52 protein-coding genes and 3 pseudogenes (1 of these 55 only partly in view) are annotated in these 56892 nt (G+C 62.3%); 42 read left to right on the top strand and 13 right to left on the bottom strand.

Translation table 11 applies throughout. The features are described from left to right. On the bottom strand, positions 1 to 102 hold the start of the coding sequence (locus AC1DNF_RS25585) for a hypothetical protein (protein WP_478151452.1). Its footprint begins 165 nt before the window's first position; only the first 102 of its 267 coding nucleotides appear in the window; the start codon lies at positions 100 to 102; the stop codon falls past the left edge of the window. 567 nt (positions 103 to 669) lie between these two features. Between AC1DNF_RS25585 and AC1DNF_RS25580 the strand changes: the two genes are divergently transcribed. The 5 genes from AC1DNF_RS25580 to AC1DNF_RS25560 all read left to right on the top strand — a co-directional run bounded on the left by AC1DNF_RS25580 (position 670) and on the right by AC1DNF_RS25560 (position 6201). Beyond that, a complete protein-coding gene (locus AC1DNF_RS25580; protein WP_478151451.1) occupies positions 670 to 1107 on the top strand; it encodes a FixH family protein in 438 nt (145 codons plus the stop codon). Between the two features lie 42 nt (positions 1108 to 1149). Further along, a complete protein-coding gene (locus tag AC1DNF_RS25575) occupies positions 1150 to 2460 on the top strand; it encodes a cytochrome-c peroxidase (protein ID WP_478151450.1) in 1311 nt (436 codons plus the stop codon). A 62-nt stretch (positions 2461 to 2522) separates the two neighbouring features. Beyond that, complete coding sequence (locus tag AC1DNF_RS25570; protein ID WP_478151449.1) at positions 2523 to 3968, top strand: MFS transporter; 1446 nt, start codon at positions 2523 to 2525, stop codon at positions 3966 to 3968. A gap of 359 nt (positions 3969 to 4327) precedes the next feature. After that, positions 4328 to 5398 carry a sensor histidine kinase gene (locus tag AC1DNF_RS25565; RefSeq protein ID WP_478151448.1) on the top strand — a complete coding sequence of 357 codons (1071 nt, stop codon included), beginning with the start codon at positions 4328 to 4330 and terminating at the stop codon, positions 5396 to 5398. Beyond that, on the top strand, positions 5395 to 6201 hold the full coding sequence (locus tag AC1DNF_RS25560) for a LytR/AlgR family response regulator transcription factor (protein WP_478151447.1): 807 nt from the start codon (positions 5395 to 5397) through the stop codon (positions 6199 to 6201). Before AC1DNF_RS25565 ends, AC1DNF_RS25560 begins: the two co-directional genes overlap by 4 nt. A 106-nt stretch (positions 6202 to 6307) precedes the next feature. Here AC1DNF_RS25560 and AC1DNF_RS25555 read toward each other — a convergent pair whose 3' ends face one another. The 4 genes from AC1DNF_RS25555 to AC1DNF_RS25540 form a co-directional block, all read right to left on the bottom strand. Continuing rightward, positions 6308 to 7012 (bottom strand): NAD(P)H-binding protein, encoded by a 705-nt coding sequence (locus AC1DNF_RS25555; protein ID WP_478151446.1) that lies wholly within the window; start codon positions 7010 to 7012, stop codon positions 6308 to 6310. Between the two features lie 85 nt (positions 7013 to 7097). Next, positions 7098 to 7865: an HD domain-containing protein gene (locus AC1DNF_RS25550; protein ID WP_478151445.1), complete on the bottom strand. Its 768-nt coding sequence runs from the start codon at positions 7863 to 7865 to the stop codon at positions 7098 to 7100. Positions 7866 to 7894: 29 nt separating this feature from the next. Then, on the bottom strand, positions 7895 to 8035 hold the full coding sequence (locus AC1DNF_RS25545; RefSeq protein ID WP_478151444.1) for a hypothetical protein: 141 nt from the start codon (positions 8033 to 8035) through the stop codon (positions 7895 to 7897). A 1091-nt stretch (positions 8036 to 9126) separates the two neighbouring features. After that, positions 9127 to 10053 carry a LysR substrate-binding domain-containing protein gene (locus AC1DNF_RS25540; protein WP_478151443.1) on the bottom strand — a complete coding sequence of 309 codons (927 nt, stop codon included), beginning with the start codon at positions 10051 to 10053 and terminating at the stop codon, positions 9127 to 9129. Between the two features lie 102 nt (positions 10054 to 10155). Here AC1DNF_RS25540 and AC1DNF_RS25535 point away from each other — a divergent pair, with 102 nt between their 5' ends. The 11 genes from AC1DNF_RS25535 (at position 10156) to AC1DNF_RS25485 (ending at position 20334) form a co-directional block, all read left to right on the top strand. Beyond that, entirely contained in the window at positions 10156 to 10875 is a 720-nt protein-coding gene (locus AC1DNF_RS25535) for a DUF1028 domain-containing protein (protein WP_478151442.1), read from the top strand. Between the two features lies 1 nt (position 10876). After that, complete coding sequence (locus tag AC1DNF_RS25530) at positions 10877 to 11914, top strand: ABC transporter ATP-binding protein (protein WP_478151441.1); 1038 nt, start codon at positions 10877 to 10879, stop codon at positions 11912 to 11914. Next, positions 11911 to 12897: an ABC transporter ATP-binding protein gene (locus AC1DNF_RS25525; RefSeq protein WP_478151440.1), complete on the top strand. Its 987-nt coding sequence runs from the start codon at positions 11911 to 11913 to the stop codon at positions 12895 to 12897. The genes AC1DNF_RS25530 and AC1DNF_RS25525 overlap by 4 nt, the downstream gene beginning before the upstream one ends. A 74-nt stretch (positions 12898 to 12971) precedes the next feature. Then, on the top strand, positions 12972 to 14462 hold the full coding sequence (locus tag AC1DNF_RS25520) for an ABC transporter substrate-binding protein (protein ID WP_478151439.1): 1491 nt from the start codon (positions 12972 to 12974) through the stop codon (positions 14460 to 14462). Between the two features lie 13 nt (positions 14463 to 14475). Then, complete coding sequence (locus AC1DNF_RS25515; RefSeq protein WP_478151438.1) at positions 14476 to 15390, top strand: ABC transporter permease; 915 nt, start codon at positions 14476 to 14478, stop codon at positions 15388 to 15390. Positions 15391 to 15419: 29 nt separating this feature from the next. Next, complete coding sequence (locus AC1DNF_RS25510) at positions 15420 to 16232, top strand: ABC transporter permease (protein ID WP_478151437.1); 813 nt, start codon at positions 15420 to 15422, stop codon at positions 16230 to 16232. A 41-nt stretch (positions 16233 to 16273) separates the two neighbouring features. Further along, positions 16274 to 17266: a 2-hydroxyacid dehydrogenase gene (locus tag AC1DNF_RS25505; RefSeq protein ID WP_478151461.1), complete on the top strand. Its 993-nt coding sequence runs from the start codon at positions 16274 to 16276 to the stop codon at positions 17264 to 17266. 381 nt (positions 17267 to 17647) lie between these two features. Continuing rightward, positions 17648 to 18295 (top strand): DUF2239 family protein, encoded by a 648-nt coding sequence (locus AC1DNF_RS25500; RefSeq protein WP_478151436.1) that lies wholly within the window; start codon positions 17648 to 17650, stop codon positions 18293 to 18295. Then, positions 18295 to 19698, top strand: coding sequence for an MATE family efflux transporter (locus tag AC1DNF_RS25495; RefSeq protein WP_478151435.1), 1404 nt, complete (start codon positions 18295 to 18297; stop codon positions 19696 to 19698). The genes AC1DNF_RS25500 and AC1DNF_RS25495 overlap by 1 nt, the downstream gene beginning before the upstream one ends. Continuing rightward, on the top strand, positions 19634 to 19990 hold the full coding sequence (locus tag AC1DNF_RS25490; RefSeq protein ID WP_478151434.1) for a GIY-YIG nuclease family protein: 357 nt from the start codon (positions 19634 to 19636) through the stop codon (positions 19988 to 19990). Before AC1DNF_RS25495 ends, AC1DNF_RS25490 begins: the two co-directional genes overlap by 65 nt. After that, the gene (locus AC1DNF_RS25485; RefSeq protein ID WP_478151433.1) at positions 19987 to 20334 is read left to right on the top strand and encodes an AsnC family transcriptional regulator; all 348 of its coding nucleotides are present in this window, start codon (positions 19987 to 19989) and stop codon (positions 20332 to 20334) included. The genes AC1DNF_RS25490 and AC1DNF_RS25485 overlap by 4 nt, the downstream gene beginning before the upstream one ends. 136 nt (positions 20335 to 20470) lie before the next feature. Here AC1DNF_RS25485 and AC1DNF_RS25480 read toward each other — a convergent pair whose 3' ends face one another. Then, positions 20471 to 20962 carry a DUF2938 family protein gene (locus AC1DNF_RS25480; protein WP_478151432.1) on the bottom strand — a complete coding sequence of 164 codons (492 nt, stop codon included), beginning with the start codon at positions 20960 to 20962 and terminating at the stop codon, positions 20471 to 20473. Between the two features lie 692 nt (positions 20963 to 21654). Here AC1DNF_RS25480 and AC1DNF_RS25475 point away from each other — a divergent pair. The 5 genes from AC1DNF_RS25475 to AC1DNF_RS25455 all read left to right on the top strand — a co-directional run bounded on the left by AC1DNF_RS25475 (position 21655) and on the right by AC1DNF_RS25455 (position 27259). Continuing rightward, positions 21655 to 21978, top strand: a complete 324-nt coding sequence (locus AC1DNF_RS25475; protein WP_478151431.1) for a DUF3703 domain-containing protein — start codon at positions 21655 to 21657, stop codon at positions 21976 to 21978. Between the two features lie 788 nt (positions 21979 to 22766). After that, positions 22767 to 23795, top strand: coding sequence for an AraC family transcriptional regulator (locus AC1DNF_RS25470; RefSeq protein WP_478151429.1), 1029 nt, complete (start codon positions 22767 to 22769; stop codon positions 23793 to 23795). A 203-nt stretch (positions 23796 to 23998) separates the two neighbouring features. Beyond that, the gene (locus AC1DNF_RS25465; RefSeq protein WP_478151428.1) at positions 23999 to 24229 is read left to right on the top strand and encodes a hypothetical protein; all 231 of its coding nucleotides are present in this window, start codon (positions 23999 to 24001) and stop codon (positions 24227 to 24229) included. 1259 nt (positions 24230 to 25488) lie between these two features. Then, positions 25489 to 26643, top strand: a complete 1155-nt coding sequence (locus AC1DNF_RS25460; protein ID WP_478151427.1) for a porin — start codon at positions 25489 to 25491, stop codon at positions 26641 to 26643. 61 nt (positions 26644 to 26704) lie between these two features. Further along, positions 26705 to 27259, top strand: coding sequence for a LysR family transcriptional regulator (locus AC1DNF_RS25455; RefSeq protein WP_478151426.1), 555 nt, complete (start codon positions 26705 to 26707; stop codon positions 27257 to 27259). 76 nt (positions 27260 to 27335) lie between these two features. On the opposite strand, the gene AC1DNF_RS25450 is transcribed toward AC1DNF_RS25455, so the two are convergent. Then, positions 27336 to 27536 carry a hypothetical protein gene (locus AC1DNF_RS25450; protein ID WP_478151425.1) on the bottom strand — a complete coding sequence of 67 codons (201 nt, stop codon included), beginning with the start codon at positions 27534 to 27536 and terminating at the stop codon, positions 27336 to 27338. A 190-nt stretch (positions 27537 to 27726) separates the two neighbouring features. On the opposite strand from AC1DNF_RS25450, the gene AC1DNF_RS25445 reads away from it, so the two are divergent. The 3 genes from AC1DNF_RS25445 to AC1DNF_RS25435 all read left to right on the top strand — a co-directional run bounded on the left by AC1DNF_RS25445 (position 27727) and on the right by AC1DNF_RS25435 (position 29761). Further along, complete coding sequence (locus AC1DNF_RS25445; RefSeq protein WP_478151424.1) at positions 27727 to 28011, top strand: hypothetical protein; 285 nt, start codon at positions 27727 to 27729, stop codon at positions 28009 to 28011. A gap of 148 nt (positions 28012 to 28159) precedes the next feature. Beyond that, the gene (locus AC1DNF_RS25440; protein ID WP_478151423.1) at positions 28160 to 29185 is read left to right on the top strand and encodes an IS30 family transposase; all 1026 of its coding nucleotides are present in this window, start codon (positions 28160 to 28162) and stop codon (positions 29183 to 29185) included. Positions 29186 to 29464: 279 nt separating this feature from the next. Further along, entirely contained in the window at positions 29465 to 29761 is a 297-nt protein-coding gene (locus AC1DNF_RS25435; protein WP_478151422.1) for a hypothetical protein, read from the top strand. Positions 29762 to 30374: 613 nt separating this feature from the next. Here the strand turns inward: AC1DNF_RS25435 and AC1DNF_RS25430 are convergent. After that, the gene (locus AC1DNF_RS25430; protein ID WP_478151421.1) at positions 30375 to 31298 is read right to left on the bottom strand and encodes a LysR family transcriptional regulator; all 924 of its coding nucleotides are present in this window, start codon (positions 31296 to 31298) and stop codon (positions 30375 to 30377) included. Between the two features lie 204 nt (positions 31299 to 31502). On the opposite strand from AC1DNF_RS25430, the gene AC1DNF_RS25425 reads away from it, so the two are divergent. Next, the gene (locus AC1DNF_RS25425) at positions 31503 to 32222 is read left to right on the top strand and encodes a DUF1028 domain-containing protein (RefSeq protein ID WP_478151420.1); all 720 of its coding nucleotides are present in this window, start codon (positions 31503 to 31505) and stop codon (positions 32220 to 32222) included. On the opposite strand, the gene AC1DNF_RS25420 is transcribed toward AC1DNF_RS25425, so the two are convergent. Then, a complete protein-coding gene (locus tag AC1DNF_RS25420) occupies positions 32186 to 32524 on the bottom strand; it encodes a hypothetical protein (RefSeq protein ID WP_478151462.1) in 339 nt (112 codons plus the stop codon). The two genes, AC1DNF_RS25425 and AC1DNF_RS25420, sit on opposite strands and share 37 nt — an antisense overlap. On the opposite strand from AC1DNF_RS25420, the pseudogene AC1DNF_RS25415 reads away from it, so the two are divergent. The 4 genes and pseudogenes from AC1DNF_RS25415 to AC1DNF_RS25400 form a co-directional block, all read left to right on the top strand. Then, positions 32405 to 32832: pseudogene (locus AC1DNF_RS25415) on the top strand (beta/alpha barrel domain-containing protein); the annotation flags it as partial. The gene AC1DNF_RS25420 and the pseudogene AC1DNF_RS25415 sit on opposite strands and share 120 nt — an antisense overlap. Before the next feature lie 192 nt (positions 32833 to 33024). Further along, a pseudogene (locus tag AC1DNF_RS25410) lies at positions 33025 to 33507 on the top strand (sodium:proton antiporter); the annotation flags it as partial. Between the two features lie 2 nt (positions 33508 to 33509). Further along, positions 33510 to 34496 (top strand): 2-hydroxyacid dehydrogenase, encoded by a 987-nt coding sequence (locus AC1DNF_RS25405; protein ID WP_478151419.1) that lies wholly within the window; start codon positions 33510 to 33512, stop codon positions 34494 to 34496. A 300-nt stretch (positions 34497 to 34796) separates the two neighbouring features. Continuing rightward, complete coding sequence (locus tag AC1DNF_RS25400) at positions 34797 to 35030, top strand: hypothetical protein (RefSeq protein WP_478151418.1); 234 nt, start codon at positions 34797 to 34799, stop codon at positions 35028 to 35030. A gap of 138 nt (positions 35031 to 35168) precedes the next feature. On the opposite strand, the gene AC1DNF_RS25395 is transcribed toward AC1DNF_RS25400, so the two are convergent. The 3 genes from AC1DNF_RS25395 to AC1DNF_RS25385 are packed head-to-tail and all read right to left on the bottom strand — an operon-like array spanning position 35169 to position 36999. Next, positions 35169 to 36041, bottom strand: a complete 873-nt coding sequence (locus AC1DNF_RS25395; protein WP_478151417.1) for a sterol desaturase family protein — start codon at positions 36039 to 36041, stop codon at positions 35169 to 35171. Beyond that, positions 36038 to 36538, bottom strand: coding sequence for an FUSC family protein (locus AC1DNF_RS25390; RefSeq protein ID WP_478151416.1), 501 nt, complete (start codon positions 36536 to 36538; stop codon positions 36038 to 36040). Before AC1DNF_RS25390 ends, AC1DNF_RS25395 begins: the two co-directional genes overlap by 4 nt. Beyond that, entirely contained in the window at positions 36535 to 36999 is a 465-nt protein-coding gene (locus AC1DNF_RS25385; protein WP_478151415.1) for a MarR family winged helix-turn-helix transcriptional regulator, read from the bottom strand. Before AC1DNF_RS25385 ends, AC1DNF_RS25390 begins: the two co-directional genes overlap by 4 nt. Positions 37000 to 37794: 795 nt before the next feature. Between AC1DNF_RS25385 and AC1DNF_RS25380 the strand changes: the two genes are divergently transcribed. The 11 genes from AC1DNF_RS25380 (at position 37795) to AC1DNF_RS25330 (ending at position 54883) form a co-directional block, all read left to right on the top strand. Next, positions 37795 to 39054: a nucleotide sugar dehydrogenase gene (locus tag AC1DNF_RS25380; RefSeq protein ID WP_478151414.1), complete on the top strand. Its 1260-nt coding sequence runs from the start codon at positions 37795 to 37797 to the stop codon at positions 39052 to 39054. Positions 39055 to 39088: 34 nt separating this feature from the next. Beyond that, positions 39089 to 41611, top strand: coding sequence for a hypothetical protein (locus tag AC1DNF_RS25375; protein WP_478151413.1), 2523 nt, complete (start codon positions 39089 to 39091; stop codon positions 41609 to 41611). Between the two features lie 78 nt (positions 41612 to 41689). Further along, positions 41690 to 43849, top strand: a complete 2160-nt coding sequence (locus AC1DNF_RS25370) for a glycosyltransferase (RefSeq protein ID WP_478151412.1) — start codon at positions 41690 to 41692, stop codon at positions 43847 to 43849. 53 nt (positions 43850 to 43902) lie between these two features. Further along, positions 43903 to 45045, top strand: coding sequence for a polysaccharide biosynthesis/export family protein (locus AC1DNF_RS25365; RefSeq protein ID WP_478151411.1), 1143 nt, complete (start codon positions 43903 to 43905; stop codon positions 45043 to 45045). Positions 45046 to 45055: 10 nt separating this feature from the next. Continuing rightward, entirely contained in the window at positions 45056 to 46474 is a 1419-nt protein-coding gene (locus AC1DNF_RS25360) for an ABC transporter permease (protein WP_478151410.1), read from the top strand. 6 nt (positions 46475 to 46480) lie between these two features. Next, complete coding sequence (locus tag AC1DNF_RS25355) at positions 46481 to 47200, top strand: P-loop NTPase family protein (protein ID WP_478151409.1); 720 nt, start codon at positions 46481 to 46483, stop codon at positions 47198 to 47200. Further along, positions 47193 to 48353 carry a KpsE/RkpR family capsule polysaccharide export protein gene (locus AC1DNF_RS25350; protein WP_478151408.1) on the top strand — a complete coding sequence of 387 codons (1161 nt, stop codon included), beginning with the start codon at positions 47193 to 47195 and terminating at the stop codon, positions 48351 to 48353. The genes AC1DNF_RS25355 and AC1DNF_RS25350 overlap by 8 nt, the downstream gene beginning before the upstream one ends. 4 nt (positions 48354 to 48357) lie before the next feature. Next, entirely contained in the window at positions 48358 to 50430 is a 2073-nt protein-coding gene (locus AC1DNF_RS25345) for a BTAD domain-containing putative transcriptional regulator (protein ID WP_478151407.1), read from the top strand. Positions 50431 to 50541: 111 nt separating this feature from the next. Further along, a complete protein-coding gene (locus AC1DNF_RS25340; protein ID WP_478151460.1) occupies positions 50542 to 51552 on the top strand; it encodes an SDR family oxidoreductase in 1011 nt (336 codons plus the stop codon). Between the two features lie 102 nt (positions 51553 to 51654). After that, positions 51655 to 52878 carry a pectate lyase family protein gene (locus tag AC1DNF_RS25335; protein ID WP_478151459.1) on the top strand — a complete coding sequence of 408 codons (1224 nt, stop codon included), beginning with the start codon at positions 51655 to 51657 and terminating at the stop codon, positions 52876 to 52878. Between the two features lie 391 nt (positions 52879 to 53269). Next, on the top strand, positions 53270 to 54883 hold the full coding sequence (locus AC1DNF_RS25330; protein ID WP_478151406.1) for a methyl-accepting chemotaxis protein: 1614 nt from the start codon (positions 53270 to 53272) through the stop codon (positions 54881 to 54883). Positions 54884 to 55167: 284 nt separating this feature from the next. On the opposite strand, the pseudogene AC1DNF_RS25325 reads toward AC1DNF_RS25330, so the two are convergent. Next, positions 55168 to 55626 (bottom strand): annotated as a pseudogene (locus AC1DNF_RS25325) (chloride channel protein); the annotation flags it as partial. 292 nt (positions 55627 to 55918) lie between these two features. Between AC1DNF_RS25325 and AC1DNF_RS25320 the strand changes: the two are divergent. Further along, positions 55919 to 56380 carry a MerR family DNA-binding transcriptional regulator gene (locus tag AC1DNF_RS25320; RefSeq protein ID WP_478151405.1) on the top strand — a complete coding sequence of 154 codons (462 nt, stop codon included), beginning with the start codon at positions 55919 to 55921 and terminating at the stop codon, positions 56378 to 56380. Positions 56381 to 56608: 228 nt separating this feature from the next. Continuing rightward, the coding region (locus tag AC1DNF_RS25315) for a chemotaxis protein CheW (protein ID WP_478151404.1) at positions 56609 to 56892 on the top strand (284 nt) is incomplete at its 3' end.

Genomic DNA, 56892 nt, shown 5'->3' with positions numbered 1-56892 from the left:
CATCTGACCGTCGCGCCAGTTAAGGAGGCGAACGGTTCTCGCCAAGTTCATGTTCGTGCACGCGGCGATGATCCGTCGCGAATCGGCAAGCAGGCGATCCACGATGGTGCTCAGTTAGCAAAGGCGAGGGCCTCGCAAGGGTGGGGCGCATTGGTCAGTTTCGGGTCGGTCGGTCACCGATGCCCTCATGGCCGAGGTCACGGCTTGGCAGAGCCGGCTGCTGGAGCGCATGTGTCCGTGATTCGCTACGAACCACTGCGCATGCTGCCCCGCGAAGGCGGCGGCGCTCAACAAGGGGCTGCTGCTCGCCGTTCAGTCGACTAAATCGACAGCTCGAAGACAAATACGGCCGGCTGGCGTCACAGTGCTGGGCAGGCCCGAGGTCACTATCTACAGTCTAGACAATGCATTCCGGCCAAGTCTTGGTGGGCTAGGCGGGACGCTCCACTTCACGAACGACGGTCCATGCCTATCTTCCCAACGCTGCAAAGCTTCTGGTGCCTGCCCCCCCAGGAGCGGATGACTGGTTGCTGGCGTTATTGCAGTGCCAACGGGCCATGTCGTCAGTCAACTGCCACGAGATCCCGCCTCCTCCAGAGTGCCTCGACAAGCGAGCGTCGCGCAGGGCCGTTTTGTTCGAACATTTCTCACTTCATTAGACCATCTGCCATGTCTCGATTCTTCGCATCCCTCCTTGCCGTACTCGCGGTATCGTTCATCGCCGGTTGCTCGACGCCGCCATCCGACCTGGATGTCTCGCTGAAGCACACAACGGCCGAAGGCAGGTTTATCGTTGTGCTGCAGCCGCCCGCGACTGCGCCGGCCATCAATCAGCTGCATGCTTGGCAGATTAAGGTCACGACGCCGAATGGCACTCCGGTGAACCTGGCGCGCATTGCCGTGGACGGGGGCATGCCCCAGCACGGCCACGGAATGCCGACCCGCCCACAGGTCACCCGCTTGCCTGGCGACGGGGCTTACGTGCTTGAGGGCATGAAGTTCAGCATGACCGGCTGGTGGGAGATCAAGCTCGCTATTCAAGCGCCCGAAGGCAACGACAAGGTGACGTTCAACACAGTGGTCACCGATCCCGCGACGAGGCACTGATCTCAACTTCGCTCACATCGGTATCAAGAGGCATCAAAGACCATGGGCAAAGCCAAAGCCACTGCCACTTACGTCGCTGTCTGCGTCGGTTCGATCCTGCTGGCTGCGATTCCGCTAATGAGTGTCTTCGCCCGCAACTCCATCGGTGCTGGGCCGGCGCTGCAAGACAGTTGGACGGCTGACGAGATCGGCACGCTGGCATCGCTTCGGATGAGCCAGCTGCCGGACGCGCCGCGAGACCCTTCGAATGCGGTCGAGAGGCTGCCGGCCGCCGCGGTCCTGGGCAAGCGCCTGTTCAACGACGTCCGTTTCAGCCGCAACCAGGCCGTGTCATGCGCGAGTTGCCACGCCCCGGACCACCAGTTCCAGGACGGGCGGTCGGTGGCGCGCGGGATCGGCGTCGGTACGCGGAGAGCCATGCCGATTGTCGGCGCGGGGCATGGCCCATGGTTGTTCTGGGATGGACGGAAGGACAGTCTCTGGGCGCAGGCGCTCGGGCCCCTAGAAGATCCGGTCGAGCACGGCGGAAACCGGACTCACTATGCCCGTATCGTGCAATCTCACTACAAGGCCGAGTTCGAGGCCATCTTCGGAGCGTTGCCGAGCCTGTCGCATCTTCCGCCCGACGCTGGACCGTCAGGCACGCCCGCCGAGCGAGCCGCATGGGAGGCCATGACCCCAGCGGCCCGCCACGATGTCAGCCGCGTGTTCGCCAACATGGGCAAGGCGATCGCCGCATACGAGAAGACGCTCGTCTATGGCGAGTCGCGCTTCGACCGATATGTGGAGGGCACGCTCGCCAAGGACCCAATTGCCCACCAGATGCTGACGTCTCAGGAGCTCAGCGGCCTGCGCCTGTTCATCGGCAAGGGTCAATGCGTGACCTGCCACAACGGCCCGCTGTTGACCGATCAGCACTTTCACAATACGGGCGTCCCGCCCCTCAACCCCCATGTGCCCGACCTCGGGCGCGCCGCGGCAATCTCCAAGGTGCAGCGCGACGAATTCAACTGCCTGGGCCCATTCAGCGACGCGAGAGCGGAGCATTGCGAGGAACTTCGCTTCATGGTCACCGACGACCCGACACTTCAAGCCGCCTTCAAAACGCCCAGCCTGCGCAACGTCGCCCTGCGCCCGCCCTTCATGCATGCCGGGCAGTTCGCCAGCCTCGAGGAAGTCATCTCGCACTACGTCAAGGCGCCGGCCGCCGTGGTCGGTCACAGCGAGCTGGCGAATGGCGAGGATGGCCATTCGCAGCGGAGGCCGATCCGCTTATCAGACGAGGAGATCGGGGCGTTGGCGGCATTCCTCGGAGCCCTGTCAGGCCCCATTGATGAAGCCCCGCCGCGGTGACGAGTCGTCCTGCCGCCGCCGGGCCATGCCGAACTCCATCCGATGAACAAATGAGGACCCCTTTGACGCTGACGGACGACTCGTTCAGGAAGTGGATCGAGTTGACGGACGCTCTTGCGCACCAGACCCTGCTCATGCAGGGGGGTAACCGTGCAGCGCGCGATGAGGCTTTCAGGCTCGCGCGCGAGCTCGGACGCTATGGCGCGTCCACGAGGCGTTGCACCAGTACCCATCCGAAGCGGGAGACGGCAGACAAAGCCGTCGTGGTCCATGCCGAACACCGTCGAACTTTCGCACATTCTTATTCCACTTCACCCTCGCAGGAGCGCTTCGTCATGCTGTTGCTACGCAATCCCGCCATTCGCCTGCTGTTTGCAGGGCAGGCCCTCTATTGGTCATGCTCGACCATCGGCATCACGCTCACCTCCGTGGTGGGAATGCGTCTCGCGCCGTGGCCTTCACTCGCGACCCTGCCGCTCGCCCTGCTCGTGATGGGTAACCTGCTGGCGGTCTCGCCGCTGTCGGCCTTCATGCAGCGTCGTGGTCGCAAGCCTGGCTTGATGCTGGGCGCGCTACTGGGCGTGGTGGGCGGTCTCGTCGGTGCGGGGGCCGTTACACTGGGCAGCTTCGGGGCTTTCTGCATCGGTGTCGCGTGCATCGGCGGCTACCAGGCATCCGCCGGCTTCTACCGCTATGCGGCCCTGGACGCCGTCCCCACGCACCAAAAGGGGCGCGCCACCGCATGCGTGGTTGGCGGCGGGATATGCGCCGCGGTGCTCGCCCCGGGCATTGCACTATGGTCCCGCGATGCACTCACAACGCCTTTTGCCGGCGCGTACATCGCCATCGCCGTGCTGGCTGCACTGGGCACGATCGTGATGTCGCGACTGCGCGAAGGCCCTGTGCCCCAGCCCGCCGCCGGTGGCTTGCCCGCCATGAAGCTGTTACTCGCGCGGCCCGCATTGCGCGCGGCCCTCACGATCACAGCCATCGGCCACGGCCTGATGATTCTCGTGATGAACGCAACGCCGCTGGCCATGGACGTCTGCGGACTGTCGGCCTCCTCCGCTGCGCGGGTGATCCAGTGGCACGTCCTAGGCATGTTCCTGCCATCGTTCTTCGCCGGCTCGTTGGTCGACCGCTGGGGCAGCCTTCGAATCGCCGCACTCGGCTCGGCAATTCTGGCTGCCAGCGCCGCCGTCGCTCTCGCGGGCGACGCCTTTCCGCTATTCCTCATGAGCTCGCTGCTGCTCGGCTTGGGCTGGAATCTGATGATGATCGCCGGTACAACTTTGCTTGCCGCGGGGCACTCTGAGCATGAACGTGGACAGGCGCAGGCGCTCATGGAGCTGACCAATGGCGGCGTAGCTGTCCTGATGTCCTTCGGGTCGGGCGTCCTCCTCGTCGGCGCGGGCTGGACCGCCATCAACGCGGCCATGTTGCCGCTCCTTGCCCTGGCGGCCGCGATGCTCTGGCTCAACCAGAGGCCAACTGCTAGGCCAGCATAAGCACCGGTCGGGATGACACAAGTTTCTGGATGCTGCGCACCTTGGCCAACTTGCGCCCGCAACGCGCGCGATGAGCGAGGGGGAAACTGAAATGCCCTCGTCGAATCGCGTGAAGGTCGCTCCGCAGACACGATTCCGGTGTCCAGACTTGACCGAGCGCACTGGATGGACGCCAAGATCGCGACGCCCGATCTTGCTCGCCGTTCGGTCGCCCAAATCGACAGCTCGTGGACAAATCCTGCGTACCGTTGTCGGGCGTGCTAGGCAGATTCTAGGTCGACGCCTACAGTATGAATAATGCATACCGGCCAAGGTCTTGATGGACCAAGCGGGACGCTTCACTTCACGAACGGCGGTACATGGCTACCCTCCCAAATGCTGCATTCTTCCTGGCACCCCGAACGTTGCATGACGTGTTGAGGCTGATCGCTGGTTTGGCATTGTTTTGGGCACTGTCAGCGGGAATTCTCTTCATTGCGGCGCCGGGCTTGGACACGTTCGGCAGGCTGCTCGTATTCAACGAGTGCGTCGGCATGGCGATGATCGCCTTTGCAATACTACTTAGGCCTTCGCGCTGGATTCCAAGGGTCAGGCCTACGATCGGATGGCTGCTCGCCGGCGTCATTGCCGTCCCAATGGGCTATGCCGTAGGTCACATGATTGCATTCCTCATCCTTGGCGAGCCGTTCCACATCCTGAGCCACGGGAACGATCGCATGGTGCCTATCGTTTTCGCTGTGCTGATTGCAGGATTCGGGTTGCACTACTTCGCCACGCGCGAGCATCTCTCCAAGGAGGCGGCAGCACGTTCCGAAGCCCAGCGCCTGGCAACCGAATCCCAGCTTCGGCTGCTGCGCGCGCAACTCGAGCCGCATATGTTGTTCAACACGCTTGCCAATCTTCGCTCGCTGGTCAAGGAGGATCCGCAGCAGGCCGAGGTCATGATCGACCGGTTGATCACATACCTGCGTAGTGCGCTGGCGGCATCTCGGACGGAGGCAAGCACGCTCAGCAACGAATTCGCACAATTGCGTGCCTATCTGGACATCATGTCGTTGCGCATGGGGCCACGCCTGACGTACCGGCTCGAACTGCCGGGGGATCTTGAACAAGTGGCGGTGCCTCCGATGCTTCTGCAGCCCTTGATCGAGAATGCCATCAAGCACGGGCTCGAGCCCAAGGTGGGCGCGGGGAATATTGATGTGATCGCGCGTCAAGTCGACGCGCACGTCGAGATATCGGTGATCGATAGCGGCCTTGGCTTACCGCCGAAAGGCGAAGCCCGGAAATCGGTGGGTGCCGCTGGCGGCAGCTATGGCCTGCTTCATGTTCGCCAGCGCCTGGCGGCTGTCTACGGGCCGCAGGCGACTCTGACGCTGACCCCGAAAGAGCCTACAGGCATATGTGCAAGAGTGAGGATCCCGAAATGAATGCCCCAGTACGCCCCACCGCCGTGATTGCCGAGGACGAGCCCGTGCTCGCGAGAACCTTGACTCGGCTGCTAGCCGAGGTCTGGCCGGAGCTCCAGGTGCTCGGTGTCGCCGAAGATGGACTCAGCGCCATCGAACTCGCGCTCGAGCACACACCCGACGTCATGTTTCTCGACATCAAGATGCCGGGCAGGACCGGTCTTGAGGTGGCAGAGGAGGTTGCCGACGAGTGGCCTGGAGGGCGGGCCGAACCCCTCTTTGTCTTTGTCACGGCATACGACGAGTTCGCTGTCCCGGCGTTTGAGCATGCGGCGGTCGACTACTTGCTCAAGCCAGCCACCGCCGAGCGACTGAATTTGAGCGTCGAGAGACTCAAACGTCGGCTTGACGAACGCGTCGACGCGCCCGTAGCCGGCGACTTGGCTTCGTTGATGCAGCGGGTGCAGTCGATATCCGTGCCCGCCGCTAATTCTCCAGAGCGCATCAGGGTTATTCGCGCTGGCGTCGGCAACACTGTTCGGATGATTCCCGTGACGGAGGTGATCTGTTTCGAGGCCACCGAGAAGTACGTGAACGTCGTCACCGCAACGGGTGAGGCGCTAGTGCGCATGAGCCTTCGCGAACTGGCGTCGAAAATCGACATCACGGATTTCAAACAAGTGCACCGCAGCGTGCTGGTTAACTTCAACTGCATCCTCAGCGCAACGCGGGACGAAGTCGGTCACTACAGCTTGACTCTGCGAGGGCTTCAGCGACCTCTCAAGGTCAGCCGCGCGTTTGGCCACCTTTTCCGAGCGATGTAATCCCGATGCGAGCTGCGACTTGTTCTGCCGTCACCGTCAGGCGTGCGAGCGGAACCGATGCAAGGTCCGCGTCCGCTCAAGCAGAGGGTTAGGCTGCACGCGGCATTCACGTGCGACGCCTCGACACCAGCGGTGCTGCGCGGAGGAAGTCATTGGCCGCTGCCTCCTCAAGCATCCATCGACCCATGGCTTCATACGAAACCGGTGACCAAGAGTTCAGAGCGCCGACCCAGTTCGCCGAGGCCACAGGGCGCTCGTCCTTGCCACGAGAGCTCAATCCGGCGCGGACCAGCGTCCAGCGAAGCGACGAGAACGCACCGTTACCGAGTGCATCTACCACCGCTTGCTGCTCACGAGCCCCGCGACCCATTGTTCCGGGCATGCAAGTGAAGAAGCGCATGGCCCGGCTTGAAGGATGCCCTGGTGGTGAAGTGAGCAACGTATTGATTATGACGATGCGGTCGACGTCTGCAGCCAACATTGCCTCCTCAACCGCGGCCATGTTCGCTGAGAGCAAGGCGGAGTGTTCATGGGTCGTGGCTGTAACTCCGAGCGCTGTGAGAACGGCATCTGCACCAGAGAATGCAACCTTGAGAGCTCGCCGGTCGGCGAGCGACCTCACAACAGCAACGCGAGATCCGCCCAGCACATCAGTTATGCGTTCCGGTCTGGAGCGGACAACGGCTGTGAAACTGATTCCCGCTCCTCGGCACACGCTGAGTATTCCCTGGCCGAGACCGCCTGCAGCGCCGATGACAGCCACACGATGCGGTAGTCGTCGAGATTGGACATCGGCAGTGGGTGTGGACATGGCAAGGGATGCGTCAGTGGGCGTTGTCAGCGGTCTAACGTTTTCCATGTGAGGGTGACTGGGCATTGATTCCTAGGCGCGAGAGCTATTCATCAAAAGGTGCTTGCCGGATCAGATCGAGAAATCCCAGACGACGCACATACAGTCCCATGCGCGAATTCGGTGTCGCCTGCGACTCGACTTTCATGCAGTTGCAGAACGCGTGCTTGAAGCCCAGCCGCGGATGCCTATCGAGAACGCCACGCTGCAGTGACACCGGGACTTCTTGGCTACGTTGTCCGACGACATCGAGTCCGGCACCCGCCTGCAAAAGGTGCGCTTCCACTCCGTGCACTATGCCGACCTCGAGATTCAGATGAAAGGTGATGGCCTCTGCGACGCAGTGAACCTGGCCTTCGGACGCGCCGGCAAGCCGGAGGATATCGCTTGCCGCCCGGGCGCCGCGTAGAGTGAAGCACTCATTCTTCGGCAAGGCGGCGTGAGGCGTGAGGCCAATATCGTGCAACTGACAGGCCGCGAAGAAGAGGTTCTTGTCGTACTTGAGGTCTGAGTTGAGTGCCAGCAAGGTGCCCCAAGCGTACGTTCGCCAGCAATGGTTGGTTAACCATTGGGGCTGCAGTTCTTGCGCGGCTGTTGATGCGGCAAATGCGAGTGCGTCCCACGGCGGCTCAATGTGGTCAAGGGCACGCAGGTCCAGTTGATCCAGGACGTTCAATGGCCTTGAATCCCCGGGCGATGCCGCCTCCTTGCGTAGGGCTGCACGCTTGCGCACCGCCGCGAGGGTAAGTCGCCAGCGCTCGGTCAGCTTCAACATCCCGCTACGCTGCGTCCAATACAGTGTTCCGATGATCATGTGGCGCCTTCGTTCATGAGGCTGGCCGCTCAAGAGCGGCACCGTTCCAGCGCTTGCGCGCGCACCTCGAAATCGTGCGCGTCGACCGAGCGCGCCAGGTAGCGCTCGACGGCGTTCGTAGTACTTTGTCGATGGATCAATCTCATCAGCATGCGTATCAAGCGGTTCATGGGCTGCTCCAGGATGGTTGAAAGGATGGTTCGCCTCCGGGTCCGATGACGGCACCAGAGGCGGCGCGCCTCAGGCCTTGAGGCAGGCGAAGGGAGGGCCACATTTGCATTGAGGACCGCAGGCACGGCTCCTTTCCGGCGTGGGTTGTCGGCAGCGGCAGGCGCAGGTCGAACTGGGGCATCAGGCGCAGAGGCAAGGGCCTTGTTTCGCTTCGTTCATGGTTGACATTCCTTCGGGTTTTCGGCGGCGGTGTGCACTGATGGGTGGACTATCGGCGCGGCATCGTCGCGCCGACAGGCATTTGAGACAAGCTGCCTGCTTGCGTGCTCGAACAGTCGGACACGTCGACCGAATGGATGTCGGCGCGACGATGCGAGGTTGATGTGCCAACTGATTGACGCTGTCATCGCCCGGCCCCTCCGCTGCAACAGGCAGCGCACTGTTGCATGCCGACAAGAGTCCACCCCAGCGGAGACATGTCGCCTTCGCAGGATTGGGGGCTTGCCGTGCTTAAAGCGTATGACGGGGAAGTGACATCGGCTCGCCTGGCGCTGCAGTGCCGCGACCATGACGTGAGCTTCGCCCATCTGGACGGGGCCCATTCGCTACACAGCGAATGGCGGCCAAGCACACGCACGCTCACTGACTGATGCTGGCGGCAGGGATATGCGGGTGTCACTACCGCGAAGTTATCGGTCCAGTTCCACTGGATTCCTGCGTCGGGATAGTTCTCGACACTTTGGGCTCCGCCTAGAAAGACTGTCAGGGGGCGGGACCCCATGGTCGGTGCGCAATGGGACATTGGAGGCGGGAGGCGGGAGGCGGGAGGCGCGATCCGATGACCCGCAAATACGGCGGCTGAGAGTGGCCACCTGTATGCGTACCGGTCAGCGATTAAACAATTCAGAGATGAGACCTGTATGGGTCGCGGCAACAAGATCGAGGTCGACTGGTGCTGCCTCCCGCGTCCCCCGCCTGGATCGCGTTCGCATGCGCATCTCCGCGGTACAGTTTCGAAGATGGCGATCGTCGCACCGTGCTGTCCCAACGCGTCGCCTCCGTTCTTGGCCGCTGCAACAACTTCCGTCGCTCAGGGCTCGGGATCTGACGATAGGTTTGCCCGCACAAACGCGAGGAATCGGTTGAGCGTCGGGCTATCTGTCGACAGCCAGACCAGACTTGTGTCGACCTTCGGCACCTGCTCGGCCTGCTTGCCAGAGATTGGTCGATACGTGATGCCTGCTCGCTGGAGTTGGCGCACGGTTTCGGGAACCCAGGCTACCCCCAGGCCGGCAGCGACAAGATTCACGAGAGTCAGCATTTGGACTGCTTCCTGTGCGACGTGGGGAGTGCGCCCGGCCGCGTGGTACATGGCAAAGACCGCATCATGCACCGAAGGCAAGGTCCGCCGGGGAAAGATCACCAGCGGCAAGTCCAACGCGCGGCCTAAGGCGAGCTTGGGCGTTATGGCCAACTCGTGCTGCTGGGGGAGCGCCAGCAGCAGCGGCTCGCGGATCACCCGTAAGTGATGCACTCCAGGCGGTTCCAAACCAACCGAATGCAGCATGAAGCCGGCGTCAATGTCGCCCTGCTCCAGGCTTTGCAGTTGAGCATCGCCGGTCAACTCGACCAGATCGAGTTCGATCCGCGGGTACGCCATCCGAAAGGCCTGTATCCATTGCGGCAACAGCTGGTAGGCCACGGTCGACACGAAGGCTAGGCGCAATCGGCCCGCCTCACCCTGCGCCGTGGCGCGGGCATGCGCGCTCAGGTTCATGGCACGGGCCAGCAACTCGCGCGCCTGTGGCAGCAGCGACTTTCCTGCGTCCGTGAGCTGCACGCTTCGCTTGGTGCGGTCGAAGAGGCGAACCCCCAGGCGCTCCTCGAGGGTGGCGATGGCTTGCGTGAGCGGAGGCTGCGTCATGTGCAGACGGGAAGCGGCACGGCCGAAGTGCAGAGAATCCGCCACTGCAACGAACTGACGCCACATTCGCAACTCGATGAAAGGTTCATTCATACCGTCAGCATATTAAAGCGCCTTCAGAAAGGATTGGAAAGAATCAGACGGCCGGCCGAAACTTCGTTCATCGGACAACACCAGCGAAAGAGATAGGCAACCATGACTTTTACGATCATTGCGCGTGACAAAGAATCGGGTGAATTTGGCTTGTGCACGGCGACGGGCTCGCCTGCCGTCGGTTGGATCGCACCGTTTGGAGCGGCCGAGGCCGGAATCCTGTCGTATCAGGCTGTCGTCGAGCCCCGCCTTGGCAGGGTGGCGCTGCGCCTGCTCGAAGCGGGGTACTCGGCGAGGAAGGTTCTGACGGACATGGCGCAGATGGATGCCCATTGGGAATACAGGCAAGTAGGGGTCATCGATGCGCGAGGCGGCATGGCTGTCTTCACGGGCAAGCACAACCGGCATTGGGCCGGGCACAGGGTCGGTTCGGATTTCATCGTGTTCGGCAACCTTCTCGCAGGCGAGAAGACGCTCGACGGCATGTGCGACGCCTGGGAGGGTAGCCGCGGCATGAATTTCGACGAACGACTGATGCTCGCGATCGAGGGTGGACGCGATTCGGGCGGGCAGCCAGAAGGGCAAACGTCCGCGGCCATCTTGAGTTTTGGTCGCCGCGGAATGGCGCGTGTCAACCTGCGCTGCGACCTCGCATCGGAACCGATCGCCGAACTACGTCGCATCTTCGACTGGTTCGCGCCGCTTGTCCCATATTACGAGGAACTTGCGGACGACCCAACGCTGCAGCGGCACAAGGAGTGGCTCGCCGAACGTGGGGTCGAGCGCGAGTTCGGTATCCCGCCGCAGCATCTGCAAGCCTGACATGTCTGCGCAAGCCATGCTGCGATCAGGCCCGCCGCGGCGCGTGGCGAGTGCGCCGCTGCTGTCCGTCGCGGGGTTGACCGTACGGCTTCGGAGGGGAGACAAGTCGGCCTGCGCGATCGCTGACGTGTCATTTTCGGTCGATCCGGGTCGCACGCTCTGCATCGTCGGTGAATCGGGCAGCGGCAAGAGCGTGACAGCCATGGCGATCATGCGCCTGCTTGCTCAACCTGCGCTTCAGATCACGGAAGGCCAGATCACTCTGGACGGTCGTGACCTGGTCTCAGCCAGCGAGAAGGAGATGACGCACATCCGTGGCCGAGTAGTCTCGATGGTGTTCCAGGATCCGATGAGTGCCCTCAACCCGGTTCTCACCATCGGACGCCAGATCGAGGAGCCCTTGCGGATCCATCGCGCCATGGGCCACGCCGATGCGCGACTGCGCGCGATCGAACTGCTGGAGCTTGTCGGCCTCCCCTCGCCGGATACAGCCATCCACCGGTACCCCCATCAACTCTCCGGGGGCCAAAGACAGCGCGTCCTCATTGCCATGGCGCTCACATGCGATCCCAAGCTGCTGATCGCAGACGAGCCCACGACGGCCCTTGACGTCACCACGCAAGCGCAGATCCTGGCACTGCTCGAACAATTGCAGAGGCGGCTGGGTATGGCCATCGTCTTGATCACCCACGATCTCGGCGTGGTGGCCGAGATGGCCGACGAGGTTGTCGTGATGTACGGGGGAAGGATCGCGGAGCAGGGGCCCGTCGCCGACATCTTCGAGCGTCCCGCCCACCCATACACACAAGGTTTGCTGAGGAGCATCCCGCCATTCGATGGTCCGAGTGGGGACGCTCTACCGGCCATCGGTGGAGTCGTGCCGAGCCTATTCGAGATGCCCCCCGGCTGCGCGTTCGCCCCGCGTTGCCCGAACGTGGAGAAGAGGTGCGCGCAGGTGCCGCCGTCAATGCGGGCCGTAGCGCCCTTTCATGCCGCCGCGTGCGTCCGGATTGCGGACGTGGGAAGGAGCGCTTCGTGAGTCCAAATGTCCTGATTGATGTCAAGGATCTCCGACGGGAGTTCATCACCCGAAAGAAGTCGTTCTGGAAATCGCGCCCGGCCACGGTGCGGGCGGTGGACGGCGTTTCGCTGCACATCGGCAGGGGCGAGACGCTCGCACTCGTCGGTGAAAGCGGATGTGGAAAGTCCACGCTCGGTCGACTCCTGATGCGGATCATCGAGCCCACGTCGGGGAGTATCAGCTTCGACGGCCAGCCGCACGCCGGCATGGACCGGGCGGCGCTCGACATGCTCCGGCGACGCATCCAGTTCGTTTTCCAGGACCCCAACTCGGCGTTCAACCCGCTCATGCGGGTCGGCGAGATCGTCGAAGAGCCGATGCTGCTGAGTGGAATCGACGCGCAGGAGCGGGCGCGGCGCGTCCAGGAGCTGCTCCCGTTGGTGGGCTTGGACGGGGAACACGTCGGCCGGTTTCCTTCTGAGTTCTCGGGGGGGCAGCGCCAACGCATCGGCATCGCGAGGGCACTCGCCGTTCGCCCGGAGCTGATCATTTGCGACGAGCCCGTGTCCGCGCTCGACGTTTCCATCCAGGCGCAGGTGGTCAACCTGCTCGTCGAACTGCAGCAAAAACTCCAGCTTTCCTATCTCTTCATCTCTCACGACCTCCGGGTCGTCCGGCACATCGCGCACCGTGTGGCCGTGATGTACCTGGGTCGGATCGTCGAGACGGGAGACAAGGCAGCGATCTACGAGAGGCCGCTGCACCCCTACACCAGGGCCCTGATTTCGGCCGTGCCGCAGCCCCTGGTGCGCAAGCGCGTCGAGCGCAGTCTCGTGCTTGGTGAAGTTCCCACCGCCCAGAACATCCCGAACGGCTGCCGCTTCCATCCCCGCTGTCCCATGGCCATGCCGGTCTGCTCGCGAGTCGATCCCACACCTATCCGGACCGCGGACGGCAGACAAGTCGCATGCCATGCGGTCGGGCAAGGCGAGGGAGCCTAGATGTCGATGTGCCGCCTTTGCCGTCGATTTCACGTGTTCGACAACAAATCTTTCATTCACTCGAGGTGATAACCATGCGCATCCTGAAAATCATCAGCCTGTCCAGCATGCTGCTCCTGGGCGCCGTAGACGGTCATGCCGCCGACAAGGTGCTGACCGTAGCGGCGGCGTCCTTTCCCGACTCGCTGGTCACGGGACGAGCGACCTTCGCGTCGCTCAGCCTCTTGACGCAGACGAACGATCCGCTTGTCCAGCGCGACGACGACGGCAATCTCGCCCCCGGCCTCGCCACCAGCTGGAAGCAGGTGGATGCGAACACCTGGCGCTTCACCCTGCGCCAGAACGTCAAGTGGCATGACGGCAAGCCCTTCACGTCGAAAGACGTCGTCTTCACGATCGGGCGCGTGGTAAATCCGCAGACGGGCTACGGCTTCCTCTCGCGCATCGCCCAGGTCACCGGCGCTAGGGCGGTCGACGACTACACCGTCGACATCCTCACGAAGTCCCCCACCCCAACGCTGGTGCGGGGCCTCTCCGACATCGTCATGGAGCCGGAGCACTACTACGCCGCAAACGGCGCCGACGCGATGCTCAAACGCCCTCTGGGTACCGGCCCGTTTGTCTTCGACAAGTGGATCAGCGGCGACCGCTATGAACTGAAGGCCAACCGGAACTATTGGGGCGGAGCGCCGAAGGTCGATCGTCTCGTGATCCGCCAGATTCCGGAAGCGTCGACGCGTGTGGCATCGCTTCTGGCGGGGGAAAGCCAGATCATCGAGGAAGTGCCGGTGGATCTGCTCGACCAGGTTACCTCGGACCCGGCGAACCGCATTCTCGAGACGACCTCGACGGCCGGCATGGTGCTGTCGTTCGACACGCGTATCCCGCCATTCGACAATCCCAAGGTTCGCGAAGCGATCAATCTCGCCATCGACAAGCCGACGATACTCAAGCAGATCCTGAAAGGGCATGGTGAGTTGCTGCAGGGCCAGCTCCTGACCTCAGCCACGTTCGGTTTCAACCCGCGCCTGCGTCCGCAACCCTACGACCCGGAGAAGGCCAAGGCACTTCTGAAGGCCGCAAACTTCGACTTCTCGACCCGCGTGCCCATCTCGTACCAGGCCGGCAAATACCTTTCGGACGTTGACATCGTCAACACGGTCGTCGGCATGCTGAACAAGGCGGGCGTCAAGGCAGAACCGAACGTCATGGAAAGCGGCACCTACATCAAGGCGCTGATGGGCAGCAAGATCGGGCCGGTTCACCTCGTCGGCTGGTACAGCCTTGGCGACGCCATCTTCGCGACCACGTGGTACACGCAGGCCAACAACAGGCCGGGGTGGAGCAACAAGCGCTATGACGACCTCTTCAAGCTCGCCGAGTCGGAGCTGGACGTCGAAAAGCGACGCGCCTACTACCAGGAGATGATGGAAATCATGAACGCCGAACAGCCATCGATCTTTCTGTTCGGCATCCAGAGTATCTACGGCGTCACGGCGAAAGTGCGCGGCTTCCGCGCAGCATCGGACAAGTTGCTGCGCCTGAGCAAGTTGACCATCGATTGAAGCCGGAGGCCACGTGTTCACAGCGATCGCCCGCAGACTTTTCCTAGCGCTCTTCACTCTCGTGTTCGTCAGTTTCGTCACGTTCGCGTTTCTGCGCGGCACGGGGGATCCGGTCGCCAGCTATCTCGATGTGAATCGGACGCCCGAGCAGGTGGTGGCGCTGACGACGAAACTCCATCTCGACCAGCCGTTGGTCGTGCAGTACGGCATCTACCTGAAGGACATGCTCTCGGGAGATTTCGGGGATTCGCTGCAGTACGGCGGGCCAGCGCTCGACGCCTTGAGCGGTGCGATCGGTCCGACACTGCGATTGATCGGCGCGGCGATGGCCGTCACGTTGGTGGCAGGACTTGTCGGTGGACTCGTGACCGCGGTGTGGCGGGACAGATGGCCGGATGCGCTGATCACCTTCTTCGCGGGCATCGGGCAGTCGATGCCCAGTTTCTGGCTGGGTATCGTGCTGATCCAGGTCTTCGCGCTCAAGCTGCGGTGGCTGCCGACCTCGGGGAGCGAGGAGTTGCGGCACCTGGTCCTGCCGACGCTGACATTGAGCGCAGTCCTGATTCCCGGATTTCTCCTGGTGACCCGGACGGCCGTGCTCGACGTGCTGAACGAGCAGTTCATCACGACCGCTCGCGCAAAGGGTTTGTCCCGTATGCGGGTGCTCCTGCTGCATGTGCTTCCCAATGCTCTGGGGCCGATGGTCAGTTTCGTGGGTGTCCAACTCGGCACCCTGATGGCAGGTTCGATCCTGACGGAGACGATCTTCGGCTGGCCCGGCATCGGCAGACTGATGATCAAGGGCGTCTTTTCTCGGGACGTTCCTGTCGTGATCGCCGCCGTCATGCTTATTAGCGCCATCATCATCGTGGTCAATCTCGCCATTGACCTTCTCCAAGCGGTCATCGATCCGCGCATCGAAAGCTAGCCATGCGCCGAACTCCGGGCAACCTCAACATGAAGCTGCTGGCAGGTGCCGGCGTGATCGTCGTCATCGTGTTCATCGCGGTGTTCGCAAACTGGCTCGCTCCCCATGACCCTCTCGCGCAGGACCTGCTGGTACGGTTGCGACCGCCAGTGTGGGAGACCGACGGCACTTGGGCGCACCTCCTGGGCACGGACAACTACGGGCGCGACGTCTTGTCGAGGCTGATCTACGGCTCGAGGGTGTCGCTCCTCATTGCTACGGCTTCTATGCTGCTTTCGTGCTGCGTTGGCGTAGCCGCGGGGATGGTAGCGGGATACAAGGGAGGCAAGTCCGAGTTGATGATCATGCGGTTCGCGGACGCCCACTCGGCCTTCCCGCAGATTCTGCTGGCCATCGTGGTCGTCGCTGCAATGGGGGGCGGAGTGCTGAACATCATCCTCGTTCTGGGGGTTTCGCAATGGATGATCTACGCGCGTGTCATCTACGGCATGACGCGCTCGATGCGGAGCCGGCCCTTCGTCGAGGCGGCGGTCTCCTATGGTGCGAGCGACGCCTACATCCTCCGTCGGCACATCCTGCCCCAGTTCATTCCGGTCATCATCGTGCTGGCCACTCTCCAGGTCGCGCAGATGATCCTGCAGGAGACGGCACTATCGTTCCTTGGCCTCGGCGTTCCGCAGCCTGCACCCACGTGGGGCAACGTGTTGGCGGAAGGACGTGATCGCTTGTTCGCCGCACCGTGGATCGCGAATTCCGCCGGCGTCGCGATCATCGTTCTCGTGCTCGCCGTCAACCTGTTCGGAAACGGGTTGCGAGACGCCCTCGCGCCCCGCGCTCGCTGATCGCCCGACCTCACCTCGCCACCCAACCCAGATCTATACCCATGGCAACCTCTGTTCTCGTCACGCGTTCGACCTTTTCCGACATCACGGATCGTTTGCGCCAGTACGTCAAGGTGATCGATAACCCGAGCGACGACATCTGGAGTCGCGACGAGTTCGTGCACCGGCTGCAGGGCGTGGCCGGCGTCCTCACCACGCCCAGTGACGCGATCGATGAAGGCTTGCTCGCCGCGTGCCCGCAACTGAGGGCGGTCTGCAACATCGGCGTGGGGTACAACAACATCGACGTCGCTGCCTGCACCGCGCGCGGCATCCTGGTCACCAACACCCCGAACGTGGTGACGGAGAGTACCGCGGACCTCGCATTCGCCCTGATGATGGCCGCGGCGCGGCGCGTGGCTGAGGCAGACAGATTCGTGCGTCGTGGCGAGTGGACCCGCAGCGGCTTCCACAACCAGTTCGACAGCGGCGACGTTCACAGCACCACACTCGGAATCTTGGGAATGGGCCGCATAGGGCGCGCCATCTCGCGGCGAGGGGCGCTGGGCTTTGGCATGCACGTCATCTATCACGATCGCAGCCGGCTCTCCGCTGGGGATGAGGCCGAATTGCGCGCGGAATACGTCGACAAAACCACGCTGCTGAGCCGGGCCGACCACTTGATCATCGTCCTGCCTTACTCGACGGAGACGCATCACGCCATCGGCGCGGGCGAACTCGCGCAGATGAAGCGAAGCGCGACGTTGGTCAATATTTCTCGCGGAGGAATCGTCGATGACGCCGCGCTCGCGGCGGCCTTGTGGACAGGAACGATTGCCGCAGCCGGCCTCGATGTCTTTGAAGGCGAGCCGAGGATTCACAAGGAATTGCTCGCCGTGCCCAACATTGTCGTCACGCCGCACATCGGCTGTGCATCGGTCCGTACGCGAATTGCAATGGCGGAACTCGCGGCGGACAACCTGGTCGCCGCCCTCGGATTCGGTCCGAACGCATTGAGGCCGCTCACGCCCGTCAATCCTGAAATCCTGGGCTGACGGTCGGTCATATGAAGCCACGCCCCGCCTAGAGTGGCCACGGCGATCTCGTCGCCTCGACAGGCGGTTGCGCGTACCCTGCCACGGCTCCCCCCGAGTTCGTAGAAGCAAGTAGGGGGTCTGCTCCCAAACCGCCGAAAATTTCCGCGTCCAACTGAGACCGCATGTTACGAAGCGGGGCGCTGGGGCGTGACCCGCGCGCTTGGCAGAAGCCATTGCGTCCTGCGAGCGCTTTGCGGTGGAGCCCGCGGCGGCGCGCGCAAGACGGCGCAGGCTGTGCGGCTGTGCTCGTGGAAATCCCGGCCCGGCAAGTTGATGTTTTACCCGGGTGTTATTGACTGATTGATTTAACCCGGATAGAATTGGCGACATGACCAAGCCATGCCTCTCACCTACACCGCTTTCCTGGAGGGGCGCCGCCTCACCACCGGTCCCTTGCACGAGGTCGCCGTGGTCGTACTGCGGGCGCGGCAGGCGCAACCCGAAGGGCACCCGCTGGTCTTCAGCAATGCCAGTCAGCGGCCAGTCTACCGACCTGGACCTGCGCGGAGGCGAGGAAGCCGTCGCGGCACGTTATACCGCGGCTGCGCGACCCAGCAGCCCAGGGGCCGCAGTCGCCCCAAGCTCGGCGTGGTCGCGCGGGAAGTGACGCTGTTGCCGGAGCGCTGGGACTGGCTCGCCGCGCAACCGGGCGGCGCCTCCGTGGCCTTGCGCAAGCTTGTGCACGAAGCGCGGCGCAACGGCGGCGACCGGGACCGGAAGCGCCAGGCGCGCGACCGCGCGTATCACGCCATGTCCACGCTGGCCGGCAACCTCGCCGGCTTCGAGGAAGCATCGCGGGCGCTGTTCGCCGGCGACCACGAGCGGCTGGTGGCGCAGATGGCCGGAAGACGTGCGGGCGTACGTGCTGCAGCTCGCCGAACCTGCGCCCGGCTAAGCCGGACCTCTTTCTCTTTTTTGCAACCAGCGCGCGGCTCCGGGCCGCAGCGCTGCGGGCACACGCACGCCCGCGATCCACAGGAGCCCTGATGAACGAGCGAGAAACGACAGCCCCCGCCGGACCGGCGCCGACGCTGCGCACGCACTACCTTGCGCTGCTGACACCCCTTATCCTGACGCACGCGCTGCAAAGCGCGGGCGGACTGCTCGATGGCTTCTGGCTCGGGCGTCTGCTAGGCGTGCGCGGCATCGCGACGGCCGCGTCGTTCTTTCCAGTGTTCTTCTTGCTGCTGTCGCTGATCATCGGGCTGGGCGCCGGCGCGACCATCCTTGCGGGACAAGCATGGGGCGCGCGTGATGCGTCGCAGGTGCGGCGCGTGGGTGCGACGGCCTTCGTGGCTGCGCTTGGCGTCGGGCTTGCGGTCGCTGTGGCCGGTGCGTGGTCTGCGCCGTGGTTGATGCAAGCTCTCGGCACGCCGCCGGACATCTTGCCGGCCGCGATCCGCTATGCGCGCGCCATGTTGCTGGTGATGCCCTTCGTGTTCGTCGCGTGGGCGGCCCTTTCCCTGAGCCGCGGCACCGGCGACGCGATCTCGCCGATGTGGTCCTTGCTGGCCGCGACGCTGGTGGGCGCGGTGTGCACGCCGCTGCTCGTGGCGGGCACGCCTTTGGGTGCGGCTGGCGTGGCAGTCTCGGCGCTCGTCGCACAGCTGGCCGCGCTTACCGTGTTGATCCGGCGGTGGCGTCGGGACGGCCATCCGCTCGCCCCTGGCGCCGGGTGGCAGGACTGCAAGCCGAGTGCGGTCATCGCTAAACGCATGCTCCGCATCGGCCTGCCGGCCGCATTGCAGATGCTGGCGATGGCGCTTGCTGAGATCGTACTACTAGGCTTGGTGAACCGTCATGGGTCGACCGCGACCGCCGCCTATGGTGCGGCGACGCAGGTCCTGAGCTGGGTGCAGTTCCCGGCAATGAGCCTAGGCATTGCCGCGGCGATCTTCAGCGCGCACGCAGTCGGCGCGGGGCGGCGCGAAAGGCTGCCGGCGATCGTGGGTACGGGGCTGCGCTTGAACGCCGTGGTCACCGCACTGTTCGTCGTGGCTGCGCACCTGCTCGCGCCGTTCGCGCTGCGCGTGTTCCTGGGACCCGGGCCCGTGCTGGAGCAGGCGGTCACCATCGTGCGCACCGTCGCCTGGAGCGTGGCGCTGCTCGGATGGAGCAACGTGCTGGTGGGCGCGATGCGCGCGAGCGGCGCGGCGCTGGTGCCAGCGCTCCTGAGCATGGCTGCGATCGTTGGCGTCGAATTGCCAGTTGCCGTAGCGCTGGAAGCGCGCTTCGGCCTGGCAGGCGTGTTCTGGGCCTGTCCTGCAGCCTTCCTGGCCATGCTCGTGCTGCACGGCCTCTATTACTGTCACAAGGAAAAGAAAGATGGACTCTTCCGCCAACCAGGCGTCGCGCTCGGCGCGGCGGGTGGCCGCGCGCCAGGCGCGTGACACCTTCCCGCCCATGGGCATCTACGCAATCCGCGACCGCGCGAGCGGTCACCTGCTGCTCGGCGCGAGCCGCAACGTACACGCGGCGCTGAATCGCACTCGCTTCGAACTGCGCATGGGCAAGCACGCGGACCGCGAGCTGCAGGCTGCGTGGAAACGCAGCGGCGTGGACGGACTTGCCTTCGAGGTGCTGGAGCTGGTGAAGGAACGCGAGGATGAGGGTTTCGACTACGCGAGCGAACTGAAAGCGCTGGAGCAGATCCACCGCGAACTGCAAGGGCTGACGCCATGAGCGAAGAAGCCCTGCAAGCTTGCGTTGACCGGCACCTGGAGCACGCGGCCTTGGTGTTCACGCTCGACGCCGAACTCGGCACCCATCACGGCCTTTCATGGGCCGACTTCGTGCTGCTGACGGTTCTGGATGCCGCCGACGGCGCTGTGCCCGCGACGGAGCTCGCGCGTACCTTGCGCACGCCTGCCTCGCACCTGCTGCTACGGCTGCTGCCGCTGGAGAAGACCGGGCTGGTGGAGCGCGCTGCAAATGGCGACGGCAAGCGGCGCGTCACGCTGCGCCCGCAAGGCCGGCGACTGCTGCTCGAGGCGCGGGACACGGCCGCAGACGCCTGCACGCCCTGATTTCGCCTCGGCGCCCACGTATCGTAGAGCGAGCCCTGGGACATGCGGGCCACGAGCTGTCGATTCATTCGACCGAACGGTCGGGGTTTCGTAATGCGCCTCTTGGCTTGTCCTGTTCGGATGGCTCGGTGGACCGCTAGAGATTCGAGCCCGCCGCGATCACAGCGCCAACCCCAAACCCGTAGGGGATATGGGAAACCATGCTCGCGAGCAGAGCATTCGAGCCGCGCGGCCCGCGCCGCCCGAACGTGCCCCAGCCGAAGGAAGGCAGAAGAACGAACCACGGGAACAGTGATGTAACCAAGCCGAAGAGCACGCCACCAAACAGGTGACTGGCGGGTAGCGCGATACCTGAAGTTTGAAAGAAGACCGGATAGAGGAGCGCCACGCTGCCACCGCCGACAAGCAGGTGAAATGCCCAGCCTATGGCCACCTCATTAGGCAGAGGCTCGGACTTGAGGATGTTGGCATGGCCAAGTTTCCCACGCGTCAAGCCGATAAACCAACGGCCAATCAAGGCAACTTTCACGCCGCTCGTGATACCGATCCTGGCTGCATACGTTTCGGTGATGTCCATGAGCGCGGCACCAACGATGCCGCCGAGAAATGCCAGGACTACTATCTTCATTTGCTACCTCCAACGTTCGTTTCTGGAAGCGTTGAGCGGCACTCAACCGGCCGCCCGGTGGATTGAACAAGCCGTTGCCTCCGAGCGACGACATCAAAGGCCGGAGGAAACTCGACTCAAGTCTTTGGGCAGGCGCATGCAGGGCCGCACTTGCACTGCGGGCCGCAGGCGCAGGCCTGTTGTCCGGCAGGCTGTTGGCATCCACAGGTGCAGGCAGCGCCAGGGCAAGTGGCACAGCGGCAGGGATCTTGCTTCGTGTCGTTCATGATGAGTTTCCTTTGGGTGTATCGACGACGGAATGTCTTCGATGGGTGGACTTTCGTCGCAACAGCATCGCCTCGACAGGCATTTGAGACGAACTGCTTGCTCGGATGCCGGAACGGTCGCGCGTATCGACCGAAAGGTTGCAGCGCACCGCATGCCGGGTCGGGTTACCGCTTCTCAACCGCCAACAGTTCTCGACCAGCGGATGTCACCAAGGATTGGCCGATCGACCATCCAAGCTGAATCGGCAGCATGGCTGTCGGTCATGTGTATCGACCGTTCGACCGTTCGACCGTTCGATCGACGTTCCGAACCGTTGCCGGATCGAATCCGACGGTTGATCGCAACTCGCTGTCTTTCGACGGTGTCACCGATGAGAGTCCGCGGTAGTGAAGACATGTCGCCTTCGCTGCCTCGGAGGAAGTGTTGTGGTCAACGCGTATCGCACAGAAGTTCTATCGGCTCGCCTGGCACTGGTATGCCGAAACTACGACCTGTGTTTCGTTCACCTCGAACGGGCACATGTGCTGGCACAGCGGATGACGATCCGCCACGCCTATGTTCACTGGATGATGTTGGTGGCAGGGCTGCGCCGGGGCGACTACCGCGAAACCATCGGCCAGATCTCTCGGATGCTCGCCGCGGTCTTGTTCTCGAGGCTGTGGGTTCCGCGTGGCAATACTGGGAGAGCCCGCGTCAGTGCGTTGAAGCCAATGCCGATCCCTGAGGACCTGCGTCACCTCTTCTTGTAGATCGAGCGCTTAAGCGCGTGACTGAAATCCGCCTCATATCCTCACGTCCCGCGCCACGACGGGAGATCAGATCATGAATCGCACGGTTTCGGGTCTTTCGCAGAGGCGCTCGCGAGGATTCGCGGCGAGTGGTTCTTGGGAAATGATTGTGGCGGCGGGACCCCAGGGTCAGTGCGCAATGCCGCAGGGGAGGGCGGCGCGATCCTATGACTTGAAAGCGCTATCCCGGGAGGCGTGCCGCAGCCGAGGAGCCAGACACGCTCCCTCCACGAGTCGCCTAACTCCGAGGATGAGGTGTAACGCACCGACTTGTCGGCGCCGCGCAGGGTGACGCGCAACGTACCGTGTGTCGAGCCGACGACGCCACTGACCGACGGGTAGCGAGTCGGCGATGGCGATGACATGGCGCCACAGGCGCAGCTCGATCAAGAGTCGGTTCATACACACAACATATTAATAGGGCTTCAAAATCAATTGGCAAGAATGAATCAATCACCACATACTTTGCAGACCGAGAACGGCGAGAACTCTTCTTCGGGTTACGAGGGCAGAGCGTCCGAGGAGAAAGATATGCGGGACGTCGCCATTGGCGGGCGGCGTTAGATGCAAGACGAGTTCCGGGCAATGACGAATAAGGATTGAAATCGGGACAGCTTTGTGATGATGTCTTCAGTGATGTCTTCAGTGATGTCATCAGTGAATTCTTCCCGCTCAGGGACCCCATGCTGGCAAAGGCAAGCATTGCAACTGACGGTTGTCAGGCTGGGATTGCTCGACACCGATGAACTATGAATATCAAGGACGAGGCCGCTATACCGTTTGCGCATCCGGTTTATATCCGAAGCATCTTGGACTGTTTGAATAGTCTTGGCGTAAGACCGTCAAGTGTGATTTCTACCGCGGGATTGGCTTGGCAGGATCTTTGCGACGGTCGGCATATGGTGGACTTCTCGATCTTTCGTCGATTTGTCGCGCACGCAATTCATTGCAGTAATGAGCCCGCGCTGGGCCTGATTGCAGGGTCGATGCTCCAGCCATATCACACGCAGGTCGGGATTGCAGCTGTGACAAGTGACAATCTGGGCCGGGGCCTCGAATTTCTGAGCCGGTACGCTAGTTTGATTTTTGGTGGAGTGGAATTCCTGATAGAGAACGGGCCTCGATGGAGCGCCCTCAAGGTCAAACCGTTGCGCCCGCTATGTGAAACTCATGTCTTTGTCATGCAGACAATTCTTAGCGCGCATTGCCGCCTGCTCGACGCCATGTTGGGGCGGCCTGCCGACGAACTCACTGTCGGATTGCCGTACTCACGCCCAGCTGACAACGATGTCCCGTGTCTTCGCTACGTCCGAAAGGTGACATTTGATCAGCAATATTTGTCATTCCATTTGCCAGCGGAGTTACTTCGTTTGCCTTGCGCCTCCGCAGACGCGAAGATGTTTTTGGGCGCTGCACAAGCTTGCCAGAGACGGGAGGCGGAGTTACGACAAGGTGAGTTTGCTCAGCGTGTGCGGCACGCCCTCCTTGATCGGTTGATGACTAACCCGGGCGTGAGCGAGCTTGCCGTGGACTTCGGGATGTCGGCTCGCACGCTAGTACGAAGGCTCGAGGAGTCCGGTCTCACATACTCTGATATCAAAGATGACTTGCGCAAACTCCACGCCACTTGGTATCTGCAACATACCGAGTTGTCGATCGAAGCAATCGCAGCGCAGCTGGGATACGCAGATCCAACCAACTTCAGTCGCAGGTTCAAATACTGGTATCGCGTTGCGCCAAGCAAGATGCGACAGACCCTGCGGATCGACCCGCATTGAAGTGACGCGACAATGGACCTCGATCCGTGAGCTCACAAGCCAAAGCGGTTCTTCCGTGCGAGTGGAGTTGATGTGAGCGTGTTTATGAGAGTTCAAAGGTGCCGTACTTGTCTTACTCAGGATAGTACGTCTCCGCGCAAGCTTGCGGATCTAAGATTCGCGACAAACTTCAACTCGGCTGAGCTTAGCAGGAGGCGAACTATATGAATGCGACAGACACGAGGGGCCCGGAAGTAGACGACCTCTTCCTCAATCTGGTCGACTTCAAATGGCTCATGGCTGGCGTGGGCTGGTGGGTCGATCTTTCGCGCCTGCAGAGCGATAGGGTCTACATCGACGAGTGCCTACGGCGGGCTCTGAAGAGTGACTCCGAGTTGCTGCGGAAGCGCAGCGTCGAGTTGCTCGGCCTAAGGCCTGGCTTGGATGCGTTGTAGTGCCGAGCCCCAGAAATTGATGCGTCGCCGCTCTCAGCCGTACGATATGGTTGTCCTCGAATAACCATGTGAAGGGACTTTACCGCGAGTAAACGCGCCAACGACAGCGAGACGAATCCACATACCTTTGATCGCGGCTCATCGGCCAAGATGCAAGCGGACGCGAGGGCGTTCTCGAGCACTGTGGCCAACCTCCTCCTCGAGAGCTGCGACGCGGAGGTCTCCGAATCGATCATTGCACAGCGTACATCGGAGGTCTCCCTGTGCAAGAAGACGGCAGCAGAGTTGACTCTCTATTAGCCCCGAGATGCAAGCAGGCCGGAAGGTATCGCGGCATCCCCACTTATCGTGTCACTGCAGCCTGTCATTGACTTGAATGGCAGCGCGTCTCATACGCTGACAGCGATAAGGATGGCATGGAACACGTCCGCAACCGCAGCCAGGTGCGACCCGCTTTCCCGAAAAATGAAGGAGAAGGGGCTTCCGGTCCGGCGTAACGAATGGGCGGCCAAGGCCTGACGGCGTCGGCGCCGAGAACCTTCGCCGGCGGGGGGGCGAGTTGGCTCCACCGGTGCGCCTTCACAGCTGTTCGGGCTCGCGTATCCAGGACACTGCATTCCACTCGGAATGGAGCCGGACCAGGTGCCTCTATTGCAACGAAGATCGGTCATCGGTCATCGGTCATCGGTCATCGGCTAGCGATGCTGGCGCTCCGTCGCATTGACTTCGGCAATGGCATTTCTGGATGGTCGAACTGGTCAATCAGAGACGACGCTGCGACGTAATCGTTGAAACGATATCCCCGTGGACACTGGCCCCGGGACCCCTCAGTCAAATCATGAAGCGCCCGGATGCCGCAGTCTTGACGAGGATCCATTCGGTTCTTCCGGTCTTTCCGGAGCCATCTTTTGGGGCGCAGCCGCGAGCGGAAACGCAATCAGCGCAACTTGGACGCCGCGCACTCTGCACTACGGTCGCGGTAAGGGCGGAAGTTGCTCCGCGTCGCTGTGGCGACCTGCGCTATCACTGGACTACCGCAGTGTCGTCATGCAGCAACGGTGTGCCGACTTCGATGGCTGGGTTTGCATAGTCATGGCTGACTTTGCATGAACGTCTCGGTCTTTGAGAGACAGGGCTGATGGAATAGAGACAACTTCCTAAGAGGAGGTTGTTGCTGGGTTCGGTGGGAGCACAAATGTGCCAGTCACGGTGAACGCTTTCGCACCGGAGCCCGATGTTTAATCTTGGAGAAACTCGCAATGAAAAAATCTCTAGTCGCTCTGGCAGCCTTGGCTGTTGCGGGCATTGCCTCGGCACAGTCATCTGTCACCCTGTTCGGTGTGGTGGATTCTGGCGTGAGCTATTACGATGCAAAGACGGACACCCCCACTGGCACGGTCAAGCAAAGCCAGTGGGCCCAGAGCAGCGCGGGCTACAACACGAGCCGGCTCGGCTTCCGTGGCACGGAAGACCTCGGTGGTGGCCTAGCTGCAGGCTTCTGGCTTGAAGCGGGTCTGGGCAGCGACAACGGAACAACCGGTGGTTCGGTGAACAGCGACTCCACCAAGCCTCTGACCGGTTTCTTCAATCGTCGCTCGACAGTAAGCCTGTCCGGCGGCTTCGGTGAAGTGCGGATCGGTCGTGACTACACCGCGACGTTCTGGAACGACACCGTGTTCGATCCGTTCGGCGCAAACGGCGTTGGCACGACCATGCTCTACTCGGGCCACAGTGCTGTTCTGGCCACCGCTGGTCTGAGCGATGCAAACTACGTGCGTGCAAGCAACACCGTGGGTTACTTCCTGCCCCCAAACCTCGGCGGCTTCTACGGTCAATTCCAATACGGCTTTGCTGAAAACGTGAAGCAAGATGGCGTGCCTTCCTTGGAAGCTGGCAAGTACATCGGCGGCCGCGTCGGCTATGCCAGTGGTCCCCTGGACGTGGCTATCGCTTACGGCGTGGACACCGCTGGTGACATCGCTGGCAACACGACCAAAGCGAAGACCTTCAACCTCGGTGCTTCGTATGACCTAGGCATGGTCAAGCTCTTCGGTGAGTTCTCGCGCGTGAAGAACACGGCTGACCTGCCGGTGTTCGCCGGCGACGACTCGGTTGACCTCGACGGCTACCTGCTGGGTGCTACCGTGCCCGTGGGCCCAGGCCTGATCCGCGTTGCCTATTCGCAAGTCAAGGCAAAGTTCGACATTGGCAATGACCCGCGCGCTCGCAAGTTCGCCATCGGCTATGTGCACAACCTGTCGAAGCGCACGGCTCTGTACACGACCTACGCGCACATCTCCAACAAGGATGGAGCCGCGATCACGACCGGTGGCTCGCCTGCCTTCATTTCTGGTGCTGGCAACACGCCTTCCAGCGCGAATGGCTTCGACTTCGGCATCCGTCACGCATTCTGATCTGACGCTGGCGTAAGTCAACTTCAGTGGGAAGCCTAGAAAGCCACCCGACGAAAGTCGGGTGGCGGTCATCTATTTCAACCTCGACGGCGAAAGCTTCGGTCCACACGATTGGTTGCGTATGGGCACCTTTTTGCAGCCGCCTGACGCAATCTCACGAGGTACACGAAAGATGGTCTGGTCAAAGGCAAGAATCTACGAGGAAGCGTCGCAAATGAAGAACACTATCCTGACAAGACAGACTGCGGAGAAGATCATCGATCTAAATGATCTCCGCGTTTATGCATATGTCGCTTCGCTTTCCAGTTTTTCTTTGGCAGCCGATGCATTGAAGATGCATAAGTCGAGCGTGAGCAGGAGCATTAGGCGATTCGAAATGACGCTTGAAACGCCCCTGCTTCATCGTACGACACGCAAGGTTCGGCTCACTCGACGTGGCGTAGTCTTGAAAGACCGCTGTGTTGAAATCCTTTCCTGCATTAACGAAGCTTTAGATTGCACTGATGTCGGCGGCAGAGAAGTGAGCGCATCTTCGAAGTCTGCATCAGCGCGGACCCGCGCCACTACGGACGGGGTCGCTGAGTGCACCCGCGACGTCATCGCCTCCGCGTATTGATGGCAATGCCGAATGCTTGGCGGTCGCCGATTTGCTGAAAAAGAGCTCTGTCGGCTACCGGTCGATGACGCGGGCTTCAGCGTTCGCGCTTATCGGCGGACCCGATGGCCGCTTCGGCATGCCGAAGCGGCGCTGTCATCGAGGCATTGAGACAATTCATCCCGACAACCTCATGAATGATTTGCGGAATCTTCCCGACGAAGAACTGTTGGCCCGCGCCCGTCAATGGCGTGCTGAGGCTCTGCGTGGCGCCGTGCATGCACGCGGTCATGCTCACGAGCACGAGGCCGAAGTGCGGCGCCGACTCGCACCTCGCTCCTCGCCTATCCCTGCAATGGCCGAGGCTGCAGAGCCGCACTGGTCGATCCGGCGGTTTTGGAACCGTGGGGTGCGACGGTGGATCAATGAGTGCGCCCCGGAGTGTATTCGGTTCATGAGGTGACGATGCTGACATTGAAGGACGTTCGATGAACAAGACCTTGAATTCGAACTCGACCGGTGGGGGGGGCAGAGATTTCACGAAGCTCGACGACGCGCTTCGGCACTGTACCGAAGAACTGAAAGTGGGCCGATGCGTGGCCGTCTGGCCCGTTGAAAGTGCTGGGTACAGGGTTGCAGCGTGGAGCTTCGAGAACGCATTCAACCACCCGGACTATGTGACGTTCGCACCGACGATTCCGCAGGATCTCAGCGATATTCCGAACAGGCGACGGTCTATCTTTTCCCGGCTTCCGGGTGCGCGGCGAGAGTGATGGCCGTTTGCGCCGCGGCTACGTTTGGCTTTGGAGCGGCATCGCAATCCACTCCTTGGGTTGCGTGCGGTTTCGAAAACGCCTTCGAACAATCCATACACGGCGGCCTCAAGTCTGAAGTGCAACACGTCTTCAAGTGAGGTGTTCCATGCAAGACCGAATCAGCTACCAGCAACTGCAGCCCGAGGACCGAATGACCATCGCCAGCATGCGCCAGCAAGGTTGCAGCTTGGGGGCCAGGGCCCGCACGCTGCAACGCTCGGCTTCGACCGTCAGCCGTGAACTCGGGCGCAACACCGTGGGGCATTGGCCTTTGGCTCGTATCTCGCACAGCAGGTCCGCCTGGTGCGTGAGCGCGCCGCGCGCCCGGCGGCTAGGCTCGATATCCGCGGCGTCGCCTGGGCGTGTTGTTCTGACGATGCGCTACCGGAAGTGTTCGCCACAGCTGATTGCCGCTACCTTGAACCTCACCTTCCCCAACGAGCCCGCACGCCACGTGTCCCACGAAGCCATCTGCACCGCGATCTACGCTCTGCCCAGGGGCGAGCTGCGCCGCCAGCTCATAGCCTGCCTGCGCCCGCGCCATGGCACGCGCCTGCCGCGCACGCGCGGCAATGACCGGCGCGGCCAGATCCCCGAGATGGTCAGCATCCACTTGCGCCCGCCTGAGACCGAAGACCGGGTGATGCCCGGCCACTGGAAAGGTGACTCTATCAAGGGGGCGGGCAACAAGTCCTCCGTGGGCGTGCTGGTGGAGCGCTCCAGCCGCCTAGTGCTGCTCGCTCGCATGGAAGATGCCACGGCGGTCTCGGCGCTCGCAGGCTTCACCGTCAAGCTCAATTCGATCGCCGCACCGATGCGCCACGTTTTCACCTACGACCAGGGCAAGGAGATGAGCCGTCACCAGCAGCTCGCCCGCAACACCGGCGTGCGCGTGCACTTCTGCGGGCCGCACAGCCCATCGCAGCGCGGCACCTCCGAGAACACCAACGGCCTCCTGCGTGGGTACCAGCCCAAGGGCACCGATCTGAGTGTCTACGGCGCGGAAGATCTCGATGCCATCGCCGACAGCCTCAACTCCAGGGCTCGCGCCACTCCCGGCTTCAACACCCCGCTGGCCGTCTTCTCTCATACGCTCGCAATGGCTCAGCAAGCCCCTTCCTTGGTTCAATAACTCAACCATTGCACTTTGCCCTTGAAGCCACCCTGCTTCATCTGCAGAGTTTCCAGTCGCCAGCCGATCGACTGGTCCTACACAAGAAGCTGCTGGACGACGCGAAGGCTGCAAGGCGGGCGGCCTACCAGGCGGCGCTCGTCTTGTGCGCCTACGCTCCGAACTAGGGCTCCACTCTCTTTAAGACAGTCGAGAGCGCAAAAGGCAACTCTGCCTTACAAAGTGATGCGAAGACTGTTTGGTCAACGCGTGACTACCCATCTAACAGGCAAAGAATACATGAAAGTACACGATGAGCAGGCGATTGCGTGGGCGGCCGGGCTCGACTCTCTGACGGTGATGGCGTTGGAAGCCTATGGCGCTACTTCGATGGATGCAGTAAGAGACGCGATCGAGAACAACGTGAACATCCCCGGTATCGGTCACGCTCGGAGAGCCAAGATCCGCTGGTGGCTCGGTATGCCGAGAGAGCCTATGCTGGGTTCACACCTCACGAACGCCAACACCATTGCGCGAGCAATCCTGACGCTCGAGCGCAATGGCTACAAGGTTGTACCGCCGATTTCTGCTAAGTAATACCTGGATCCGTGAGTTCACGATTGAAAGTGGCTCCCCAAGCGAGTCCAGACCTGGGCAAAGGCGATGCGATTTCGGGCTTGAAACTGGTACAGCGCTACCGACGATGAGGGGGCTCAAAAGGAGATCCCCCTTGAGTGAAGGGCTTGGTGCCATGGCGCCGGAGCGCACCGGCTCTTCGGCCAATGGTGCACCGAGGACGTCTTTGACCGCATGCAGACAGATGCCTGAAGCACGGCAGGTATCTGTCTGAACATGCTGCATGATGCTTTCACGTTGGGCCTCTCGGCAGTGGGGTGGAAGTTTGTTTGGCGACAAACTTCTTACCCCCCGCATCGGGACGGCTCAACGCCTATTTCTGTCTTGGACAAGAGTGGGTGCGGCAACAGGAACTCGTTCAGCCGTCAATAGCGCCTGTTGACATCGACCTACCCATTGCAGGCCATGAGGCCGGCTTCCGTCGGCAGGGTCTTCCAGGCAGGCGAGGTGTAGGCCTCGAGGTAATTGCCGGGCGGTGCCCGGCCGGTAGATCTGGCCGGAGGGGAAGCCGTGCTGGCGTCACCCAGCGCACGTTGTCGGCGATGCGCTTGGGGCACGCCTTAGCGCTGGCGGGCTATTGTGCAGGGACCTGCAAATGCCCCCGCACAAACTCGACAAATCGCTCCAGCGTCGGATTGAAAGTCGAGGGCCAAACCAGACTCGTTTCGACCTTCGGCACCTGCTGGGCTTTCTTGCCTGCGATCTGCCGATATAGGACCCCCGGCCGCTGGAACTGGCGTACGCTGGCGGGAACCCAGGCCAGGCCCAGACCAGCTGAGACTAGGTTCACGATGGTCTGCATCTGGATCGCCTCCTGGGCGATGTGCGGCGTGCGCCCGGCCGTGTGGTACATGCCGAAGAGCGCGTCATGCAGCGAGGGCAGGATGCGCCTGGGAAAGATCACCAGCGGCTCGTCGAGCACACGCCCCAGTGCAGGCGCGCGCGCGATAGCCAGGTCGTGCTGTTCAGGGAGCGCCAGCACTAGCGGCTCGCTGACGACCAGAAGCTGGTTCAATCCGGTCGGGGCGAAGCCCTGGGAGTGCAGCATGAAACCGGCATCGATGTCGCCGCGTTCCAGGCTTTGAAGTTGAACGTCGCCGGTGGACTCGACCAGATCGAGTTCGACCCGCGGGTAAGTGGAACGGAAGGTCCGCACCCACTGCGGCAGCGACCCGAACCCCACAGTGGAAACGAAGCCGAGCCGCAATCGGCCGGCCTCACCTTGGGCGGCGGCGGACGCATGCGCGGGCAGGCTCAAGGCGCGGGCCAGCAACTCGCGCGCTTCCGGCAGCAGGGCCTGTCCCGCGGCCGTGAGTTGGACGCTGCGCTTCGTGCGATCGAAGAGACGCACACCCAGCACCCGCTCGAGGCCGGCGATGGCCTGGGTGAGCGGTGGCTGCGTCATGTACAGGCGCGATGCGGCCCGGCCGAAGTGCAGCGATTCGGCGACGGCGATGAACTGGCGCCATAGGCGCAGCTCGACCAGTGGTTGACTCATACGCCGCACATATTAGTACGCCTTCGAAATCGAATTGGAAAGAATGAATGGGGCGCCACATACTCGTACTAATCGCGGGTCGTACAAATCATGTTCGCCCTGATGAAACTCTGCGCCGCGACGTGCACATTGATGACCTCCTCGGCAGGCCGGCGCGGACGCGGCTACTTTATATCGGCTACCAAATAGCGAGGGGCGATACTCATGACGTTTACGATTATTGCACGCGACAAACAATCGGGCGACTTTGGCATATGCCTTGCGACCGGCTCTCCGGCTGTGGGTTGGATCGCGCCTTCTGGTGCCGTCGAGGCAGGAATATTGTCTTACCAAGCGGTGGTTGAACCACGGCTGGGTAAGGTCGCGCTGGGGCTGCTCGAAGGCGGCTACTCGGCCAAGAAGGTGCTTTTCGACATGGCGCAGATGGATGCGAACTGGGAATACAGGCAAGTCGGTGTCATTGACGCACGTGGCGGCATGGCGGTCTTTACGGGCAAACACAACCGGGACTGGGCGAGACATCGCGTCGGCTCCGATTTTATTGCCTTCGGCAATTGCCTCGCGGGCAAAAGAACGATTGACGGCATTTGCGACGCTTGGGAGGGAAACCGCGGCGCGAACTTCGACGAGCGATTGATGCTGGCGATCGAAGGCGGGCGCGACGCCGGTGGACAGGTGGAGGGCCAGACCTCCGCGGCGATACTGACTTTCGGGCGCAAGGGTATGGCGCGACTCAACCTGCGCTGCGACCACGGGTCGGAGCCGATCGCTGAGCTGCGACGCATCGTTGACTGGTTCATGCCGCTGGTTCCCTACTACGAGGAGCTTGCCGATGACCCAACCCTGCCGCGACACAAGGAATGGCTCATTGAACGCGGCATCCAACGTCAGTTCGGCAAGCCGCCCTCGCGAAACCAGACCTGACACCTCGCGACAAGCTGCGACCGCCGGCGGTCGGCGCGACCGCGAGGGGGATGGGGAATGCTCTTGAGTAACCAGCCGCCCTGGGTCGCCCGGCCAGTCGACCGTACGCAGAATCCCGCGGCAAGCGCGCCCACACCATGATTATCTATCGCTTGCTCGATACTGATTTCTTTAGATTCACGATGGTGCAGGTGGTGCTTCACAACTTCCTCGGCGCCCGCGTCGGGTACCGCTTCAAGTGCCATAACCCGAGCATCAATCTCGCCCGATTCGCGGGCCAGATCCGCGACGAGGTGCGTCATCTGTGCTCGCTCCAATTCAGCATGCGGAACTGGCCTATATGCGGTCGATGCGCTTCATCAAGAGTGCCCTCATCGACGCCCTCAGATCGTCTCGCCTCAACGAGAAGCGCATCCACATCATTTCCAAGCCTTCTGGCGAACGCGAGAGTCGCATCGATGGACCATGCCGGCACACGACCTTGTTCGAGAACCGAGTGCTCGCGATCGCGAGCGAGGTCCTCGGTATCGCCGGCTCTAACACGCGTCGCCGCTTCCCCGAGTACTGGCGCGAAGAAGTGCTGTGCATCTTGGCCGACAGGCTCGGCGCCGTGACCGGGCCCTTGCGGGCTCGATCGTCGTCACAGTTGCGCCGCAACTCGCCGGCCTGCAATGTGACGTACGCCATCCCGACAATGGCCTTCGTTGATTTCGACGGCGCACGCCTTTCGCCGCTCTGGGGCGTGCCCCTTACCGGCATCCCACTGTCGATCGCCTTAAGGCCGCTGCTGGCACCGTCGGGGTATGCCGACAATCAATTCGGCTGGGGGCTGATGGCCGAGGTGGCGAAACTGCTCGCTGGCATCTTCCTGACCATCATCCCGGTAATCGCGATGCTCAAGGCGGGCGCCAACGGGCCCTTCGGAGTCGTCGTCTCGGCAGTGACGCGGCCTGAGGGCCAGCCGGACCCGGCGATGTACTTCTGGGCCACCGGCATCCTGAGCTCGTTTCTCGACAATGCGCCGACCTACCTGGTCTTCTTCAATACAGCCGGCGGCGACCCGCAAGCACTGCCGAGCATCTACGCCGTCATGCTGGCCGGCATTTTTTCTGGCGCCGTCGTCATGGGCGCCAACACCTGCTGCGGCAACGCCCCCAACCTGATGGTCAAGGCCATCGCGGAAAGCCGCGGCGTGCGCATGCCGAGCTTCTTCGGCTACATGCTGTGGTCGGGTGCCATTCTGGTGCCGCTGTTCGTCCTCTCCACCTTCATCTTCTTCCGTTGATCATGAGCAAACTCAAAGTTCTCGTCACCCGTTCAGTCTTTCCCGAAACCATCGCCCGCCTACAAGAGCACTTCGAGGTGGAATCCAACCCGAGCGACGAGGTCTGGAGCAAAGCCCAACTGATCGAAAAGCTCAAGGGAAAGCAGGGTGCCTTTACCACCACTAGTGAGCGCATCGATGCCGAAGTGCTCGACGCCTGCCCGGAGCTCAAGATCTGCGCCAACATGGCGGTGGGCTACAACAATTTCGACGTCGACGCGATGACGGCGCGCGGCGTTCTGGGCACCAACGCACCGGACGTGCTGACCGAGACCACGGCAGATTTCGGATTCGCGCTGCTGATGGCGACCGCCCGGCGCATCGCCGAGAGCGAGCATTTCCTGCGCGCGGGCAAGTGGACGAAGTGGAGCTACGACATGTTCGCCGGCTCCGAGATTCACGGCTCCACGCTCGGCATCATTGGCATGGGGCGCATCGGGCAGGGGATTGCGCGGCGCGGTGCCCACGGATTCGGAATGAATGTGATCTATCACAACCGGTCGCGCCTCGACGCAAAGCTCGAAGCCGAATGCGGGGCCCGTTATGCGACCAAGGAGGAACTCCTGAAGACGGCGGACCACGTCGTGCTCGTGGTGCCCTACACGTCGGCATCGCATTACACGATCGGCGCCGCCGAACTGGCGTTGATGAAGCCGACGGCGACGCTCGTCAACATCGCTCGCGGCGGCATCGTCGACGATGCGGCGCTCGCGGCGGCATTGCGCGACAAGCGGATCGCTGCGGCGGGGCTGGACGTGTTCGAGGGCGAGCCCCAGGTACATCCCGACCTGCTGACAGTGCCGAATGTGGTGCTGACACCTCACATCGCGAGCGCCACCGTTCCCACACGCCGGTCCATGGCGGACCTGGCGACCGACAACCTCATCGGCTTCCTGATGCGGGACATGGCGCTCACGCCTGTGAATCCTTTGGTGCTTGCCTCAAAGTAATTGATCCACCCCGTGCTTGACGATGCTTCTTGCCTCAATCTGGATGCGAATACACCATGCTCCTTGCAGGTATCGGGTCAGTCGCCAGCGACGGACTCAAGCGATCAGCTGCAACATAAGGTTGCATCCGGCCAGGACTTGCTTCGTCACGAAAGCTCCCCCTGCGGCGGTGGCGCAGGAAAGCGGGCGCGGCGCTGAAGAGACACGGTTCATTGAAGGACCACGAAGACTACGGGCTGCATGGGGACCAGAGCATGAGAAGAAGGCTTCCACCGCAATCACTGTGCAGTGTTCAGTGCCATGACCGCGCTGGATGCTATTCGAAGTGAGAAGACTCGGGCCGAGTTGGCCAAGTTGCACGATATGTGCCGGATCGAAGACGAAGAACCGTCGCTTGGCCTTGAATTAATCTGGTTCCAAGGCAAGGTACACGGCTGCGGATGCGGCGCACGCGTTGACGGTTCCGCGTTCCGGCTGGTTGACCTCGAAGAAGAGGCGGCAGTCGTCGAGCGTGAACTGCGGCAACCCATATAGGCCCTCGAATTCCTCGGAGGTGAGGATGGTACGGCGGTGAGATTCAAGGGCTGACGAATTCAGGATTCCCGACAAACACCGTCTGCTTCTTGCCGGTCTTCGGATCTGCACCAACTCAGATGCGGCTGAGGCTCCTAGTCAAGCCGCGCGGTGGCGCAGTTCCTCGGTCGTTTCGCCCGGCCCGTCGGGCCGCCAGCCCGGCGGCATCAGCAGGTAGCCAAGCCTGGCTTCAATGCCGCGCGCGCGGGCGACGTCCTTGGCGAGCGCGAGCCATTGGTCAAACTCGACGCGCAGCGGGTTGTAGCTCGTCTGCGGGTGCACCAGGCCGTAGCGACACGGCACCTCGTCGCGCTCTTCGATGTAGGTGCCGAACAGGCGGTCAAAGACGATAAGAACGCCACCATAGTTGGCATCGAGGTACTCGAGGTTGGCGGAGTGATGTACGCGGTGCGCCGACGGCGTGTTGAATACGTATTCCAGCCAGCCAAGCTTGGGTATCCACGTAGCATGCAGCCAGAACTGGTACGACAGGTTCAGCGCCACCGTCAGCGCCACCAGCTTCTGCGAGAAGCCCAGCCACACCAGCGGCACAAAGAACAGCAGGTTTCCGGCGAGCTTGCCGAAGATGGCGGTGCGGTAGGCCGCCGACAGGTTTAGCTGGTTTGGTGTGTGGTGCACCGAATGATTTGCCCAGAACCAGCGCACGCGGTGCGATGCGCGGTGGTACCAGTAGTAGCAAAGCTCTTGCCCGATGAAGAGCAGCGCAAAGGCGGGCCATGAGTCCAGCGTTTGCGTCGTCAGCCGATGCTCCCACGCGAAGCGAACGACCGGTGTCGCGATCGACAGCGGGAGCCCGATCAGCACGATATTGCGCACTATCAAGTCGATGAGTGACACGCCCATCGCCTTCCAGTCGTAGCCGCCACGGCGTGACAGCACGAGCGCCTCGATGAGCGAAGCCAACACCGTGGTGGGCACGACGGCAAGTAGCAGCAGCTTGGTCAAGCTCATGAGGAGTGCCCCCTCGAAGAAAGGGCGATGGTCCGAGCGGCGGCCAGCGATACGGCCATCGCTACCGAAATACCTAGCGCCACCTGCGCCAGGCGCAAGGCAGCTGCCCACAGTGGCGAGTGGCCGGCCAGTTCGCCGGCGCCAAGCACGATCATCGCGGCGATCGGCGCGCTTCGCCAGATAGGCGAGGTGGCGCCGAAGAAGGCCAGCGTGCCGACGATGGACAGCGTCGTTGGCAGCGCCGTCGCGCCGAAATGCATCGCCAACCCGCCCATGAGCCCGCACAACGCGCCAGCCACGCTCCCGGCCACGCGCTGCCAGCCGGCCAAGAGCGTGGCGCCAGTATCCGGCCGCATCACGATGAGCACGGTAGTCACTGCCCACACCGGCTCAGGCAGGCGCAGCCCTACAGACACAAGATAAGCCAGCAGCACCGCCGCGGCGAGCGGTAGCCCATGGCGCCAGATGCCGGGCGACAGTAGACGCTTCGCGCTCACGATTTCCGCTCGCCGTCAGCGCCGTAGGCCTCACACAGACGATCGAGCAGCGTGCAGGCATCGAGCAGTTGCGTACGCTCATGGCCGCTCAATGCGGCATCGATCACCGACGCCAAGGCTGCTTCGCGCTCGTGCACTTCATCGGCCAGGCGCTTCAGACCCGCCCGGGTGAGCGACAGCACCGATTGCCGCCCGTCACTGGAGTGCGCCTCCCGCAGCAGCCACTCTTCCGCCTCCAGTTCGGCGAGCAGCCGAGTCAGTGTCTGCAGCTTCACGCCCTCGCGCGCAGCAAGCTCGCTGGGCGTGCTCGGGCCGAAGCGCCAGAGTTGGCCCAACACGCTGAGCTTCGCCGCACTGAGCCCCGAGCGCTGCGCATTCGGCCGCAACCGTCGGCCGAGGAAGGAGACCGCCACGCGCAGGCGGGCGGCACACTGAGTGGCATCGACATCGTTTGGTTTCATGCCGATATGCTACTATTAATCTTAGTAAATTCGCAAGCCCCGGACCGGACTTCATGTAGAGGAAGTCTGTCGGCAGGGGATGACTGCGCGCGGACAGCGCTGGCACATGCACTGCCTTGCGTGCGTCGACGCTCATGGAGCAATGCTTTCTTTTCTTTGCGAGCTGCCGCGTCATCGAGCACAGCGACAACGCAATCGTGCTCAGGCCGCCGGCGTGAGGAAGGCACACATCAGCATGGCGCTGAGCGATCAGCAGGTTGCCAACTTCATCCCTGATCAGCAGCCGAAGCGTCCTGTAGACCTTGACCCCCTCGTTCAGCCTGCCTTCGATGTGCGCCCTGACAGCGTGGCGATCAGATAGGCCGGCGGTGGCCAACGACATGCGGTAGCCTGCCTTGACGGCCTCGATACGATCGCATCGGCGCCAGCCTATGCTTGTAGCGCGCAAGTCAGCGCTACGAGAGTGGGTCCGTGATTCTGACCAGCAACCCGAGCTTCTGTGTCTGGGGTGAAGTGCTTGGCGACCGCATCACCGAGTTCTAAGACCAGCGGCCCTCCGACCACGCCTGGATCGTTCAACAGTCGTACGCACTGCTGCCGGCCGATCCTGCTCACCGTTCGGTCGACCAAATCGACAGCTCGAGGACAAATGCGGCTCACCGGAGCCCGGGACGCTAGGCAGACCCGAGGTCGCCGCCTACAGTAGGAACAATGCGATCCGGCCATGTCTTGATGGGCCAAGCGGGACGCCCCACTACAAATCAGGGAGCTCTTTTGGTTGTCAGGAGTATTGCCGTGTGTGGCCTGGGGTACGTCGGCCTACCGGTTGCTGTGGCATTCGCCCGTCGCTTTGACGTTATCGGATTCGATATCGATAGTCGCCGCATCGAGAACTTGTGCGAAGGTGAGGATTGGACCGGCGAAATTGGGCGTGAAGCACTGAGCGCATCGACGATGCGCTTCACCGCGAATGCGGCAGACCTGTCTGCCTGCGACTTCTTCGTGATTGCCGTGCCGACGCCCGTCGACAAAAAATGCAGCCCGGATTTCTCACTTCTCGTGCTTGCCTGCCGGACGATTGGATCGGTGATGCGTACCGGCAGCATCGTCGTCTTCGAATCCACGGTGCATCCGGGCGCGACCGAAGAAATCTGCGGGCCCGAGCTGGAAAAGGCTTCGGGCCTGCGCTGCGGCATTGACTTCAAGCTCGGCTATAGCCCCGAACGGATCAATCCCGGCGACCGCGATCATCCGCTAGAAAGGATCGTCAAAATCGTATCTGGCCAGGACGCAGAGTCCTCGGAAATCATCGCCGACGTGTACGGCCAGATTATCGACGCTGGCGTGCACCGCGCTCCGTCGATAAGGGTAGCGGAAGCCGCGAAAGTGCTCGAGAACACGCAGCGCGATATCAACATCGCGCTTATGAACGAGATGTCGAAGATCTGCAACCTGATCGGCATTTCGACGTCGGAAGTGCTGGAAGCAGCGGGTACGAAGTGGAACTTCCTGCGCTTCACGCCCGGTCTCGTCGGTGGTCACTGCATCGGCGTCGACCCTTACTATCTGACGTCGAAGGCGCAGGAGCTGGGTTACCACCCCGAAGTGATCCTCGCTGGCCGGCGCATCAACGACGGCATGGCCAATCACGTCGCGTCGAAGGTCGTGCAGGTGCTCGCGCGCAAGCATCGGCTCTCACCTTTGACACGCATCGGCTTGCTCGGCATGACGTTCAAGGAAGACGTGCCCGACATCCGCAACTCCAAGGTCGTCGATCTGTATCGCGAGCTGCAACGGTATGGCATCACCCCGCTCGCGTACGACTCGATGGCCGAAAGATCTCAGATGGAACACGAATACGGGATCACGCTGGCCAAAAAATCCCAGTTGACGAACCTTGACGTGGTCATCCTTGCGGTGCCGCACCGCGAGATCTTGGCGAGCATCTGGAACGACTTGCCTGCCATGATTACGGACGGCGGGTTGGTGTTTGACCTGAAGTCGGCACTCGACCGCAGCCGCCTTCCAGCTGACATCGAGTATTGGGCGCTGTGAGCCGCCAGCAACGATTATTCAGCTAGACCTTGTCATGAGCGCATCGACGTTGGCGATCGCCCCGATTGGTACGTGTCGCATCCACACCCCTGTGCGCAAGGGTATGGCGCGGTATCCGATTCATGCGCTTCTGGCGCGCAACTATGGATTTGTGCACACGAGTGCCGAGGCGCTCCAGCAAGTGCGATTCATGTTCGGTAAAGCGCCTGTTCCGGCCGACGTGCAGACCTTGACGTTTCGACCTGGCATCATGGCCGAGTCGTATGGCAAGCCGTACACGCCGGCCGATTTGTATCTGGTCGAGCTGTCGTCGCGAAAGCTGCTCACCGTCGATGACCGTCCGATTCAGATCAACTACATGACGCGTTACTTCGGCGACTTCTTCGCCGACCGCGAACGTTCGCGTATGTTCTGGTCGATGGCGTCCGCGAACAATCTGGGCGAGCGACGCGCGTGGCTCGACGAGGAACCGGTCTTCAAGCGTCTTGCGGTGGCAGACCGCGATCTGCTTGCGCGCCTTCTCAGGCGCACGCAGTCGGACGACGACATCGAGCGCGAGATGCGCGAGATTGCGGAGCTCATCGGCAAACATAAGCTGGTGTTCGTCACGCACGTCGACGCCACCACGCCCGACAACATGGTGATCGAACAGCGGCACAGGCTTATCGAAGCAGTGCGCGCGATCGCGAAGCGCATGGGCGTACCTTGCTACGATCCGACGCGGGCGATGCATGAAGTCGGCCAGATCAGCGCATTGGAATGCGGCGGCCTCGACCTCACCCACTACACAGATGAGTTCGCGGAGCGTGTATGTGCCGATTGGTATGCGAGCTATTTCGCACCGCGCATCGGTTCGCTGGGATCCGTGGACAAAACGGCGGTTGCGGCGTCGCTGAAGGACGGCATCGACGCAATCGACGAAGCGGCGAATATCGAAACGGCGTGGAATGTCGGGCACCTGTGTGAGGCGTCGAAGCGTGTGCGGGCCGTGTTGCGCGCAGACTCGGCGCGCGCGGATCATCGCATGCTGCTCGCACGCATACAGTGGGAGATGGGCGACTACGAGGGCGTCATCGCGGTGCTTGAATCGGCGCGCGGCGAGAGGGTGTCTAGCGAGAAGGCCGATCAACTTCTCATGCGCTGCTACTTCGAGATCGGCCGCTATCGCATGGCGCAAAGCCTCGCCGCCGCGTTGATGGGCGATGATGTCGAGACGCCGGAAATCCTCCGTGTGTCCGCGGCTGCCTCGATGCATCTGGGCGACACGAATACGGCGCTTGCAAATTGGAAGCGCCTGTTCCGCATCTCCGACGATGCGCACGAGGCGGCCGCCGCAGTGCTCGGCTTGCTCGAGGCGGCAGGCGATCCCGAAGGCGCCGCGCGCTGGGCTCATGAAGTGCGCGAGACGCTGCCGTCGCATGGGCCGAGTTATGCGGTGCAATGGGACCGCTGCATCGGAGCGGGCGATCGCGCCGGCCTGCTGTCGCTCGCGGAGGAAGCGATCAGCATCGAAGAGTGCATGGCGATTAAGCTTGCGCAGCGCGCTTCTGCACAGGGGTTTCCGACCGCCGCCGCGGCGCTCGTTGTCGCGCAGGACCTGCTTGCCAGTCGAGATTCCGGTGCTGGCGTGTGGATCTCTCGGCAAGTGTCGCAATGGCTGGCGGATGGAAGCGACGCCCTCGAGGAGGGCAAACTGCTCGAAGCCGCCGAGACGATCCAAGCGGCTTGCCGGATCGACCAGTCCAGCAATCAGGCGATTCGAGCGAGGCGTGCGCTCGAACGCCGTTTGCGGCAAGATGCTCGCGCTGCGCTCGTTGCGAAGGACTATGCGGCTGTAGTCGCGATCGTCGACATCGCACTAAACACGCACACCACCTTCCACGAGCTCGACAGCTTCCGGGGTCGCGCGGCCGTTGCGCTTGGCGATACGCAGACCGCGTTGCATCATCTGCGTCGCGTAGCGGACGAGCGCGACGCACCGGTGTCGGCGCGCATCCATCTCGCACGTGTGGCAGTACGGGGCCAGCACTACCCTGAAGCCCTCGACGCCTATTCGAAGATCGCCGCGAACGACGCCTCCGATCAAGTGGTGCGGGACGAGGCCATGCGCCAGCTCACGATGCTAAGAAGCCGTTCGATCCGTGCCGCTCGCGAGCTGCTCGCGCGCGACAAGTACGATGAAGCCTGGGCATTGCTCGACCTCCTCGAACGCTCCACACCGCAGAGCGCGGACGTTGCACAGGAAAGGAAGCGCGTATTTGGGGCGCTGCATTCGAAGCTGCGCTCGTTCGATTCGACGTGCGCCGCCGACCGTATGGCGATCGGGGAAACGATCCTCAGGTTCGCACCAGCCGATGCAGTGGGCTTGAAAGCGGTGGCGGCAGGGGCCATGCGCCTGCACCGCTTCGCGCATGCGCTGCCTTACTGGTATGCGCTACGGCACATCTCGGACAACGTCGAGCAAACCGAGAGCAACATCCAGAAGTGCCTTAAGTGGATCGACCGGAACAAGCGTAAGAAGGATCTCTCGCCGGCGGCCTATTCGCGCACCGTGTAGTGGATCGCCGCTCATGCGTCTGGCATTCCCGTTTGCGTGGAAGTGTTGGGGGCGCTCACCAATGACAACACCTCAACGATGAACAACAGCAGCGAAAAGCGAGCGCCAATCTTGGTCAGTTCCGTGGACGATGTCCGCCGCTGCATTGCGGCCAATGCAGGACACGAGGAGAGCACTCCGGAGAATGCGGTCGAGGCTGCGGTGGGTGTGACCGTCAGCGAGGCGCTGCAATCGGTCCGCGCGGAGTTCGCGCGGACGGTCGCCGTTGCATCGACGCTTCGGGCGGCGGAGAAGGCGCTGGTGCATGCACAGGAAATCGCGCGCGATCATCCGGACGACGCGGCCGTGCGTTTCATGCTGCTCCAGCTCAAGGACGCAGCGGGGCACACCGACCGGATGTTCGAACAGTGGTCCGCATTGTTGGCCGAGCAACCCGGCGATATCCGCATCGTCCGCTACTGCGCCTCGCATCTCGTAAGGGAACGGCGCAGCGTCGAAGCAATGGCGCTCATCGACGAGTACATGCCCGGGACGCTCGACGATCCGCGCTCGGGTCTCGTCCGCGCCGAAATGCTCGCCGATATCCGTGCTCACGAGGAGTCGGACGCGTTGTTTCGCCGCCTGATCGAACTGCATGGCCGGCGCGATCTGCGGGTTACGTTCGCCAAGCGCCTGTACAAACGGGGCCTATTGGCCGACGCCGTCGAGGCGCTCGCCCCGCTCGTCGCCTCGCTTTCGCCACAGACCCAGGCAGGCCAATTGGCGGCTTCGCTCGCGGACGACTACGCATTCTTTCGCCGGTTCGAACCTGAAAGCGGGCTGGCGGGGCGGGACATCAAGATCGTCGCAATGAAGCACGCGATCCTCGCCTGCCGCGACCGTGTTCTGCCGCGGCACGACGCCAAGCGACCAGTGTCGATTGCGTTGCTGACCGGCAGCCTCGGACCCGGCGGCGCCGAACGTCAGTTGACACGTCTCGCATGTCATTTGCAGAGGCTCGCCACGGAACACGGCATCGACGCAGTCGCGAAGCCGCTGAAGCTGGGGACTGTCGAAGTTCTCGTCAAGCAGCACTCCGAGCCGCCGGGTTCGGTCAAGAACCGGCGGCTCGCTTTCTTCGCCGGCACCTTGCATGAGGCGGGCATCTCCGTGACCGAGATCAATTCGCTTCCAGCTGTTTCGGCGAGCCATCAGCCAATCGGTAATGCCGACTTGCTGCGCCTGCTGGCGAGGCTACCTGCGCCGGTGCACTACGGCGTGACGCGCCTTGGCCCGTATCTACGTGAGCGCCGCTTCGATGTGGTCAGCCTGTGGCAGGACGGAACGTGTCTTTTCGGCGCGCTCGCCGCGCTGCTCGCGGGCGTGCCGGTGATTCACCTCGTGTTCCGCGGATTGCCGCCGAACATTCGGCGGGAGCGTCACCGGCCCGAGTACGACGTCCTGTATCGCGCATTGGCTGAGATTCCCGGAGTTAAGTTCGCAAGCAATAGCCGCGCGGGTGCCGAAGAATACGCGCGATGGCTCGACCTGCCTCTTGATCGCTTCCAGATTCTCTACAACGGCGTGCCGGATCTCGACACCGCCGCGTCTGAGCAGGACGACGCGCGCTGGCAGGCTTTCGCGAGTCAGACCCAGGATGCCACTGAGACGATCGGCGGTGTGTTCCGCTTCGAGCCGGACAAGCGGCCGCTATTGTGGATCAAACTGGCTGCCCGGTATCTGAAGCGGCGTCCGCGCGCGCGGTTTCTCATGGTTGGAGATGGGCGGCTTCTCGAGAACGCTGCGGCGCTGGCGGCCGAACTCGGCGTGGCCAGACGCTTGCTGTTCGTCGGCATCTCGTCGCATGTCGGCTTCTGGTATTCGAAGATGGACGTGAAAGTGCTGCTGTCCAGATTCGAGGGATTGCCGAACGTGCTGATCGAGGCACAAATGCTCGGCATTCCCACGTTGTCTACGCCTGCGGGCGGCGCTGGTGAGTGCTTCGTCGATGGCGTTACGGGACAACTTCTCGATTCCGCCGAACACCCGGATGTGAACGAAGCGTGCGACAAGCTCGCCGCTTTGGTCGATGGCTTCCAGGCGGACGGCGCGATGCGCAAGCATGCCCGCCATCGCGCCCGCGAGCGGTTTTCGGTCGAAACATTGATCGGCAGGTTCATCGAAATGTGCATTCCGGCCGCCTCCGCACAAGAGGACGAAGAACGCGGGGACTTGCTTGAGGATTCGCTCGCAGCGTAATGGCTCGGACACATCCAATGTGCCCATAGCTAGACGCGTCGTATAGGTAAAGTATGAAGTTGATTGATGTCGGGCGTCGCCCCATTCGCCCGTGGGTGCTGCTGTCAAGAGGTTTGGCCGCGCTGTTGCTCGCGCTATCGTGCGTGCTCGCGCTGCAGGGGTGCGGGCTGCCGCGCAGTGGCCCACTCTGGAGCGAGGTCGACGCGGCGCGCGACGAAAACACCATCTTCCTCGTGCCTATGACGGCGGAAATCGCTCGCGCGAGCCGTGGATATGATCGCGCGAGCTTCCCTCAGGCGTTTCTGAACGCTCAGCCCTTCGAGTACGAGCGGCTCGCGCCTGGCGACGGCGTCGAGGTCACGATCTGGGAGCGCGATGGCCTGAACGTCTTTCGCGCGGGCGAGAATGGCGGGTCGAATCTAGGCGAACTGGTGCTCGATCGCTTCGGCGACATCTATTTGCCCTTTGCGGGAGAGTTCCGGGCGCGAGGACTGACACCTGCGCAGCTCCGCGACGCGATCGTTCGGCGTCTAAGCCGGCTGGTGGTGGACTCGGACGTCAGCGTGCGGCCCACTGCCCGGCGCGGCCAGACGGTGACGGTGCAAGGCGACCTGCAGAAGCCAGGTGTTTATCCGCTCGGCCAGGACACCGAGCGCCTGAGCGGCCTCCTCGGTCTTGCGGCCCCCGACCAGACCAATCCCGAGCAGTTGCTGGTGACAGTGCGGCGTACGGGCATCGCGGGATCAGTTCGGCTTGCAGACGTCTATCGCGATGCTGCGGCAGACGTCGCGCTGCGCCCAGGCGACTCCGTCATCGTGCACAACGTCGTCGAGCGGCTGATCGTGCTCGGCGCGGCTGGTGTACAAGGCCGTGTCAAACTGACCAAGCGCAACTACAGCGTGCTGGACGCGCTCGGCGATTCGCGCGGCCTCAGTGATTCGCTGGCCAACCCGCGCGCGGTGTTTCTGATGCGCCGCCCCGTCGTGGCTGACGCCGCTTCGGCGGAGACGGGTGCCACCGTGTACCAGTTTGACTTCACGCAGCCGGACCAGATCGCGCTTGCCGGCGTGTTCGTCGCGCATGACGGCGACGTCATCCTTGTTTCAGACGCGCCGTTCACGCAAGTACAGAAGCTGCTCTCGACGTTCAGCGCGACGCTCGGAAGCGCGCGCTCGATCAGCACTCTATCCGAATAGTGCCGCGGTGATGAGCAATGAAGAGCGAATCAGAGACTGGCGCGCGCGGCGACAGGCAGGCGGCTACCAGATCGGCGCAGCGCCGATCGAGCGCCCCGATCCCGCCGAGAAAGGGATTGATGCGGCACTTCCCGTCTCCGATGTCGGCGGGGCCTTGCATTCCATCGCCTCGTCTGCTGGACCTGCGGACTGCAGGGCGGAGGCGGCAGCAACAAGATCCGCCACAATGCTCGCACGGATTCTCGATGCGCTGCGGGCAGCGCCGCACGAGAGGGTGGCTGGCCGACGCGCCGTGTACGACGAGCTGAAGGCACATCTCGAAAGCGAAGTGGGGAATGCGCCGCGCGACGATGACACGGCCGATTTCCTCCGGCGTCAACTGCACACGACGATTCGTCTGCTCGAGAACGATATCCGCGCGGGTATCGGCGTATTCGCCATGGGCTACGCACCGGCAACGCTCGCCACCAATGAAGCTCGCCTTGCTGCCGGATTCGAGAAACGCGCGCAGAGGCGCCGCGAGCAGGAGGCGCGGGAGGCACGCCGTCTCGCCTCCCGGCAGGACGTGGCGCTTCCGATCAATCTCGTGCCCGAGGAAGCCGCCGACCTTGCGACCTTGAGTGCGCGCGTTGCCTCGCTTCACGCGCGGCAGCAGCCTGCAGATCCCGCGCACTCGCGTCTGTCTGCGTTGTTGCCGTTGCTGATATTGCAATTGCACACCATTCACGGCGAGAGTCGAATCGCGCTAATTTGGGCGCTATTCGGGCCGACGGTGCTGCTGGCACTCATCTCGTCGCTCTACTATCTGACGGGAACGCACCACATCCTCGGTATGGATGTGCCCACGTTCTCGCTGCTGGGCGCGACGACTTGGATCATGTTCCGTCAGATCATCTTTCGTAGTAGCAGCAGCTATGTGTCGGCGCGTGGGCTGCTCAACTTGCAGAACGTCACGCCGCTAATGTGCGCTCTCGTGCAGGCGCTGATCTATCTGGTCATCTACCTCCTCGTGTTCGCGATACTGATCACGGGCGGCTACGACTTCGACCTCGTCAGCTTGCCGTCCAACTGGCCCGCGTTCGTGTTTTTCGTCGTGACGATTGGCATCGCCGGCGCGGCGATGGGCTTGCTGTTCGGAGCGATCGCAACCGCGTGGCGTTTCTTCTTGAGGCTTGCCACTGTGATCGAACGTTTTCTTGAAGTGTTCAGCGGCGTCTTCTTCGTCTCCGAGCAGTTGCCCGAGCAGGTTCGCCCTTACTTCTTGTGGTCACCTTTCGCGCATGGCATGCAACTGTTGCGCTCGGCGTATTTCGACAGCTACCAGTCATCCGACGCTAGCCTCTCATATTTCCTGACGTCGCTCGTGTTCCTGATGGTCGTCGCTGTCGCTTCCGAGCGCCTCGCGCGAAGCAACGTGCAGCCAATGTGAGGCGCCATGATTAGTCTGAATGGCGTCACCGACTCGCCGCAATTCTTCGGTTCGCGGCTGCCGCTTCTCTCGAATCTGAATCTGGAGATTCCGCGGGGCCGATACGCGGTGCTCTCGCGCACGCCGGAAGTGCATCGCGCGCTGATCGACGTGCTGGCGGGACTGCGACCGCCTTGCGCGGGGTTCGTTCAGCATCGTGGACTGGTTTCGTGGCCGCTCGGGCGGCAGGGATTCATCCGCGGCAAGGCGAGCGGACTGCGGATGATCGAATTCGTCTGTACTCTGTACGGCGTCGAACCCGCGCCTTCCATCGAACTCGTGGCGGATCTGCTGACAAGCCCCGAGCATCTGAAAATTCCGATGGAACACTGGCCGCCCCATACGCGGTATGAGTTCTCGTTTGCGTTGGCTCTCGCGCCTGCCTTCGATGTATACGTAATTGAGGGGGCGATTCCGTTCGAGCCGCGCCGCTTCACGCGCCTGTGGCTCGCGCTGTTCGAAGCACGTCTGGTCGGCCGGACGCTGATACTTTCCACGTACCGCCAGAATCAGATGGCGGACCATTGCATCAAGGGTTTGATTTATGAGCGAAGCGTTCTTCGCATCGACGACGATCTCGACGAATGCATCCTCCGGTATCCGTCGCGGCGTTCCAGAATTGAATCCGCTGAAGCGGGAGAAGATATCGCCGTCGACGCCCTCTCAGGAGGGCAATTCAATGTTTGACACCGAATCGACCATAGGCTTGCGCAGCCGCGAGCGTGCGGCCGCGCTGCGCGAACGCCGGTGCAGGCGCTGGATTACGCTCAGCGTGATTCTCGCGCCGGTCATAGTGAGCGCGCTCTACGCAAAGTTCATCGCAGTGCCGCGCTATTCCGCCGAAGCGCGTTTCTCGGTGCGCTCGAGTTCGAGTAGGCCGGCGAGCGCGGGGGGCGCCAGCAGCTTCTTCACGACGGGCGACAACTTGGCTGTTGCCGGCGGTTTCGTCGACGGCTGGGCGGTCAGCGACTTCCTGAATTCGCGCGACTGCATGCTGCAGGTCGATGGCAAGATCGGTTTGCGTCACCGTTTCACGCAGCCCGGCCTCGACCCCGTCAACGGTCTGCCGCCCGATGCGAGCGAGGACGACCTGTATCGCGCATACCGGTCGGCGACCAAGGTTTCGTACAACGTGATGGAGCAAATTGACGTGATGACTGTCAGCGCGTTTTCGCCGCAGGATGCCGCCGCAATCTCCGAGGCGTTGATCGACGTCGCACAGGAGTTCGTCAATCGGATGGATGAGAAGGGCGTGGCGGACGTGCTCAAGGTGAGTCGACAGGCGGTGGCCATGGCCGAGAGGGACGCGAAGCTGGCGCGCGCCGCGCTGGCCAAGTGGCGCGTGACTCATGGGAACATGGACCCGGCGGCAGATGCGACGATGCTCCTCGGTCTCGTCGGGCAGATCGAGACTGAACTGAATGCCGCACAGATACATCGCGACAAGGTCTTCGCGCTGGGTAACCCCGATCATCCCATGCTGCGCCCGGCCCAGGCGCAGGTCGCGGCGCTGCAGAAGAGGCTCGCGGATACGCGCCGACGGATGAGCGGCGCGGGCAATACCGAAGCGACCCAACTCAGGGAATACGAAGAGCTGAAGAATACGCAGACTTTCGCAGATTCGAACCTGACTGCGGCTCAGCAAAGCTATCAGCAAGCGTTCACCGATACCCTGCGATTGCAGCGTTATCTCAGCGTGATCGCCAAGCCGTTGCCGGCCGATCGGCCGACGAGTCCTAACACGCCGGTCCTCATGCTCGAGGCACTCGCACTCGGCTTCGTGCTCGCCCTGGTCGGCAGAGTTGGGGCGGCGCTGGGCCGGGAATTCCGCCATGGATAAGCGCATGACCGACACGCGGGGTGACGCGCCCGACGCCGGATCGTTCGACGCGTGCAAGCAGGCCGTTCGGGCAGGCGATTGGGCGGCAGGCCTCGCTGCCTTCGCGGGAGCCGTCGGCACCGGTGCGGTGCCGGATGCGGCCGCGCGGCTCTATCACACGATCGCGAGGATTCGTTCAGAAGTCGAGCCGATGGCGGCGATCGCCACGCTCGACGCGGCGCTCGTGCGCGACGAGCAGGCGCGCCTTGAGCTGAGACGCCTCGCGGTCTCGCCGCTCGTGCGCGAAGGGGCACTGGTCGCCGCTGCCGCCGTGTTGACGGTGCTCGCCGACGCGTCGCCGCGCCTGATCGACGATCGCCGGCTGCTCGCGAGCGTGCTGGGCCGCCTGAAACGTTGGGACGAAGCCATCGCTCACGCGGACGCGACGGCGGCCCTGGCGGCGCACGACGCAGCACTGCACGCCACGCGCATTCAGCTGCGCATCCAGGCCGGCCGGGTCGCGGATGCCGCACAGATCGCCCGAGCCACGCTCGACATGATTGGCGACGCAAGCGCGATCTCGCATGTCTGGATGACGGCGCTCATCCGCAACGCGGACGCCGCGCCCGCGGCCCACATTGCGGCCATGCTCGACCCGGCCAGGTTCTCGAACGAGCATGTGGCCACCAGAGCGGTGCAGGCTTTGCTCGGCGACGACCGAATCGACGCGGCGATCAGGGCCGGAGAAGGCGCATTGACCGCAGGCCACGATGGAGCGGCGCTGCGTTCGCATCTGGGGCAGGCCTACCTTGCCCGAGGAACACGCGAAGACGGCAACCAGGAGGCGATGAAGCATTTCGCTCAGGGCCTGGCGCTCGCGCCGCAAGACGTGCGTCTCGCGTCGCTATACGGCGAGACCCTGTTGCGCGCTGGCCGCTACGCCGATTCGATCGAACACTTGCACAGAGCTTGCGAACTCGCACCAGGGCTCGACCAGACGCGTGCGCTGCTTGCTCGCGCGCTGCGCTATTCCGGCCGCCATTCGGAATCAGCCGACGAACTAATGAAGCTCGTGCGGCAACGGCCCGAGCGCGTGCGCTGGCAGCGTTCCGCGGTCGCGGCGCTGTCTCAGTCGGGACGCAAGGACGAAGCTTCCGAACTGTACGAGCGCTACCTGCAAACGCGTGCCGAAGCGCTACCCGACACGTTCTTAGATGCGCTCACGCAGCTCGACAGTAAGCTCGACACCGCACCGATTCCGCAAGCGCGCTTCGATTGGGCGTGGTCGTTGCGACGCGAGACCGCTCACGTCGATCGTGCGCAGTGGGAACGGGCGGCGCGCTGGGGATATCTGGTCGACCATCTGCTGCTCGAATGGCTCGAATGCAGAGAGGACCGGATCGAAGAGGCCATGGCGCTGCTCGACAACCTCGACGAGGCAGAGTGTTTCTTCGCGCCCTTGCTCGCAAGCGGAAAAGGATTTGTCATCGCGACCGCGCACGTTGGGCCGATGTACGCGGGCCTCATGACGCTCGAACTGCTCGGCATTCCGTCCCGCTGGCTATCCACCACTCCGAGCGTCACACGCGCGAGCTATGCGTCCGCGCTGATTTCGACCGCCGATCAGACCGAAGCCCAAGTGGCTAGGGAGTGCTTCCGGGCGCTGGCGTCGGGCTACGCCGTGTGTCTCGCCGTGGAAGGCGCGCAGAATCCGGCTGCGCCGCGCATCGTGTTCGAGGGACAGCAGATCACCTATTCGAGCTTCGCATCGCGGGCTGCCCATCGCTTCGGCTTGCCGTCGCTCTTCTATGCCCCGAGGTGGGAAGAGGGCAAGATCGTCCAAACGCTCGAGATGCTTCCCGGAGTGTGCCCCGGCGAGGATGTTGACGCTTACGCGGCTAGGTGGAAGCACGCCTACCTCGAAATGTTGCGCGAACATCTGGCGGGGCCGCCTGAGAGCCTTCGCTTGAGCGGAGGAATCTGGCGTCACGTCCTCCCGCTTGACCGCTCGGCGACTGCGCATATGGAACTTCGCGGCGACGCGCTCCGCCATTGCGCAGCCTACCCAGAGGCGCTCGCTCCTCTCGAAGCGAGCTAGCCCACCCTTCAGACAACTGAGGCAGACATGAAAGCAGAGATGTTGGCGAATGAACCGAATATGCCGTCATGGATGAGGCACGAGACGCAGCACGAACTGTGCGAATTCCTTATGACGAACCGCTTTCGCTGGCTCGTCACGGGCGCGGCAGGCTTCATCGGCTCCAACCTCGTCGAGACACTCCTGATGCTGGGGCAGAACGTGCTGGGCATCGACAATTTCGCGACCGGGCATCAGCGCAACCTTGACGAAATCAAGACGCGGGTTGGCGAAGAGCGTTGGAGCCGCTTCTCGTGTGACGAAGCAGATATACGCGACCTGAATGCGTGCGACCTGGCCGTCGCTGGAGTGGACTATGTGTTGCACCAGGCGGCGCTCGGGTCCGTGCCGCGCTCGGTCAAGGATCCGATCACGTCGCACGATGTCAATGCGTCCGGTTTTCTCAACATGCTGGATGCGGCGCGGCGCGCGGGTGTGCGACGCTTCGTCTACGCGGCGTCTAGTTCGACCTACGGCGACGAGCCAAATCTGCCGAAGCGCGAGGACCGGATTGGCAACCCGCTCTCGCCGTATGCGGTGACCAAGCTCGTCAACGAGATCTATGCCGGAGTCTATGCGGGGACGTATGGATTCGCTTCGGTCGGGCTGCGCTATTTCAATGTGTTCGGTCCGCGTCAGGACCCGAGCGGCGCGTATGCGGCCGTAATCCCGAAGTGGATCGCCGCGATTCTCGCGGGCGACGAGGTCCAGATCAACGGAGACGGTGAAACCAGCCGCGACTTCTGTTACGTGGGCAACGTCGTGCAGGCCAATCTTCGCGCGGCTTTGCGCGAGGATTTGAGAGCGAGCAAAGTGTACAACGTCGCAGTGGGCGGCCGGACCACGCTCAACGATCTCTTCCATGTGATTCGCGACGGTCTCATGGGACTCGGTTTCGCGTATCAGAAGGAGCCGGTCTACAAGCCCCCGCGCGCCGGCGACGTGCGCCACTCGCAGGCCGACGTTTCGAAAGTGCAGGCCGAGCTGTTGTATGCCCCGCTCATCGATTTGCGCGCCGGCATGGCCGAGGCCTTGCCATGGTACGTCAAGTCCCTAACGAGGGAGGCCACCCTCGCGGCATGAGCCGTGCGCCGCGCCGAAGGTCGTTCATCACAAGCATGTCGAATGAAAAGATTCCGCGATCGAGCTGACGCGTCAAACACCGCGCACGAATCATCGTGGCGCATGCCAGGCATACGCGCCGTGGGAGCATTTGCCAATCTCTTGTCGCAGTCGGTGCATGCGATCGTCGGGTTGCTGGCGGTAACGAGCCTCGACGCGCGAGCCGCGCCCGACGATGCGTGCGAAGTTGCAGGCAGCGATTGCGCGATGGTTTCGACCCTTCTCCAGCAAAGGGAAGGTTACGGCCGAGAAGCCACCGGCGGAATGGGCGGGCGCGTGGTCTACGTCTCGTCCCCGGCGAATGCCGGAGCGAGCTCCTTGCGCGAAGCGTTGGAGAGAGCAAGAGGTCCGACGTGGATCCGTTTCGCGTCGGACATGACCATTGCTCTCGAATCGAAGATTCGCGTGCCGTCGAACGTCACGGTCGACGGTCGCGGCCATGCAGTGACCTTGCTCGACTACGGGTTCGGCATCTATCGCAGCTCGAACGTCATCGTCACGCATCTGACGATAGACGGCCGACTTCGCACGTTCTCGCAGGCAATCGACGTTGCGAACGGGTCCCGCAACTTGTGGATCGACCATCTCGACCTTTCGCGTTTCGCCGATCGCCTGTTGAACGTCAAGAACGGCTCGACCAATGTCACCGTCTCGTGGGTGAAATTCCACGACGATGACAAGGTCATGCTGCTTAACAATATTACGTCGAAGAATCTCTTCGAGAACTACGAGCGCGATGCGATCGCCCGCGTGACGGTTCACCACAGCTATTTCGTCGACACTGTGCAGCGAAATCCACGCGCGCAGTTCGGCACGATCCATCTCTACAACAATCTGCTCGAAAACTGGGACTTCTATGGCATGAGCTTCAGTCTCGAAGCGAAGGCCCTCGTGGAGGGAAACATTTTCGCGAACACCTCGCAGCGGCCTTGCAAGGAGCCGCCGTTCTTCCCCACCGTCGAAGGCGTCAATGCGAGATATTGTCGTTACATTCCCGACGCGCCGACCCGCAGCGCGCTCGTCAATGGAGAGTCGGATCGCAAACGCTATGAAGAAACTCGCCCCCAATTTGGCTATACGCGTGACTACAGGGCGTTTCTATCCGTCCAAGACAATTTCTATCTGGGCGATGCCAAGGCCGTTCTCGAAGACTATCGGCCAGGCGAGGTGCACAAGCCGCCGTACTGCTATTCATACGAGCGTCCGTCGCCCATCCTGGCGGAGCGCATTCGCGCGCTAGCGGGTAATACTCGCACGGACGTCGCCGCGCCACAGTGCAGGGACTAACTGCCGGTTGCGCCATCGCGATTCGGTAAGTCCACGGAATCAGAAGAATCGGTAGTGTCGACGTGTGGAGGGTTCGCATATCCTGATAGCGGCCGCTCGCCGACTATGCCAAGCCTTCAAAGGGGGCACCGCATCCGGGTTGTAGCCGAAAGTCCCTGAGGTACTTCGCCGAGATGACCAGCAAGTTGCCCTCTTGTCCTGATTCGCGACTAGAGAGCGCAAGCAGCGCGCTTCGGAGCGCTCAATTCTACAAAAAGGGGCGTTAAGGTTTAGCCGGTTCAGCCGATAACCTTTGAGTGATGTAACTTGAGTATCCGCTGTCGGCGTAAGACAGCAGGATGTCGTCTCCGTCGGCTGTCAAGGGCCCCCCGCCCAAAAGAAACTCCTTCCAATGAAACTCAGCATTAAGCTTCCACTGGCCTTCGCAACCGGGGTTGTACTGCTTCTCGCGGCCGCGCTCCTCGGCATGTCTTCCCTCAACCGCTCGCTTGACATGTATGGCACGACGGTGCAAGCCAGGGCTGCGGATGAGCGCGCGGTCACGCTGATGCTCCTGACCTTTAAGGTCCAGGTCCAGGAATGGAAGGACACCTTGCTACGCGGCAAGGACCCGGCCAAACTGGCGGCCTACTGGTCGGCTTTTGAAGAGCAGGAGGTTGCCGTGGCGAGCGCCGCCAAGGCGCTGCAGGCATCCCTTCCTCCGGGGGAAGGCCTCGAGCTGGTGAAGAAATTCGCAGCCGCCCATACTGCGATGGGTTCGGGCTATCGGAAAGGCTTAGAGGCGTTCAAGGCCAGCGGCTTCGAGCCCGGCGCAGGCGATGCGGCCGTCGCCGGCGTCGATCGCGAACCAGCAAAACTGCTGGAAGATGTGGCGCGCCGCATTCAAGCCGACAGTGCGGCGGTCGCCGCAAAAGCGGCCGAGGACGCGAACCGCGCGACTTGGTTCAGCGTGTCGCTCATGCTCGGCTTCTGCGTGGTTGGCGGCGTGGCTAGCGTGCTCTTCAGCCGCACGATTACCGGGCCGATTCGTGAGGCACTAAAGGTCGCTCAAGTGGTCGCAGGCGGCGACCTGACGAGTCAGATCGAAGTGCGGTCGAAAGACGAAACCGGCCAGCTAATGCAAGCGCTCAAGGCTATGAATGAGAGCCTCAGCACCGTCGTTGGCGACGTGCGCCGGGGCGGTAGCACCATCGCGAGCGCATCGACCCAGATCGCGATGGGCAACCAGGACCTGTCCTCGCGCACCGAAGAGCAGGCCAGTTCGTTGGAGCAGACCGCCGCGTCGATGGAAGAACTCACCTTCACGGTAAAGCAGAACGCGGACAATGCTCGGCAGGCAAATCAACTGGCAGTGCAGGCCTCCGAAGTGGCGGCGAAGGGCGGCGACGTCGTGAGCCAAGTGGTGGACACCATGGCCTCGATCAATGCCTCGTCGAAGAAGATCGTCGACATCATCGGGGTGATCGACGGCATCGCATTCCAGACCAATATCCTGGCGCTCAATGCTGCGGTGGAAGCCGCCCGCGCCGGTGAGCAGGGCCGGGGCTTCGCCGTTGTAGCTTCGGAAGTGCGCAGCTTGGCGCAGCGCTCGGCGGCAGCCGCCAAGGAAATCAAGGGCCTCATCGATGATTCCGTCGGCAAGGTCGATGCCGGCAGTTCCCTGGTGAATGAAGCTGGCCGCACAATGGAAGCGATCGTGGCCAGCGTGCGCCGTGTGACCGACATCATGGGGGAGATCAGCGCGGCGAGCCAGGAGCAGACCTCGGGCATTGAGCAGATTAACCAAGCTGTGACACAGATGGATGAAGTGACCCAGCAGAACGCCGCGCTCGTCGAACAGGCGTCAGCGGCGGCGCATTCCCTGCAGATGCAGGCCGGTAGCCTGGTGCGGGCGGTGAGCGTCTTCACGCTGGCGCCGGCCCATGCAGGCCAACCGGCTGGTTCTGGCAGTTTCCGGCTGTCGCCTGCATTCCGCCCTGCCTTGCGCTCACCAGGCATCCAGTGAAACGATCGTGGCACGGCTTTCTGTACTACGGCTCCGGATACATCTTCCATAGTGGCAATTTCCCTTCGAGAGCTGTAAAGGGAAATTGTCAAACCGCATGCATGCAGGTCTAACTGGGCCTTCTGCCAGCAATTGGAGCGCGTCAGAAATCTGCGTCGAATCACTTCCGGTGCGTGAATGCTGTCACGGATGGCCTAGCAGCGGCGCGCTCAGCCGGCGCCAAGAGCGCGTCGCCTTGGCGTGAGCGGCGAGCGGGAAGAAGAGACGTAGGGAAGTGAGTTGGCTCATGTGCTGGTTCGGTCTTTGGATTCAACGGATGCGGCAGAAACTGGAGCGACAGTGGGCTTGCTTCTGTAGTCACGCACGTCGCCAAGTCGCAGGCCTTCTGGTAGCGGGCGGTGCTTTGGTTAGCCGACGCGCTGAGCGCGATAGATCCCCGTCTGCCCTGAGAACAGGTAGCTGATCACGCAAGCCACGACCGCGTACACGCCGATCTCGGCGCCGAACAGTTCAATGGCCATCAGCGTGCATGCCAGAGGTGTGTTTGCGGCACCGGCGAAGACCCCCACGAAGCCGAGCGCAGCGAGTAGAGGAAACGGCATCTGCAAGATTGGCGCGAGCGCGTTGCCCAGCGTCGCACCGATGAAGAAAAGCGGCGTCACCTCGGCCCCCTTGAAGCCGCTGCCGAGTGAAGCGACGGTGAAGGCCATCTTCGCGACGAAGTCCCACGGCGCTACGGGCTGGGTGCGGGCCCAAGCCAAATTGACTCGCGGGGGGGGTACGCGTTTGGAAATCATGGCATCAGATCGAACCAAAGCTCGGGCCCGTTCTGCAGACCGTCCATAGTTGAGAAGATTCCGGAACATCCGGGGGCGACGTCACCGACTGGAGAATCAAGTCCAAATCCGTCAGCGAAACGGGCTCACGTTCTGGTCACGTCTACATTGATATTTGGCCGCCGTAGCCACTTCGTTCAAGTGCTTTTTCTTTGTGTCAGGCAAAGTTGCAGTTTGACGCCGCGCTTCGTGCAATCCGATGAATGCGGTTCTCTTTTACTCAACCACCCATGCGAAGCTTATTAAGCCGGTACGAATGAGAGTGTCAGAACTTGCCCAGCGGACCGGCGTGTCGGTCTATAGGCTTCGACATTATGAAGAGCTTGGGCTGATTCAAGCAGAGCGCAGCAGGTCGGGCTATCGAGATTTTGTCGACGGTACTGTGCGCGAGGTGATCTTTATTGCAATGAGCCGTGATCTCGGTTTCTCGCTGAAGGCCATTGGCGAGAGCTTGCCGCGCTACCGTGCCGGCACGCTCACCTTCGTCCAGATGGTTGACCTCATGCGCGGCCGAATCGCCGAAGTCGACCAGCAAGTTGAAACGTTGCGCACCGTGCGAAAGGAGCTGGTGTCGCACATTGCCTTGCTTGAAAGGCGCAATCGTGCGTCCGTCAAGTGCCAGGATGGCAAGACATTCTCCTTCTGGCCCGCCACACGATAGTCCAAGCGATAAGCCCAATCGTGGCAGCGGTGACTCCGATCGGCTTCGCGAACTGTCGCGATGATCCGGATCGGCCGTCGTGGCCCCCGCGTGTCGCGATTGGGCATGTACGCCGACGCCGGGCGCTTGGTTGGTTATGGCCACGATTCACACCCTGTTCACCTCAAGTCGATTTGAAGTGGAGCAGCTTAGTTACAACCCCCTGAAGGCAAGTTAAGGAAACCAACCATGGATGTCACGCACCAGACTGACAACGATCAGACGCCACTTCGGCGCGGCCGCGTTGAACACGCCGAAGCTTCCTCCGTCCGAGATCTCGAATTCCTGGCTTTCACGCTAGGCGAGGAGGAATACGGAATCGAAATCCAGAAGGTGCAGGAGCTGCGGGGCTACGACGCGGTGACGCGGATCGCGAACGCGCCGGAGTACATCAAGGGGGTGGTGAACCTGCGCGGGATCATCGTGCCGATCATCGACATGCGCATCAAGTTCTCGCTGGGCACGCCGAGCTA

Source organism: Variovorax sp. 01T432, from assembly GCF_056398605.1.
This window is presented reverse-complemented; position numbering and strand designations above follow the sequence as displayed.

Excerpts from the sequence above, each read along its gene's own strand:
- AC1DNF_RS25485 (WP_478151433.1), top strand. The coding sequence starts at position 19,987 with ATGAGCGAAGAAGCCCTGCAAGCTTGCGTTGACCGGCACCTGGAGCAC.
- AC1DNF_RS25320 (WP_478151405.1), top strand. The coding sequence starts at position 55,919 with ATGAATGCGGTTCTCTTTTACTCAACCACCCATGCGAAGCTTATTAAG.
- AC1DNF_RS25340 (WP_478151460.1), top strand. The coding sequence starts at position 50,542 with ATGACGAACCGCTTTCGCTGGCTCGTCACGGGCGCGGCAGGCTTCATC.
- AC1DNF_RS25430 (WP_478151421.1), bottom strand. The coding sequence starts at position 31,298 with ATGAGTCAACCACTGGTCGAGCTGCGCCTATGGCGCCAGTTCATCGCC.
- AC1DNF_RS25460 (WP_478151427.1), top strand. The coding sequence starts at position 25,489 with ATGAAAAAATCTCTAGTCGCTCTGGCAGCCTTGGCTGTTGCGGGCATT.
- AC1DNF_RS25375 (WP_478151413.1), top strand. The coding sequence starts at position 39,089 with ATGAGCGCATCGACGTTGGCGATCGCCCCGATTGGTACGTGTCGCATC.
- AC1DNF_RS25440 (WP_478151423.1), top strand. The coding sequence starts at position 28,160 with ATGCAAGACCGAATCAGCTACCAGCAACTGCAGCCCGAGGACCGAATG.
- AC1DNF_RS25435 (WP_478151422.1), top strand. The coding sequence starts at position 29,465 with ATGAAAGTACACGATGAGCAGGCGATTGCGTGGGCGGCCGGGCTCGAC.
- AC1DNF_RS25425 (WP_478151420.1), top strand. The coding sequence starts at position 31,503 with ATGACGTTTACGATTATTGCACGCGACAAACAATCGGGCGACTTTGGC.
- AC1DNF_RS25335 (WP_478151459.1), top strand. The coding sequence starts at position 51,655 with ATGCCAGGCATACGCGCCGTGGGAGCATTTGCCAATCTCTTGTCGCAG.
- AC1DNF_RS25530 (WP_478151441.1), top strand. The coding sequence starts at position 10,877 with ATGTCTGCGCAAGCCATGCTGCGATCAGGCCCGCCGCGGCGCGTGGCG.
- AC1DNF_RS25505 (WP_478151461.1), top strand. The coding sequence starts at position 16,274 with ATGGCAACCTCTGTTCTCGTCACGCGTTCGACCTTTTCCGACATCACG.
- AC1DNF_RS25395 (WP_478151417.1), bottom strand. The coding sequence starts at position 36,041 with ATGAGCTTGACCAAGCTGCTGCTACTTGCCGTCGTGCCCACCACGGTG.
- AC1DNF_RS25540 (WP_478151443.1), bottom strand. The coding sequence starts at position 10,053 with ATGAATGAACCTTTCATCGAGTTGCGAATGTGGCGTCAGTTCGTTGCA.
- AC1DNF_RS25420 (WP_478151462.1), bottom strand. The coding sequence starts at position 32,524 with ATGACGCACCTCGTCGCGGATCTGGCCCGCGAATCGGGCGAGATTGAT.
- AC1DNF_RS25520 (WP_478151439.1), top strand. The coding sequence starts at position 12,972 with ATGCGCATCCTGAAAATCATCAGCCTGTCCAGCATGCTGCTCCTGGGC.
- AC1DNF_RS25480 (WP_478151432.1), bottom strand. The coding sequence starts at position 20,962 with ATGAAGATAGTAGTCCTGGCATTTCTCGGCGGCATCGTTGGTGCCGCG.
- AC1DNF_RS25500 (WP_478151436.1), top strand. The coding sequence starts at position 17,648 with ATGCCTCTCACCTACACCGCTTTCCTGGAGGGGCGCCGCCTCACCACC.
- AC1DNF_RS25470 (WP_478151429.1), top strand. The coding sequence starts at position 22,767 with ATGAATATCAAGGACGAGGCCGCTATACCGTTTGCGCATCCGGTTTAT.
- AC1DNF_RS25360 (WP_478151410.1), top strand. The coding sequence starts at position 45,056 with ATGAGCAATGAAGAGCGAATCAGAGACTGGCGCGCGCGGCGACAGGCA.
- AC1DNF_RS25545 (WP_478151444.1), bottom strand. The coding sequence starts at position 8,035 with ATGAACCGCTTGATACGCATGCTGATGAGATTGATCCATCGACAAAGT.
- AC1DNF_RS25535 (WP_478151442.1), top strand. The coding sequence starts at position 10,156 with ATGACTTTTACGATCATTGCGCGTGACAAAGAATCGGGTGAATTTGGC.
- AC1DNF_RS25370 (WP_478151412.1), top strand. The coding sequence starts at position 41,690 with ATGAACAACAGCAGCGAAAAGCGAGCGCCAATCTTGGTCAGTTCCGTG.
- AC1DNF_RS25400 (WP_478151418.1), top strand. The coding sequence starts at position 34,797 with ATGACCGCGCTGGATGCTATTCGAAGTGAGAAGACTCGGGCCGAGTTG.
- AC1DNF_RS25445 (WP_478151424.1), top strand. The coding sequence starts at position 27,727 with ATGAACAAGACCTTGAATTCGAACTCGACCGGTGGGGGGGGCAGAGAT.
- AC1DNF_RS25385 (WP_478151415.1), bottom strand. The coding sequence starts at position 36,999 with ATGAAACCAAACGATGTCGATGCCACTCAGTGTGCCGCCCGCCTGCGC.
- AC1DNF_RS25350 (WP_478151408.1), top strand. The coding sequence starts at position 47,193 with ATGTTTGACACCGAATCGACCATAGGCTTGCGCAGCCGCGAGCGTGCG.
- AC1DNF_RS25550 (WP_478151445.1), bottom strand. The coding sequence starts at position 7,865 with ATGATCATCGGAACACTGTATTGGACGCAGCGTAGCGGGATGTTGAAG.
- AC1DNF_RS25330 (WP_478151406.1), top strand. The coding sequence starts at position 53,270 with ATGAAACTCAGCATTAAGCTTCCACTGGCCTTCGCAACCGGGGTTGTA.
- AC1DNF_RS25355 (WP_478151409.1), top strand. The coding sequence starts at position 46,481 with ATGATTAGTCTGAATGGCGTCACCGACTCGCCGCAATTCTTCGGTTCG.
- AC1DNF_RS25405 (WP_478151419.1), top strand. The coding sequence starts at position 33,510 with ATGAGCAAACTCAAAGTTCTCGTCACCCGTTCAGTCTTTCCCGAAACC.
- AC1DNF_RS25575 (WP_478151450.1), top strand. The coding sequence starts at position 1,150 with ATGGGCAAAGCCAAAGCCACTGCCACTTACGTCGCTGTCTGCGTCGGT.
- AC1DNF_RS25365 (WP_478151411.1), top strand. The coding sequence starts at position 43,903 with ATGAAGTTGATTGATGTCGGGCGTCGCCCCATTCGCCCGTGGGTGCTG.
- AC1DNF_RS25495 (WP_478151435.1), top strand. The coding sequence starts at position 18,295 with ATGAACGAGCGAGAAACGACAGCCCCCGCCGGACCGGCGCCGACGCTG.
- AC1DNF_RS25580 (WP_478151451.1), top strand. The coding sequence starts at position 670 with ATGTCTCGATTCTTCGCATCCCTCCTTGCCGTACTCGCGGTATCGTTC.
- AC1DNF_RS25510 (WP_478151437.1), top strand. The coding sequence starts at position 15,420 with ATGAAGCTGCTGGCAGGTGCCGGCGTGATCGTCGTCATCGTGTTCATC.
- AC1DNF_RS25465 (WP_478151428.1), top strand. The coding sequence starts at position 23,999 with ATGAATGCGACAGACACGAGGGGCCCGGAAGTAGACGACCTCTTCCTC.
- AC1DNF_RS25565 (WP_478151448.1), top strand. The coding sequence starts at position 4,328 with ATGGCTACCCTCCCAAATGCTGCATTCTTCCTGGCACCCCGAACGTTG.
- AC1DNF_RS25490 (WP_478151434.1), top strand. The coding sequence starts at position 19,634 with ATGGACTCTTCCGCCAACCAGGCGTCGCGCTCGGCGCGGCGGGTGGCC.
- AC1DNF_RS25345 (WP_478151407.1), top strand. The coding sequence starts at position 48,358 with ATGACCGACACGCGGGGTGACGCGCCCGACGCCGGATCGTTCGACGCG.
- AC1DNF_RS25555 (WP_478151446.1), bottom strand. The coding sequence starts at position 7,012 with ATGTCCACACCCACTGCCGATGTCCAATCTCGACGACTACCGCATCGT.
- AC1DNF_RS25560 (WP_478151447.1), top strand. The coding sequence starts at position 5,395 with ATGAATGCCCCAGTACGCCCCACCGCCGTGATTGCCGAGGACGAGCCC.